A 57,531-nucleotide genomic window follows, 5' to 3' on the forward strand; every position below is an offset into this window, starting at 1 on the left:
GGTGTTGCCATAGCAAAGAGCCGGCGCGATCTTCCAGGCGGGAATGGCGATCGGGAAGTTCCAGGGCGTGATGATGCCGACGACGCCGACCGGCTCGCGGGTGATCTCGACGCCGATATTGGGCCGGGCCGACGGCAGCACCTCGCCCGCCAGTCGCAGGCATTCGCCGGCGAAGAAGTCGAAGATCTGGCCGGCACGCACCGCCTCGCCGATGCCTTCGACGAGCGTCTTGCCTTCCTCGCGCGACAGCAGCTTTCCGAGCTCGTCCTTGCGGGCGAGGATCTCGTCGGCGGTCTTCCTCAGGATGGCGTGGCGTTCGAGAATGCCGGAGCGAGACCAGGCCGGGAACGCCGCCTTTGCGGCCGCAATTGCAGCACGCGCATCGTCGGCCGAAGCGCGGGCATATTCGCCGACGACGTCGTTGGTGTTCGAGGGGTTGATGTTGGCAACCCCGTCACCACCGACCCATTCGCCGGCTATCAGGTTCTGATGCAATGTCATGGTTCCCTTTAGATCAGCCGGCGCGCCGCAAGATTACGCATCAGGTGCGATGTGCCAAATGTCCAGGGGCTACACTCGGTCGACAGACGCACTGTGTTCACAAGTTCCCCAAGTTGCCGATTCGAGATCGTGACTAGATCCCCGATCTTGTGCGTAAAACCCTGACCTGGAACGTCGCGATCTTCAACGGGCGCAAACAGTGTGCCCATAAACAACATGAAGCCATCGGGGTACTGATGGTGGTCACCGATGGTCTGTGCGACGAGGTCAAGCGGGTCGCGGCTGATTTCCTTCATGGAACTCCGGCCTGTCAGCGCATACCCATCCTCGCCTTCTATCCGCAAATTTAGCTCTGCATTGCGCACGTCGTCGAGCGAATAGCTCTCGTCGAGCAGCCGAATGAACGGTCCGAGCGCGCAGGATGCGTTGTTGTCCTTGGCCTTGCCAAGCAAGAGTGCTGACCGCCCCTCAACATCACGCAAGTTCACGTCATTACCGAGCGTCGCTCCCTTGACTATGCCTCTACTGTTGACAACCAGCACGACCTCGGGCTCGGGGTTATTCCATTTCGAAATCGGGTGCAGACCCACTTCATCCCCGTAGCCGACGGCCGACATGACCTGCCCTTTGGTGAAGACTTCGGCGTCGGGACCGATCCCGACTTCGAGATATTGGGACCATACGCCTTCTTCGATCAGCGCCTGCTTGACCTTTGCCGCCGCCGGTGAGCCGGCCTTGAGGTTGCTTAAGCTATCGCCGACGAGCATTGTCACCCGCTCGCGGATTTCGGAGGCACGTTCTGGATTGCCGGCAGCGCGCTCTTCGATGACTCTTTCGAGCATCGATCGTGCGAAGGTGACGCCGCACGCTTTGATCGCCTGGAGGTCACATGGCGCGAGGATCCGCCGCGTTTCGGACTTCGCAGGAGTTGCCGAGAGGAGCTCCACCAGATCGCAGATTGCCCTCCCCCGCTGCGCCCTGACGTATCTAACAGGATCATCCATCTCCGCGAGATCCCGCATCGTTGGCGCTTCTTTCGACGTGATATCGAAGACTACGCCCGCCCTGACAGTCACCAACACCGGCCCCTGTTCCTCAGATGACCACACACGACCAACGAAGGTGCCAGACTTATCGAGTTCCATATCGTTCATCCCAATTCAGCGTCATTGAAGCCGTCAGTTCCTCATGACGTTCGAGCACCCTTAAACCCGGACGGCCAACGAGATTATGTGCGTCTACCGGGTGGGAAACCGGCTCGAAACAAAAGAAGTCCGCCTTCGATCCTGGCGAATAGACCAGCGCATATCCAAGAGTATCGGAAACAGTGATCTTGACTGAAGCGGCCCCCGCTTCCTGGGAAATGATTGCTTCTCGCGCCCACCCACCGAAGGCGTTGTTAATCCAATGCTCGGGCAATACCCGGCCGTCGCCAAAGTTCCGGTCCGGAACCTCGCAAATGTTCCGCCGACCAGCGGGAAGATGATTGCCGTCTTCGAGCCAAAACTCCGTGGCCCGAAATTTCAGCCGAGTGCCCTCATTTCGCGGAAACCACGGATGGAACCCAATGCCGAAAGGTAGCGCTTGCTGCGAGAGGTTTTGGACGCGCAGCTCCACCACCAGCCTGTCGTCCCGAAGGGTAAAGAGCTGCCAAGCCCGATAACGAAATGGACCGATCTCCCCATCGCATCCGAGTTCCACTGTCTCATCATTGTGAGCAAGCAAGTGCCAGTGCCGCTGGAAGCCGTCGCCGTGAATAGGGAACGGCTCGCCGGCAAGGTTGGCAGGCACGCGATGGAACGCACTGTCATGCTCGAAACCGCCCCCGGAAATGCGGTTCGAAAACGGAACGAGGACGTTACATCCCAGTTCGAAGGGACCATCCTCCAACCGGCCATGCCAGGGCCTCAATACAGGTAGCCAGTCTCCGCTCGCAGTTCGCACATCAAGCTGCGCGATCCCACCACCAAGCGCCGGAACGAGCTGCAGGTGCGCGCTGCCGTTCTCGACGGTGACCCGTTCGACAACCATCTACCAACCGCCGTCAATGGCGAAATTCTGACCCGTGATCATGTCTGAGGCCGGGGAAACGAGGAAATAGACAAGCTCCGCCACGTCCTCGGGCTTGAGACGTGCCTTGATGCATTGCCGGTCCAGAACCCAATCATTGTACTCCTGAAGTCGATCTGCAAAGACACGGTTTTCGGCCTCGGAGATGACGGCTCCGGGGGAGATGGCATTGACGTTGATGCCATGATGGCCGAGTTCCCGCGCAAGCGACTTCGTCAGGCCGATCATCGCCCCCTTCGAAGCGACATAGGGCACATAACCATCCCACTGTCCGTTGAGTGTGATGGACGCGAAGTTGAGGATCTTTCCGCTTCGTTTTTGTTTCATCCATTCGGCACAGGCTCGCACCGCTGCAAAAGCAGCCGAGGAATTGACGCGGATTTGATCCTCGTACTCCTCGAGGCTGAAGTCCTGGAACGGCTTGTTGATGATGAGCGCAGCGTTGTTGATCAGGATGTCGATGCCACCTGACGCCTCGGCCTCCTGCCGAATGAGTTGCTCTGAGCGTGCCAGGTCGTTGAGATCACAACCGAGAAAACGCGCATTCTCGCCAAGGTCCTGCGTTGTCGCCTCTGCCTCGTGACCGGGGCGATCGAGCACGATGACGGCCGCGCCTTCGGCGCTGAGCTTACTGGTCTGTGCGCGACCGAGCGTGCCGAGACCGCCTGTGACCAGCGCCACCTTTCCCTCAAGTGGTTTCATCTGCATTCCTCCTCAGAGCACGGATTGAACTTCGTCGATCGACGTCTCGCTGACGCGCTTGTCGAGCACGATCTGCCCACGCGCCATAGCGACAACCCGGTCGCAGGACTCGAACACGTGGTGCATGTTGTGGCTGATGAAGATGCCGGTGACGTTCTGTTCCTTCAACGAGCGAACGAAACCTATGACCTTATTGGTTTCCTTCACCGACAGGTGATTTGTCGGCTCGTCGAGGATCATGACTTTCGACTTGAAGTGCATGGCTCGCGCGATAGCGACGCCCTGTCGTTGGCCACCCGAGAGTTCGCCAACCAAAGCGTCGGGCGAGCGCAGGTGCAGATCGACATCCGCGATGGCCCGTACGCTCTCCTTGCGCATCTTGCGCATGTCGAGCACGCCAATGCCGAAGAGGGAGTACTTGATCGGCTCGCGGCCAATAAAGAGATTCCGAGCGATCGACATGGTCGGCACCATGGAGTTGTATTGATAGATGGTCTCGATACCGAGCCGCATCGAGTCACGCGGACTTGATATCGTCGCCTCCTTGCCTTCGACAAAAATGCGACCTTCGTCCTGCTTCTGGACACCGGAAAGGATGTTGATCAGCGTCGACTTGCCCGCACCGTTGTCGCCGATCAGGCCGACGGCTTCATTGCGCGCGAAATCGACCGAGACACCCCTAAGGGCATGAACGCCGGAATACCATTTGTGCAGGTTTTTGACGGAAACAATTGGACCGTTCATCGCTCAGATCTCCACCTTAATCGCTTTGGCCCGCTTGCGCAGCCATGAATTGGCGACGACCGCAAAGATGGTCAGTGCTCCGATCGCGAACTTGAACCAGTTGGCATCGACTTGGCTGAGGATCAGACCGTTATCGATGACACGGATGAGCACGACGCCAATGATGCCTCCGAGGACGGCCCCCACTCCGCCATTCAAGGCGGTTCCGCCAATGACGGCTGCGGCGACGGCCTGGAGCTCCATACCCTCGCCAATCGAAGGCAGTGGCGAGCCAAGGCGCAGCACCTGAATAAGCCCGGCAAAGCCGCTAAGCACCGAGCACAGAATGAAGCAGGCAATCTTGACGCGCGCCGTCGGGATCCCGAGCGCATCTGCGGCCGGCAGGAACCCGCCAGTTGCTCGTATCCAGTTTCCCAGGTTCGTCCGGTTCAGAAGCAGAGACACAAGGACAGCAATGACGACGAACCAGATGAACGACATGCGAAGAAGTTGCCCTGGCCCCACGAAACTGGTGAAGAGCCATGTGGGAAGATCAGCCGGCAGGAGTGGCGGAAAGCCGCCGGAGATCACCACGGTGAGAGACCTCGCCACAAACATCATGCCAAGCGTGGTGATGAAACTCGGAATGGCGAACCGGATCGTCAGAAAACCGTTCAGGAAACCTATTGCCACGCAGACCAGCACGCCCGCGATAAAGGCCATCGGGAACGCGATCCCCATGGCCATCAGGACTGCCATCGTCATTGGCATCAAGGCGAACACCGCTCCCACCGAAAGATCGAATTCACCGCAAATCATCAAAACTGTGACGCCGATCGCTACCAGCGCCATTTCCGGCAGGATCCCAAAGAAGCCTCGCAGATTATCAAGGCTCAAGAAGACGCCTCCCGACCTTATCTGAAAGAGAACGATCATGAGAAAGAGGAGGAGAAGCGCCGCCAGTTCCGGCTTCTCCATGTAAATTTTCAGCATTCTTTTCATTACATGCACTCCCGAGCGGCAGGGCTGCTGGTTCGCAGGCCTCCAGCCAAATGCACAGCTTTGCGCGCCACTGTTGCCGCGCAAAGCCGATGCTTGATCGATTGGTTACTCTCTAATCGCTGGAACGTTGGAGAGAGGCGCTTACCTCAGGCCCTTTGCAGACAGGTCCATGATATTGTCGGCATCTTCCGGGCGCACGATCCCCTGCCCCGTATCGATGTCAGCCGGAGCGAGGCCAAAATTCCGGGCGAGATAGACCTGCATGACAGGCATGAACCCCTGCATGTAGGGCTGCTGATCGACCTGCACCTGGACATAGCCAGTCTGCATTTGCTGGACGACCTCGGGCACAAGATCGAAACCGCCCAGGAGCACCTTGCCTGGTGCGACCCCACGGTCCTTGAGCACGCGCGCTACGGCAGCATGCCAGAAGCCGGTGTCGAAGTAGGCTGTCGTGTCGGGATGCGCGTTGAGATAGGCGCCAACACGATCCGACGTGACCGCAAGGTCCGTTCCACTGTCGATCCGTTCCCAAGCGATGTCACGGCCAGGATTTGCAGCCTTAAACTCCTCGAGGAAGTCCATCACGCCCTGCCCGCGTGTTTCAGACCAATTCTGCCCCGGCGCCGAGATCCCGACGAGTACCTTGATCGGTCCTTCTTTCGGAAAATTCTCTGACATCGCCTTCCCGAGCGAGTACCCGGCTTTTCGGAAGCCCTGTCCGACGAAAGCGGCGCGCGCGTTTCCTTTCGCTCCCTCGCTGTCATCAACGTTGACGCCGATCACCTCCACGCCATTCTTGGTGGCCCGAGCGATGACGTCGTCAAACGCCTTGTCATCAACGATGGAGGTCAGAAGTGCGTCGGGCTTGCGCGCCAACGCAGCTTCCATGTTGGAGAGTTGCTGTTCCACAGACCCTTCAGTCTGTGTAAACACCATTTGGCAGCTTGCCGCGATCTTCTCACAGGCGTCGTCAAACCCCTTCTTCACCGCTTGCCAGAACGTATTCGAAGCCGACGAGTGATGTGTAAAGACGATCTTCAGCGGCTCGGCCGATGCGCCAAGCGCGCTCGAGCCGAGAAGCGCCAACCCTAATGCACTTCCAATCAAAACCGTTCGCATGCTTACTCCTCCTTAAGCTGCAGATTGCTGTCGAATTTCTTCAGTCCGCGCTTGAGACGCGGCGTGACACCGTGAATGCCTTTTCGAGGTCTGGGTTGAGCTCCATCCCGAGACCTGAACCGGGTGGGACCGTGATCATTCCGTTTCGAACTTCTGGAAGCGCCGTCACCAGGTCGCGGTACCAGGTTTTGTAGAAGGCTCGAACGCTTTCCTGAACCAACGCATTGGGGGCGTTGAGTGAGAGGTGCGTCGAAGCGCAAAGTACGACCGGACCAGTGCAATCGTGCGGCGCAACCGGGAGATGCCATGCCTCCGCCATCGCGGCGATCTTCCGCGCCTCCGACAGTCCGCCACACCAGCTTATGTCCAGCATGACCACGCCTGCAGCGTCAGTTTCCAAGAGGTCGCGGAAGGCCCATCTCGAACCCAAAGTTTCCGACGCTGAAATCGGCGCAGGCGAGACCGCCGCATAACGCTTGAGGCTCGAGAGGCTGTCCATCTTGATGGGGTCTTCGTGCCAGAATGTCTGGTACGGCTCGAGCGCGCGGGCAATCTGCATTGCCGGCAAGAGCTGCCACATCGAATGGAACTCGACCATTATGTCCATACGATCGCCGACCGCGGCGCGGATCTTCTCAAACGGTAACAACGCCGATTTAAGATCAGGAACCGAAATATATTGGCCGCGCGTCTTTTCCGCTGCGATGTCGAATGGCCATATCTTCATCGCGGTAATGCCCTCCTCCAGGAGAGACAAGGCAAGTTCGTCGGCGCGATGGAGGAAACCATTCAGGTCGTCGTAGTTGCGGCTGGCCGCAGAGGATAGGTCGTAGTTCGCCGTCGTCTGGCCGGTCGCCTTCTTGATGTATTCCGTACCGGCGCAGGTGTTGTAGGTCCGAATTTCATTGCGACTGAAGCCACCGAGCAGTTGCGCGATAGGTTGACCAGTCGCCTTTCCGAATATATCCCAGAGTGCAATGTCAAAGGCCGAATTGCCGCGTACCTCCGCACCGGACGAGCGAAACCCGAGGTAACCCACCAGGTCAGTCGCGAGAAGATCGATCTGGAGCGGGTTTCGGCCGATAACGCGCGGCGCGACATACTCGTGGATGTAGGCTTCGACAGTCTCGGCGCCGAAGAAAGTTTCTCCAAGTCCGGTCAGTCCCTCGTCCGTGTGTACGAGCAGCCAAAGCAGGTTCGGTCGCTCCGCGACGCGGAGCGTTTCAAGTCTCGTTATTTGCATTGGGCTATCCTTTAAGCGATACCGGCGGCGATCAGTGCTTTGGCACTCTCATCAAAATGGCGAGCCATAAGCTGGCTGGCGGCCTGCGGATCGCCGGCACGGATCGCCTCAGCTAACTCAATATGGATGCGATTCATGGCGTGCCGCTCCGCGTCGGAGGCGCGACTGCGCCACCCGATCGGCCAGGTCTGTCGAGAGACACCTTGAAAGGCTCCGACAATGATGGAGAAGATCGGGTTCTTGGAGGCGCGCGCGATCTCCAGGTGAAAGGCAAGGTCGCTTTCCATGACCTTGTCCGCATCGGCGAAATTCTTCTCCATCGCCTGCGCGTGGTCGAGGATGATGCGCGCTTCCGCATCCGTTCGCCTCAGCGCCGCTAGCGTCGCCGTTCGCATTTCGATCGTGCGGCGCACGTCATAAACCTGATTGATGTTGATCTGGGCGGTGTGCACACCGTGCTCGATCATCAGGGACATTGCGCCATGATCAAGTAGAGCCACGGTCGCGCGCTTTCCGACGTTGAGATCAATCAGCCGCATGGTGGCGAGTGACCGGAAAGCTTCACGAACCACCGATCGTGAGACGCTCAGCTCCTTCGACAGCGTAGCCTCGCTCGGAAGCCGATCGCCCGGGCCAAGCTCGTTTGTCCGGATGTGCTGGGTAATGGCGCCGATAGCTGTGCCGACGAGATTGCCGGATGCAAATTGCTCTTCGTCAAGGGGCGCCATAGTCATTTTTGTCTCCCGGTTTTATAAAACCTGTCGGACAGGTTGAATTGAACTGAGTCATAATTTATAGGTAAGCTGTGTGTCAAGAACCATTTTGCAGACAGCTCGGAGGAGTTATGAGAGTCGAAGTTGGCGTTGTCCTCGTGGCGGAAAATATCGTCGGAGAGAGTGCGGTATGGGATGATCGACAGCACAAGCTTTGTTGGGTCGACATCGTGGGAAAAGCGATCCACCGGTTCTGCCCAACGTCTCGCACGCATGAAACATGGCGCGTTCCCGATCTGGTCACTTCGATCGGTCTTCGAGCCGATGGTGGCGCAATTGTCGGGTCGAGAAAGTCGATCGCGCTATGGGACTTCGACGGGCCACTTCGTTTTGTGACGGAGGTCGAGCCTGAACTGCCAGGCAACCGACTGAATGAAGGCGTCGTCGCACCGGACGGGAGCTTCTGGGTGGGGACGATGCAAGACAACATCGCCGCCGACGGCACGCCGCTTGCGATGTCGGACAAAACAGGAAGGCTCTATCGCTATGCGCACGGAGAATTGCGTCCCGTATGTGATGACCGCTTTGGCATCACAAACACGCTCATTTGGACCAGCGACGGCCGCCTCATCACGGCGGACACCGAAGAAAACGCTATCTACAGCTACAAGTTCGATAGAGAGTCTGGGTTGCTACGCAATCGGCGAACCATTCTTTCGGGGTTTGAACGAGGCCGGCCGGATGGATCCTGCGTGGACGCCGAAGGTTTCATATGGAATTGTCGCGTTGCGGGCGGCGGTTGCGTCGTTCGATTTGCCCCGGATGGCAGGATAGATCGCGTCGTCGAGCTGCCCTGTTCCTGGCCGACAAGTTGCACATTCGGCGGGCCTGGATTTGAGACCCTTTTCGTAACTTCAGCACGCTTCACGATGCGCGATGAACATCTGGCAGCCAACCCACAGGAAGGCGCGGTGTTGGCAGTAAACCCCGGTGTTCGCGGACTACCGGCTAACCGCTTCGTAGAGTGACGGACCAAGCTGAAAGCCGTTCAGAAGGACGGCTTCGGTTCATTTCACTCGATACAATATGCGATCCTAAACGCGCGAAACCGTACTTAGAGCGCTCCATTCGGCCGAGATTCCCTGCTAATCCGAGGAGCGATGGTACGGCGTCCATCCCGACCGGATAGTCAATCGATAGACGATGGGTTGTGCAAAGCTTGAGTCGACCGCTTGCAACCTGCGGCAAGACAGGAGGAAAATGACGGCGCCGTCGCTCCTTCACTCACGGAGTGGATTGAAAACCGTAATCGAAATGATGCGCCTGCAGATCTGTTTTCAAGAACGACATCGCCGCCGTGTAATTCCATTATTTCCTGCACAAGCTTAAGTCCCAGACCCGAACCACCAGCACGCTGATAGCGCTTGAAGAGAATGGCTCAAAGATACGTCCGTGCAATTCAACGGGATTACCCTTTCCGTCGTCACTAACTTCGACCCAGACCGCCTGGGGTCAGTCGAACACCCCGCTTTTCGATATCGATGGAATCCGCTTGTGCGGCTGCTCGTTCCATTCCTGTCATCGCTCTTCGAACCACAATTGGCGTGGCAACAAACGCGCCAAGCCCAATATGGGTAGTACCAGTTTCAACAAGATCAACGAAATACCGAGGAATACTAGAAAAAATGGCGCCGATACTGACGACCCGGTCATGATCTGAAGCCGGCCAGCCTCAGTTTCCACCCAACGCATCCTGGCCACTGGCCTATCCGGATCGCCAATATTCCAACCCAGCCTTGCCTGTCCCACATGGTCCAGCGCGTTGCCAATAACCGCGTATTCAGGAGGGATCGTCCCTTCGGACAGGACATGCCCTTGTCCATCACGAATAATGAACCACAGGTCTGGCACGTCTTGACGAAACGCCTTTACCGCATCGGTGTCTCGGAGCGAAAAGCCGCCATGCTGATCGGGCTTAACTGCCGCTCGCAATATTTCGACTGTGTTTTCGGTCGATCGGAACTGGAACAGTTGCCCCGAACCAAAAAGCACCGCGACCACGAGAACCAGTACCGCAGATTGCACTGCCAGTAGACGCCAGAACAATCTGCGCCTCAGCGAATATGTATGTGCCTCAGTCAAGACTCTTCACGCAGCAAATATCCGACACCCCGAATGACGTTGATGACAACGCCTGCATCGGCATCGGACAGCTTCCGTCTGAGCCGAGATATGTGAGAGTCGAGGGCATTTGACTGGATTTCGTCGTCGAAACCAAAGACCGCTTCCATCAAAGCTGGACGTGGCACCATTCGCCCAACCCTGCGCACGAGACTTTCCAGCACCAACATTTCCCGCCGCGGCATTTCAAGCCGCTGCGAGGCCACCAATACGTCGCGAAACTCCAAATCAAACGTCAGTTTACCGACCGAGACTATTTGCGACTGAACCAGCCCAGGACGTCGCATCACGGCGCGCAAGCGGGCAACGAGCTCATCGAAATCGAATGGCTTGGCCATATAATCATCGGCACCAGTCTCCAACCCGTCGATCCTGTCTGGAACACACCCTTTGGCTGTCAGCACGATAACGGGCACCGCAATACCGCCAGCACGCAGCTTTGGTATCAGGGTCAAACCATCCCCATCTGGCAGTTGGCGGTCCAGCGGGCTCGTCTTTTCGACCACCAGCAGATACCGCTCGTGCGACAAAGTCATGGGTGCATCAGATGCCCTCGCCGTAAAACTGTGGCCCGGCAGCGGCATGCCTCCGCACGTTTCTCATGCTTATCGGAGTGATTTTGACTCACTTCGACCTTCGCGGCCGGATCGCATGCCGTTCCCTGTTCGAACCGTCCGCTGGCTGTAGCATCTTGCGAAACTCATCCCGTCGCTCATGAATGGATGCTATCACCGGGCCCATCGGAATGCCGATGCCAACGAGCACCGCCTGCGACAGTTGGAGGCTGGCTTCGATGGTCTCTGGCACCGCATCCGTCACTTTGAGTTCGTATAACTCAGTTGCGTGCACCGCATCTCGTGCGCGGGCGACAATAGTGAGATCCGCCCGCTCGGCTCTTGCAGAGGAGACGATAGAGGCCACAGCCTCTGCGTTATCCAAGGTTACAACAAGTGCGCGAGCACTCTGGATTCCGCAGCGTCGAAGCAACTCGATTCGTGTGGCATCGCCATAATAGATCGTAGAACCGCGCCCTCGCTCCTTGCCGACAAGCGCGGGATCGGCGTCGATTGCCAGGAACCTCAACCCATGTCGCGTGAGCATCTCCGCGACCAGTTGCCCGACACGTCCATAGCCGACGACGATCACACGCTCTAAGCCGTCATCATGCTGGGGCGTCAGTCCTGCAAACGAAGGATCAGCCGTCCCGGCATATGCCCTATCGCGGCCCAGCAGGCGCACCAGCAAGGGAACGCCGATCATCGTCAAGGTTGCCGCGACTGTGGCAGTGGCGGCAACGGCACCAGGGACAACATTGCCTGCCACAGCAGCGCCGATAAGGATTAATGCGAACTCGCCGCCAGGTCCTACCACAAGTGCGACTTCGCCGGCATGGCGGGTCGTCAGTCCTGACAGGCGCGCGATCGGAAAGAGGGTCAGAGCTTTTATGGCAAACAGCCCGATCGCGACGCCGACTGTGACGACCGGGTTGGCAATGATCTCGGAAAGATCCAGACGAGCTCCAACGGATACGAAGAAGAGCCCAAGCAAAAGCCCCTGGAAGGGCTGGATGGTAACCTCGATCTGACGACGATACTCGGTTTCAGCGAGCAAGAGACCTGCAACGAAAGCGCCGAGCGCCATCGACTGACCACTGAGGGCTGTGATTAGGCCAGAACCGATTACGACCAAGAGGCATGCAGCGACGAACAATTCGTTACTCTTTGTTGTCGCGACCAGTTTGAACAAAGGTCGCAGAATGAGGCGACCGATGCCGGCCATCGCGAAAAGCGCCACTGCGGCAGGCGCCAGAGCATACAACAGGCCGGCGCCGAGCCCCGTGCCTCCGCGCGAGCCCAAAATCGTCACCATGAACAGGAGAGGCGCCACGGCGAGATCTTGGAAGAGCAATACGGCGAAACTTGCCCGCCCAACGGTGGTGTTCAGCAGTTTGCGCTCAACAAGCGACGGCAGAATGATCGCCGTCGACGACATGGCGAGCGCACTGCCAAGCACCACCGCTGAAGCCGGAGTTTGGCCCAGCAAGCCCGCGATGGCCGCGAGGACGGCTGTCGAGGTGATGACCTGAAGGCCGCCCAATCCGAAGACGAGCTTGCGCATTAACAGAAGACGGCTCCACGACAGCTCGAGCGCGATCATAAAAAGCAGGAATGCCACGCCGAATTCCGCAAGATGCGCGATCTGTCCAACGTCGGTGATTGAGATTGCGGAGAGCCACGGCCAATCTCCTACGAGCGCTCCAAGACCGAAGGGACCAAGCAAGATGCCGGCTGCGAGAAAGCCAAAAACCGGGCTCAGTTTCAATCGCCCAAACAGTGGCACGATAACGCCTGCCGTCGTCAGAAAAAGCAGAAGCTCCTTGTAATTTTCTGGTCCTGGCGTCATCGATAGCTCACAACCCTTGGTTCAGAGTGACGGGCGCATAGTGTACCAAGCCGACTGGCATCTCTTTTCTTCCCCTGAAGGATCCTACTCTCATTTTCAGAGGAATGTCCCGGGAGTGGTACCCTCGCATTTGTGGCTGGTGGCGACGACAGTTCCGTATTTTCACGCACGGACGGCTTCGCACTGTTAGCAGGTTCGTACGCCTTCCCGAACCGCGCCGGGAACCAATGCCTAGATGGCTAACGGCGCTGGAAACGGGAGAACAGGCTTCGTGTCGTATGCCGAGCCAGCCAAGACTCGGCACGAAGCGACGACCGAACGCGCCAATCACGCGATTTAGGGCATCGAACTACCGCAGAGGCGCACCATATGAGGCTGTGACAGAGCTTTGCGCACTTGGAGCAGTTGTGCAAACGGCCGCCGAAAGCACGATTAAGGCCTCTGTTTCAGATCGTACCCCTCGCAGGGCCGCCAACAACTTCTTTGAGCGAAAGACACGACAAAGCTTGGAGAGGTATTGCAAGAAACCTTCATGTTGCCCGTAAGGCCATATCACCGCGAGAAAGATATCGACTGGCTCGTCGTCGGGTGCGTTGAACTCGATCGGTTCGCGCAGGGTAACAAGCACTTTAGCCGCAGTTATCAAACCCGGAATAAACGCGTGCGGTAGGGCAAAGCCTTCCCCGAAACCCGTCGAACCAAGAGCCTCCCGGTCGAGCAGGCCGTCTAGAATGACACTGGCTGGGACGCGAGTGCGCTGCGCTAGGTGAGACGAAATGGCCTGGAGAACCGCCCGCCCGCCCCCCGCCGGCACGCCGAGCATCAAATCATCTTCGAAGCCGAGTTTTTCATTATTCATTTTCTCCTCCCCCGCTTCTCTCTGGCCGGCAAAGATCGCGCTGGTTTCACTCCATATTGCCCAATTTTGAACTGGTGCCTTGTGCCTCCGATTTCAAGCGACGTCGCAGCAAACGCCCAATAGTCTTTCGGAGCGGGGACGACCGTCCTCAAGAAGTATTTATTGGTCGCCAAACGACCGACGCTCAATCGCGGCCAGACACGTGGAAGCGGGTTACATTAAACCGGGGTCTGTTGCGGCGATCGCGGCGGCCTCAAAGCAGGCCGATAAGGAGCGGGAATGCAGAAATCCAATCTTGATGCCATTCTTAGTGAGCTCGCCGCCCGCGAACCGATCTTCCATCAGCGGGAGTTTGGCACCAGCCGGGAAGATCTTCTGAAAATGACGGCCGATGATTTCTGGGAGATCGGCGCAAGTGGCAAAATCTATGGCCGCGATTTCGTCATCGAAAACCTCCTGGAACGCTACAAAACGCAGGAACCTGACGACTTGTCGTGCACTGATTTCTCAATCCGGCAGCTTGCTGAGAACCTATACCAGCTCAACTATGTCCTTCAGCAGGCCTGACAGGCGAACTCGCAGGACGACGCTTTGTGTGTATGGCAGATCGTCTTCCACCAAGGAACCATCATCACCTGACGAACCGGAGCTTATGTAGGTTTTCTGTTCCGTTGCTACTCAACCCCTGACTTTGGCTGGGGAACCAACGCCCGATCCGACTGTTCGCGCTCGGGCTCTGGAACGACGTCCGTCCTCTTCTCAAACCGGACATCAGCGTCTCGGCTCTACGCAAGGCGATGGCGACCGATGTGCATTCGCGGAGCCACACCGCTGCCGTGGCAGCGGCCAACGAGTAGAGCCGGTAAGGCTGGATGCAACGCGCCAGCTACGCCACTATGAAATCGTAACGGCCGAATTTTCCGTCGCTCGTCGTTCTGATGTCGAGCAACAAGTCTGCGTTGAATATGCGGTCACGCTCATTGTCCGGCTCATCGGCAAAATACAGCTGCGTCGTCAGCACGTTCCCGCCAGGCCTTTGGACTTTCACGTGGTAATGCCGGGTGCGACCAGGATAGAGTCCAGGCACGATCGTCTCGAACCACCATTTGCCTTCTGCATCCGTGAATTGATGTCCGCGGAGTTTGTATCCGCTATTGTCGTAGGTGCCGCTCTCATCGGCGTGCCATAGCTCGATCAACGCTTTTGCTACCGGTTGGCAGTCCTTGGTTAGCACGTAGCCAACAAGTGTCATTCTTTCACCGCCCGGTGCATCGCTCGCGAAGTCCTGTTTTTCAGGGCTCTGCGGCGTAAAATACGGGCCTTCGGTCTGTGCCGGCGTCAACTCGTGGTCATCACCGCAACTAGCCGTAAGCGGCAACTCCACCGGAGAGCCGGCTGCATGGCCGAGTCTCGGCAGCACAATCGGCGTGGCGACGAAGCTGATAAGGAAATGTCGCCGGGTCGGCATGGCGTTGTATCTCCAAACATGGAAGCCAAGATCGTTGCGGCCCCATTGGGCAGAAGTGGGGCGGACATTACCAGAATTCGCGACCGGCAACTTCATCAGGCGAGGGCTGCTGCTGAAGCGTCGCCGGTCTACACGGTTTGCACGCCGGCATCTGGTGTCTGACTTGGAGCAGTAGCAATGCCGTTCCATTGACGTCGTCTGCTTTAGGTCGAAAGCTACCCAAATCTCACGCCTTGATGGGAATCGACATTCTCGACCACTCTAATCGTTTGGCCGAGCCTGCTTTCATAAAAGGCAGCGCGCTCGCGTCCTCACAACGACACCGTGCCAACATATCTCGCCGGAGCAGAGAAATTATCTTGACAGAACACGAAAGTCGAAATCTTATTGTAAAGCGGTTTAGTAAATCGGTTTACAACGGCAAGGGATGGAGCCAAGGTGACCACACGACGCGTCACAAGCCTCAAGGATGTAGCCCGCGCTGCCGGCGTTTCCGTGACGACGGTCTCGCGGCTGCTGAACGGATCGCTCGACCTTCCTCACGAGACGAAGAAGCGGATCTCCGACGCGATCCACGACCTCAATTACCAGCCCAACCCGCATGCCCGCCGGCTCAGCCGCGGTCGTTCCGATACGATCGGTCTTGTCGTTCCGGATATCGCCAATCCGTTCTTCGCCACGCTCGTGGCCGCGGTCGAAGAAGAAGCGGATACTCGCGGGCTTGCCGTCTCTCTTTACGCGACACTCAACCGCGCCGGTCGCGAGGTCGCCTATCTCCAGCTCATCGAGCGCAATCACGTCGATGGCCTGATCTTCGTCACCAACCACCCGGATGACGGTCAACTCGCCACCCTGATAAACCGAACCGGCAAAGTCGTGATCGCCGACGAAGACGTTCCGGGTGCTCAGGCGCCAAAGCTGTTCTGCGACAATGAGCTGGGCGGATCGCTTGCCGGCAGGCATCTGGCCGAATTCGGGCACAAAGATGTACTGTTCGTCGGCGGCCCGGAAGCGATGATCAGTTCACGTCGGCGCTTCAACGGTCTTGAACGGGCGCTGCGCGACGCTTTTGGCGAGGATTTCCGTCTTTCTAAATACGCTGGCGACTACACGGTGGCTTTCGGACGGCAGGCAGCAAAGCGCTTCATCGAGGAAGGCCGCCCGGCAACGGCAATTTTCGCCAGTTCGGACGAAATCGCCATTGGCATGATCGAGGTCTTCCGTGACCAGGGGGTGTCAATCCCGGACGACGTCTCGGTCATCGGCTTCGACGATGTCGGCCCGCTCCACCTTTTCGGTCCGCCCATGACCGCTATTCGCCAGCCGGTCCGCGCGATCGGCGAGCGTGCCCTCTCCCTTCTTCTCGAAACAAACTGGCAGGACAAGCAGGCTCCCATCGAGGAGCTCCTGCCGGTCGAAATCGTCGTGCGGAAATCCGTTGCTCCGCCTGCGAAACGATAAATCACGCAATGGAGAACCAACAGAGGATGAGAACATGAATTGGACTTTGAAACGCAGGACCTTAGTCGCCACGCTTGGCTTCACGGCATTGACGACCCTCGGCGCGGCTCTCTCACCGGCTCTTGCCGCCGAAAAGACCTTTGCACTCGTGCAGATCAACCAGCAGGCGCTGTTCTTCAATCAGATGAACGAAGGCGCGCAGAAGGCGGCCGACGCCGCCGGCGCGAAGCTCGTCATTTTCAATGCCAACAACGATCCGGCCGCGCAGAACAGCGCGATCGAGACCTATATCCAGCAGAAGGTCGATGGCATCGCCGTCGTCGCAATCGACGTCAACGGCATCATGCCGGCCGTCAACCAGGCGGCCGAAGCCGGGATCCCCGTCGTTGCCATCGACGCGATCCTGCCGGAGGGCCCGCAAAAGGCGCAGATCGGCGTCGACAACGCCACGGCGGGTGCTGATATGGGCAAGTTCTTCCTCGACTACGTCAAGGCCAATGCCGACGGCAAGGCCAAGATCGGTGTCGTCGGCGCGCTCAACTCCTTCATCCAGAACGTTCGCCAGGAGGGATTTGAAAAGACCATCAAGGGTGTCGACGGCATCAGCTCGGCCGGCGTCGTCGACGGACAGAATGTGCAGGACAACGCGCTCTCGGCCGCCGAGAACCTGATCACCGGCAACCCTGACCTGACGGCGATCTACGCGACCGGCGAGCCAGCCCTGATGGGTGCCATCGCCGCGGTCGAGAGCCAGAGCAAGCAGGATAGCGTGAAGGTCTTCGGTTGGGACCTGACGGCCCAGGCGATCGCGGGCATCGATGCCGGCTACGTCACCGCCGTAATCCAGCAGGATCCGGCCGCCATGGGTGCCGCTGCCGTTGACGCCTTGAAGAAGGTATCCGACGGCGGCAGCGTCGAGAAGACCATCGCCGTGCCGGTAACGATCGTCACCAAGGACAACGTCGAGCCATATCGGGCGATCTTCAAATGATGACGACTGAAAGACAGCATCCTCCCGCTGTCGCTGGTGTCGGGGGGGCTCTGCCCTCCCGCACCGGTGCCAGTCCCCGCGTGTCCCTCAAGGGGATTATCAAGACGTTCGGATCGCACCAGGCGCTGCGTGGTGTTGACCTCGACATCTATCCCGGCGAGTGCCTTGGCCTCGTCGGCGACAACGCCGCCGGCAAATCGACGCTGACCAAGGTCATCTCGGGAACCTACATACCCGATGGTGGGACCATTACTCTGGAAGGCGAAGAGGTTCGGTTTTCGGGGCCTGCTGATGCCCGCAACCGCAATATCGAAATGGTTTTCCAGGATCTGAGCCTTTGCGACCACATCGATGTGGTCGGCAATCTCTTTCTCGGTCGAGAAATCAGCAAAGGGCCATTTCTCGATACGAAGACCATGCTCGCCGAAGCCCGCAAGATGCTCGACGCTCTGGAAATCCGCATTCCGCGGCTGACCGGCAAGGTCGCTCAACTCTCGGGCGGACAGCGCCAGGCGATCGCGATTGCGCGTGCCGCTTCGTTCAATCCGAAGGTCCTGATCATGGACGAGCCCACCTCGGCACTTGCTGTGGCGGAGGTCGAAGCCGTGCTCGCGCTCATCAACCGCGTTAAAGCGAAAGGCGTGTCCGTCATCCTGATCACCCATCGCCTCCAGGACCTGTTCCGTGTCTGCGACCGCATTGCCGTCATGTACGAAGGCACCAAGGTGGCCGAGCGCGAAATCGGCAAGACCAACCTGGAAGACCTCGTCAAGCTGATCGTCGGGGAAGGAGCCAAGCAATGACGGCCTATACCGAACGCGCAAAAGGCTCGCCGGCGGCGGATTTCCTGTCTGAAAACGCCCAGGTCCTGTCGATCGCCTTCTTTTTCCTGGCCTGCGTCGTCTTCTTCGCTGCCACGACCGACACGTTCATGACGCTCGGCAACATTCTGAACGTCATCCGCCAGGCGGCGCCGATCCTCATCGTCGCGGTCGCCATGACGCTTGTCATCATCACCGGCGGTATCGACCTCTCGGTCGGCTCGCAGGTCGCGCTGGTCAATGCGGTTGCCGCCATTGTGATGGCGATGGGCTATCCATGGCCTCTGGTCGTCGTCGCCATGCTTTTCTTCGGCGCATTTCTCGGCTTCGTCCAGGGGTGGTTCACCGCCTATCAGGGCATTCCGGCGTTCATCGTCACGCTTGCTGGCCTGTCGATCCTGCGCGGGCTCGCGCTCTATCTGACGCAGGGCTACTCGATCCCGATCAAGGACGCACCGGGCTTCTTCATGCTTGGCCGCGGCGAACTGTTGGGCATCCCCGTTCCGGCGCTGATCGCAGTCGCGGTCGCAGTCGCAGGCTATGTCGTCATATCCTCGACCAAATACGGCCGCCAGGTCGTTGCAGTCGGCTCCAACATGGAGGCCGCCCGTCGCGTCGGCATGCCAGCGAAATGGGTGATCGCTTCGGTCTATATGATCGCCGGGGTTGCCTGCGCCCTTGCCGGCCTGTTGATCGCAGCACGGCTCGGCTCCGGCTCGTCGAATGCGGCCGTCGGATTCGAGCTGCAGGTCATCGCCGCGGTGGTGCTGGGCGGAACGTCGCTGATGGGCGGTCGCGGCACGATCCTCGGCACCGTGCTTGGCACCATGACGATTGCGGTCATCGGTAACGGCCTGATTCTGATGCATATCTCGCCGTTCTTCACGCAGATCGTGACAGGCGCGATTATTCTCGTCGCGATCTGGCTCAACACCCGGATCTTCACCGCCAACTTTCGCTTCGGCGGCAAGAAGAGATAGCCGTCATGACACAAGAACTGTCTGAAGCACATGTGCGATCCGGCAAGGTGATGACCGTGACGGGGGCGATCGATGCGGAAGAGCTTGGCATCACGCTGATGCACGAGCATATCCTCAACGATTGCCGCTGCTGGTGGAACGCGCCGCAGACGAAGGAGCGTCAGTATCTCGCCGAAGGTTTCGTCTGCATGGAGATCCTCGGCGAACTGCGCCAGGATCCCTTCGTCAACAAGCACAACATCACGCTTGACGACGAACCCCTGGCAATCGACGAACTGAAAGCCTTCGCCGCCGAAGGGGGCCGCACGGTCGTCGAACCCACCTGCAAGGGCATCGGCAGAAACCCGCTGGCGCTCAGGCGGATTTCCAGGGAGACCGGCCTCAACATCGTGATGGGTGCGGGATATTACCTCGCCTCCTCCCATCCGGTCGAGGTAGCCGGCATGAGCGTCGACCAGATCGCCGACGGCATCGTTCGCGAGGCGATCGAAGGCGTCGATGGCACGGATGTGAAAATCGGGCTGATCGGTGAGATCGGCGTCTCCGCGGATTTCAGCCCGGCGGAGGAAAAGTCGTTGCGCGGCGCGGCCCGGGCGCAGATTCGAACCGGTCTGCCGCTGATGGTGCATCTCCCGGGCTGGTTCCGGCTCGGCCATCGCGTGCTCGATGTCATCACTGAAGAAGGTGCTGATCTCCGCCACACCGTGCTTTGCCACATGAACCCGTCGCACGATGATTTCGCATACCAGAGCGAACTTGCCGCCCGCGGCGCGTTCATCGAATACGACATGATCGGCATGGACTTTTTCTATGCCGATCAGCAGGTGCAATGCCCGAGCGACGAGGAGGCCGCACGGGCGATCGCAAGGCTGGTGGAGGCCGGCCACATCGACCGCATCCTGCTTTCGCACGACGTGTTCCTGAAGATGATGCTCAGCCACTACGGAGGCAACGGCTATGCCTACGTCCTGCGCCACTTCCTGCCGCGCCTCAAACGACACGGACTGAACGACGATTCGCTCGACCGGATGATGCGGGGCAACCCCCGCTCGGTATTCCAAACCGGAGCCTGACAGTCGGCTCCAAACGCAATTCAAGACCTACGGATAGACCATGACCAAGAAAGTACTTCTCGTCGGCGAGAGCTGGGTTAGCTCCGCCACCCACTACAAGGGTTTCGACCAGTTCGGCAGCGTCACCTTTCATCTCGGGGCGGAACCGCTCGTCAAGGTGCTGAAGGGCAGCGAATTCGAGCTGACCTACATGACCGCGCACGACGCGGTCGAGCAGTTCCCCTATGAGATGGCCGGCCTCGACGCCTACGACGCCATCATCCTGTCGGACATCGGCGCCAACTCGCTGTTGCTGCCGCCGGCCGTGTGGCTGCACTCCCGCACCGTTCCGAACCGGCTGAAGCTGATCAAGGCCTGGGTGGAAAAAGGCGGCGCATTGCTGATGGTCGGCGGCTACTTCTCCTTCCAGGGCATCGACGGCAAGGCGCGCTGGCGCCGTACGGCGGTCGAAGACGCGCTTCCCGTCACCTGCCTTCCCTATGACGACCGCGTCGAAATCCCGGAAGGCGCGGTCGCCGACGTCGTCAAGCCGGATCATCCGACCATGGCGGGGCTTTCGGGCGACTGGCCGCTGCTACTCGGCGTCAACGAAGTGGAGGTGCGCCCGGGCGCGGAGGTCATCGCCCGTCTTCCGGCAGACCAGGGCGGCCACCCGCTGCTCGTCCTTGGCAGCTTCGGCAAGGGCCGCACCGCCGCCTGGACGTCCGATATCGGCCCGCACTGGCTGTCGCCGGCATTCTGCGAGTGGGAGGGCTACGGCCGCCTCTGGAAGAACATCCTCGGATGGATGACGGAGACGGCGCGCTAGGCACGGCAAAGCGCGCTGGGTTGAAAACTCAGCGCGCGGCGAGGATCGCCGTCAGTTGCTCGACCGAGGGGAACGCCGAGCGGGTGCCCGGGCGGCTGACGGTGATGGCGGCAGCCCGTGTCGCATGTTCGATGGCGGTCTTGTCGAGGCCGCTGCCACGCAGTGCCGCGGATGCCAGCGCCACCGCCATGAACGTGTCGCCGGCACCTGTCGTGTCGACGACGTCGCATTCGACGGCAGCAACACGGACGCTGCCCTCGGCTGTGACAAGCATGGCGCCGTTGCCGCCGAAGGTCAGGACGACTTCGCGAACGCCAGCCGCAAGCAACTTGCGGGCAGCCTCTTCGCCACGTGTGCCGGTCATTGCCTGCGCCTCGCCCTCATTGAGAAAGGCGATGTCGGTCAAAGGCCACAGGTTGCTGAAATAGGGACGCAAGGGAGACGGATTGAAGGCAGTAGTCATTCGGCGGGTGCGAGCGGCCTTAAGCACGCCTCGGGTCGTTTCGTCGGACAGATTGCCCTGGAGCACCGCGAGTTCTCCGGGAGCGGCATTGGCGAAGGGCGCGATGGCATCGGCAAGCGTGAGGTTTTGCGCGCAGTCGGTCGTGGTGATGTTGACGTTTTCGCCATCCGGTGTGGTCAGCACGATCGAGAAGTCGGTGGACTTCCCGGGGATGGGCACAAGGCGACTGACGACCGGTTCGCTCGCCAGGTGCTGGCGGATCATGTCGGCGCGAAAGCCGTCGCCGAAAGCGGCAACAAGGCTCGTCGGCAGGCCCGTCCGGGCCATCACGACCGCCTGGTTCGCGCCCTTGCCACCAAGATCCCGGGATCGCTGGCTGCCATGGATCGATGCGCCCGCGGCCGGCATTTCCGACACGGCGATGGTCTCGTCCACCGTCACATTACCGATTACGTAAGCGTGCATGAACATACCTTCGAAAGGGAGAGAAATGCAGGAAATATCTGACAAGTCCTCAAGCGCCATAAGGGAAATATTCGGGACTGACAAGGTTCTGATCGGCATGATCCATTGCCCGGCCTTCCCCGGTGCGCCGCGCTATCGGGGCGCCGATATGTCGACCATCTACGATGCCTGCATGCGTGATGCCGAGGCGCTGGTCGAGGGTGGCCTGCATGGCCTGATGATCGAAAATCATGGCGACGTGCCCTTCTCCAAACCGGAAGATATCGGCCACGAAACGGCAGCCTTCATGTCCGTCGTCACCGACCGGATCGCGCGGGCCACCGGTGTGCCGCTCGGCATCAACGTCCTTGCCAATGCGCCGATCCCGGCCTTTGCGGTCGCCATGGCCGGCGGCGCCAGGTTCATCCGCGTCAACCAGTGGGCCAATGCCTATGTCGCCAATGAAGGCTTCATGGAGGGCCGTGCGGCAGAAGCAATGCGATATCGTTCGCTGCTGCGCGCCGAGCACATCAAGGTCTTTGCCGACAGCCACGTGAAGCATGGCGCTCACGCGATCGTCGCCGACCGGTCGATCCAGGAACTGACGCGTGACCTCGCCTTCTTCGATGCCGACGGCGTGATCGCCACCGGTCAGCGCACCGGCAACACGGCAACCATAGAGGAAATCGAAGAGATCGGCTCGGCCACGCATCTGCCGCTTCTGGTCGGCTCGGGCGTGACCAAGGACAACATCGTCGAAATACTCAAGCGCACCAACGGCGTGATCGTTGCCTCGTCGCTGAAGCAGGGCGGGGTCTGGTGGAACCCGGTCGACATCGAGCGGGTCAAAGCTTTCCGCGCCGCCGCAGAACCCGCGCTGGAGGCATGACGATGGCGGCTGAAACGCTTTCGGAACAGATCCTGCGGGAAAACGCTGCCGTCTTCGAAGCCATGGTGAACCATCGCTTCGTCGACGACATCGTGCTGGAGCGCCTGTCCCCGCGAGTTTTCGAACGCTATCTCGTCTATGAGGGTGCCTTCGTCGAAACCGCGATCTCGATCTTCGCCTTTGCGACGGCGAAGGCTGAGACGATCGCACAGAAGCGCTGGCTGATCGCCGTTCTGGATGCGCTCGCCAACCAGCAGATTGCCTATTTCGAACGGATTTTTGCCGAGCGCAGCATCGATCCCGGCGCCTACGATCTCGATGTTGCCGAGGTCGAGGCTTTCCGAACGGGCATGCTGGATATCGTCCGCAACGGAGGCTTCCTCGACACCGTCGCCGCCATGTTCGCCGCGGAATGGATGTACTGGACCTGGTCGAAAAGGGCTGCGCAAGCAAACATTGCCGATCCGCACCTGAAAGAATGGGTCAAAATGCATGCGGATGATGATTTCGCGGCGCAGGCGAAGTGGCTGAAGCAAGAGCTCGACGCCGCCGGCGACACGCTCGACGTTCCCGAGCGCAAACGTCTGAGCACTATCTTCGGGCGCGCACAGCAACTGGAAATCGCCTTTCACGACGCAGCCTACGGCTGATCGGGACGACCTGTCAGGAGCCGACCATGACCTCTCGCATCGAAATTGACGGCAAGCGACTGCTGCAGCGCCTCGATGACTTCGCAAGGATCGGGGCGACGCCTGCCGGCGGCGTCAACCGACAGGCCCTGTCGGCCGAAGATCGCGCCTCAAGGCGCCTTCTGGCCGAGCGCGCGCTCGCGCGCGGTTTTCGCGTGTTTCAGGATCCGATGGCGAACCTGTTCATCCGGCGCGAAGGCCGCTTTCCCGAAAAGCCCCCTTTCGTCATCGGCAGCCACCTCGACAGCCAGCCGACCGGCGGACGCTTCGATGGCGCTCTGGGAACCCTTTCGGCCTTCGAGGTGATGGAAAGCCTTGAGGATGCCGGGATCGAAACGGATCTGCCGATCGAGGTCGTTGCCTGGACCAACGAAGAAGGAAGCCGGTTCCAACCGGGGACCATGGGTTCCATGGCCTTCGCCGCGGCCACGATCCCTGACGCCTGGTCCGATCTTCGCGGTCGCGACGGCGCCCGGTTCGTCGAGGAGTTGAAGGCAACGCTGCACGCCTTGCCGGAGGCCGAAATGCGCCCGCTCGGCGTCCCGATCTCCGGCTATATCGAGCTCCATATCGAGCAGGGTCCGTCGCTGGAACGGGAGAATATCCCGATCGGCATCGTCCACGGCATCCAGGGGACCCGGTGGCTGGAGGTGACGATCACGGGCCAGGCGGCGCATGCCGGCACGACGGCGCTCGAGTTCCGTCGCGATCCGATGGCGGCGGCGGTCGCCGCACTCGAGCCGCTCTACAAGGGCACGATGCTGAACGATCCGCGGGCCCGGTTCACGGTCGGCCGGTTTGCGGTCGAGCCAGGTTCGGTGAATGCCATTCCGGGCTCGGTGACATTCACCGTCGACCTCAGGCATCCGGAAGCGACAGTCATCGACGCGTTGGAAAACCAGATTCGGCGCGCCTGCGACAAAGCTGCCGCAGCCGCCGGCTGCCGGAGCGAATTGAGGCAGATCTTCGACATGCCGCCGGCTGCCTTTTCGGAAGACCTGCTGGCCGGCCTCGATCGCGCCGCCGCGTCGCTCGGATTGAAGACCAAGCGCATGCTCTCCGGCGCCTTCCACGATGCCTTGTTCGTCAGTCGTGTTGCGCCGGCGGCCATGATCTTCGTGCCTTGCCGCGATGGGCTTAGCCACAACGAGGCCGAATATGTCGAGCCAGAGCACTCCGTAACAGGTGCGCGCATGCTGCTTGCAGCCACCATGGAAGCGATTGTCCTAAGCGCATGACGGTCGGGGCGAGATCAGTGACCCGAGTGATGGTGAGGCAGCCGAGCCGCGCCTCCATTCACCACGCAGCCCTTTCTGACTGACCAAAAGCGCGCGAACAGCGGCGTCGCACCGCCAGAACGCTCGGGTCCCAACATTTCAGCCGGGACGAACGAGGCAGCCTAGTCTTGGGGTAAACAGTAACTCCCGACGCGTTGCAACCATCATCGCGCCACCTGTTGAGCATCCGACGTTCGCCAGAATGGGCGCTTGATTTCTACGAGCTGGCGTCGGGGGTCACCGGCCTTGGCTCTGTCGCGGATCAGCGCAACCAGGTCTGTCCTGATCGTAGCGTCGGACAAGAAGTAGCTGTGGCCGATAAAGCCGCTGCCGCCGGAATACTCGACGAAATCGACCAGCCCTCCCATGTGCGATCCTGCCCATTTGGACGCCGCCTCGCTCCTGTCATTGGGAAGGTTGCCGACGGCGAGCTGACCAAGCCGCAACGCGCTGCCGGAGATCAGCGTCGAGGCTTTCAACGCCTCATCCCTTGGAGACGAATAGACCGTAAGGTGCATGGAGCCTTGCGAGGGCAATGCGCTTGGGGTCGATTTGCTTCCGAAGGCAAGGTCCGGGTCAGAGACCCAGGCAAACAACTTGGAAGACGCGACATCGAGATCGATATCGGGAGCGAAAAACACAGCATTCGCGATCTTGTACCGCTGCCAAAGCGAGGATCGGCTGACATACGCTTCGATGGCAAGCTGCTGGACGACACTCGCCAGCACGTCGGTTCCACGGCTATGGGCCAGGAGGTGAAGCCTCTCGACACCCTTCGTTCCGGCGATGACGCGAACGGCCTTCTTGAAGTCCGCAACCGCAAACTCGCTCGACTCGCGGTCAATGTTGTAGCCAAAGAACGAACCGCCGGCGCCTCCGGCGGGCCATGTCAGGACAATGCAGACAAACTGGTTTTGCAGCGATCGGCAAATCTCGTCGGTGGCGAGTGCCGCATCTTCGAAGCTGTTGTTGTATCCGTGAACGAAGACGACGACTTCCTTGCGTTCGGCCGTTGCGAGACGCCGGCCAATTTCGGCCTGCAGCGACGCGACGGCCTGTTCATGCGCCACGACCGCCTGCGGAGTGCGGCGTAGTCCGTTCGCCGTCGCGACGACGCCGTAGGGCGTTGCCGGAAACCGGCCGGCCTCGGAAACGGCGTCGACCCGGAATTCTTTCCTGCCGGCAGAAGCGTTGCGTCTTGGGGCGATCGATACCGATCCGAAGCTCAAGTAGATCGCCCGCTTTGCACCGTAGGACAGCCGGTTGCCGGAACCGGCGGTCGGCTCTCTGTCGGTGATGTACAGGAGGTCTTGTGCCCCGGACCCTTGTTGCGTTCGAACAGGCTGGCCGCCTTGCAACGCCGGTGATGTGGCAACGGGCTGCACTGTGACTTCGGCCCGCTGCGCGGCACAGCCGACAAAGCAGGCAAGCATAAAGAGGCCCGCCATTGCCCGACAGATATCCATCTAGAGACCGGCCTTGTCCAACCCGTAAGCCTTGTCGGCGGAACCAGGAACGGCGCGGGCCGCGACACTGATGCGGTTCCAGGCATTGATCGCCATGATCCGGAACGTGAGATCGGAAATCTCCTGCTCGGACAGTTCACCCCTCACTCTGTCGTAAACTTCATCGGGAACGCCACCGTCGGCGAGCTTCGTCAGCGCCTCCGTCCAGGCAAGCACGGCCCGCTCTCGCGGCGAGAACAAGGTGGACTCACGCCAGGCCGAGATATGGAACAGGCGCAGCGGCCGCTCGCCATGGATGATCGCTTCTTTGGCATGCATATCGATGCAGAACGCACATCCGTTCATCTGGGACGCCCGCATGTCGACGAGGATGAGTATCGTCTCTTCGATCGAGCCATTCCTGATCTCGTTGCCGAGCGCCATCATGGCTTTGACCATGCCGGGCGAAAGCTTGGAATAATTGAACCGCTGGGTCATGTTGCTTCGTCCTCCGCCTGACATAACCGACCGTTATGGTCGCTTGCTATCGTGCCGGAAGCGCGCCGCGTGCGGCAGCTATACATCCGTTTATGCGCCGCACGATCGCGGGCCGCCCGCCTCCAGCAGGTCAGATTGAAAACGAGGGCCTTCGGGATATAATGCGGCCATCCATTCACCAAGGCTGCCGGTCCGCCGCCGAGCTTCGGCGTGAAGTCCTTTTTTGTTGACCGTCGTCTTCTGCGGAGCGACAGATGTCCAACGACGACGGACTAAGGAAAGACGCCGCCTTTCGCGAACATACTCGCAACAGCGCCGAGTTCGCACTTGACCTTCTCGACAACGTCCCCGGCCACATGTGGTCGATGGATCCGGCCGGCCGGTTCATCTATCGCAACCGAAGCATGGACGCATATTTCGGCAATGGCCTGCAAGACTACGGTGCGTGGCTTGAACGCATCCAGAAGGACGATCAGCGATTTGTGGCGACGACCTGGCGGCGGAGCATGGACGCCGGCGAGCCGTTTGACAGCGCGCACCGTCTGCGTGGCGCGGACGGCGCGTTTCGCTGGTTTCGCGCGTCGGGCAGACCGTCAAAGGACGCACACGGTCGCGTTACGGTCTGGCATGGGCAGACCATCGACATTGAGCACCAGAAGAAGGCCGAGGAGAGCCTGCGTGTTCGCTCGGTCGAGCTATCCTTGCTGGTCGACATGGTTCCGAGCAATCTTTGGCGCCTGACACCCGACGGCACCACTACGCTCGTCAACCGGCGCATGGCGGATTATCTGGGTCTTGATCTCTCAAACGTGAGTGACGTTGCATCCGTCATGGATACGATTTTCCATCCGGACGACGCGGACGCTGTTTATGCCGAGCTCACCCGCTGCCTTGCGACCGGGGAGCGATTTTCGATGCGGTACCGGTTGCTTCGGGCAGACGGCGTCTATCGCTGGATGTCCGGCCGTGCGGAGCCCATGCGGGATCAGGACGGCAACATCGTCCAGTGGTTCGGCCTTTGCCACGATATCGAGGATCAGGTGCAAACAACGGCTGCCTTGCGCCGTTCGGCCGAGAAGCTTGCGCGGGCGACCCAGGCGGCCAATCTGTCGCAGCTTTCCGCTTCAATCGCACACGAGGTCAACCAGCCGCTGGCGGCGATCGCCGCCGACGCTGACGCATGCCTGCGCTGGCTTTCGGCCAAGCCTGCGAACATCGAGCGCGGCAAGCGCGCAGCAGAGCGCATCACCCTGGACGTTGCGGCGGCCGTCGAGGTTGTCAGCCGCATCCGAGCGCTTTTCAAACACCAGCCGCAGTCACGGGCGGTCGAAGACGTGAACCGCCTCGTTTACGAGGTGCTTGATCTGATGTCAGATGAGATCGCTGCAACGACGACCCGCATCGACCTGGTTTTGGACCAGCATCTTCCCAAAGTGGCGCTCGATCGGGTTCAGGTTCAGCAGGTCCTGGTAAACCTCATCCGCAACGGCATCCAGGCCATGGACACGACGAACCCCCTGCGTTCACTGAAGATCGTGTCCAGCCACGATCACCTCGACACCATCAGGATCTCGGTCGAGGACACCGGAAGCGGATTCAAGGATCCGGAGCGCGTGTTCGAACCGTTCTTTACGACGAAGGGCAACGGCATGGGCATGGGACTGCCGATTTGCCGATCGATCGTGGAAGCCCATGGCGGGAAGCTATGGGTGGCCAACAACGAGACATTGGGCGCGACGGTCACCTTCGCTCTGCCCGTCGCCTCGGCGACCTAGGATATCAACCTAAGCCGGCGAATTGGGGAGGCGGCCGACCAGGCGACGTCCGTTGGTGGCGCGGGCGACGACGGACACGGCAAGGGCCCAGGCAGCAATCGTCATGCTAACGCAGACCGCCGCGAGGCTTGCATACCCCGACGCTGCAATCACGGCCCCTGTAAAGACTGGCCCGGCGGCAAATCCGAGCAGATACGCCGACCCGGCTGCGGCCGCCCAGCGCCCGCTTTGGTCCAGCGCTGCGGCCAGGCCGAAAAGATACGGCAGTGAAAAGTAGTAAAGGACGGCGGAGACGATGACCGCAACACTGTAAGCAACCGCGTTCTCCCAGAGACAAAAGACGAGCGTCACCACCACGTAGCCAAGGCAGAATGCGGAGATCGGGACCGTCCGTCCCCAGCGAACGTTCAGTGCCGTCGCCGCGCCCGCCCCGGCAAGGCCAACTATGGTCGACACGGTGAGGATGTATCCGACCGCGGCCGTGTCCAGACCGATGCGCTCGCCCATCGGTCCGCTGAAGGCAAAGAGACCGGCGGAGACCGCGACGTAAAGAACAATCGCAGCAAACAGCAGGCTTCCGAAAAGCGGCACAGACGGTGGCGTCCGGGTGACCGGATGCTTCAGGGTCTTGAGATCCGGCATGAGAAGAAGAAGCGGAGAAAAGGCCAGCGTCAAACCCGCCAACAGCGCAAAAATCCCTCGGTGGCCATAGGCTGCTGTCACCTCGCCGCCGATGCCAAAGAGCGCCACGCTGCCGATTGCCCAGACGAGCTGGAACAGACCGAAGATCCTTTCGGGATTGCGGCAATGCGACGCGACAAGGCTGAGCGACATGGCATAGAGCGCTCCCTCACCGATGCCCGCAATGCCGCGCAACAAGACCAGCGAAGTCCATCCGTCCGATACGACAGAGGCGGCCTGGGCCGCCAGGGTCACGACAAGCGCAGACATCCCGGCGCGCCGGCAGGATAGTCGCGGCAGCACTGGCGCGACGAGGATAGCGGTGACGGCCAGCGCCAGGAGTTCGACCGACGCGATAATACCGGCGTCGCGCTCGGACAGCGCAAGACCGTCAATCAGTCCCGCGACCACAAAAGGCGACATTTGCGGAACGAGGCCACCGATCACCTGGCAGGCTGTTGCACCGACCACAAGTGAAAGCGGGTCGCGAGACGCGGCGGGTTCGATTGAAAGATTGGCCATGGCCCGGTCTCCCGACCGTTTCCTGTTCGTCGAAATAACCTTGGCATTTCATATCAGGTGCGCCGGCGATTTGCCGGCACGGGTCCGGTACTGGTCGGGTTTCTGTCGAACATCAAGTCTGCGCGAACCAGCCTCTGCGAGCTTCGAGACGGTCGCCGGCCGCCATTTCCATCATGACCGATGAAGACGTGGATCGTAAACCTTGGATTCTCTCTTTGCCTCGAGCGCGTGGCCGCACCGGAGACAAAGGCGTCGGGGCCGGTGCGCGTCTCGTCGCCGCATCGACCTCGACGGAAAGATCTCAGGCTGCCGCCTGAGGTTGTTGGGCATTCCATGTCCTGAAGTCGAGTTGACCCAGCTTGGCGGATCCGAGAGGAACCAGTGACTGATCGTCGACGCGCGTGCCGAAGTACTTGGCGTCCGGGTCGGCAACAACCTCTCGGCCATCGCCGACAGCTGCCAGATACTCGGAAATGAATTCGCTCATGGGCTTCTTTTCGGGCCCGGCGATTTCGATCGTCTGGTTTTCAGGCTTGCCGATCGTCGCTTCTGCGACGAAGGTCGCGACGTCGTCTGCGGCGATCGGCTGGAACGCGCCGGACGAGACCCTGGCGGTCCTGTCGACCGTTGCCTCATCGGCAATGCCGCCGAGGAACTCCAGGAACTGCGTCGACCTTACGATGGTGTACGGAACGTCGCCCTTCTTGATCAGGGTCTCCTGTGCGACCTTGGCGCGGAAATAGCCATTGTCGGGCGACCGTTCGATACCGACGATGGAGAGCGCGACGTGGTGTCCGACACCGGCCGCCCGCTCCGCCGCAAGCAGGTTCGAGGTCGACCGTTCGAAGAACGAAAGCACGGCGCTCGGTTCGAAGGATGGCGAGTTGCTGACGTCGAGCACCACCTGAGCGCCGGCGAGCACCTCGGCCAACCCTTCACCAGTCAGTGTATCGACGCCCGTGGACGGCGCCGATTGCACGACGTCGTGGCCCTTGCTTCTGAGGCGCTCTGCGACTTTTGACCCGATGCGGCCGGTCCCGCCGATAATGACGATTTTCATGGTTCTGCTCCTTGCAAGCTCGTCTATGGATCACCGTGTTTGAATGGGAAGAAGGGCTTTACTTTGCGGGCAGCACCATCTTCGTTTCGGTCGTATCGAGAACGAAAACAGCCAGGATCTTCGCCGGCTCGCTATCGCTGGCGTTCGCGCTTACGCGGTGATGATCGCCTGGGACTTCGATCCAGTTCTCGCCGGTCTTGTAGACTTTCACCGCACCGTCGTTGATCTGGCTCTTGATGCTGCCCTCGATCACCGTCGCATAGATAAAAGCGCTCTTGGGGTGGGTATGTGACGGGTTGTGGCCCCCCGGGCCGTACTCGACCAAAACGCCGCGCATGCTCTTGCCCGGCACATTCGGAAGGGCGTGGTCGAACACCACTGTGACCTTGGCATTATAGGGCTCGTCGGAGGCCGCTACCGGTCCGGTGATCAGCGTCGCAAACAGCAAGCCAATCGCTAGTTTTCGCATGGATTTCTCCTCCATTCACGTTGTTGGCAATGCGTGGGATCGTATGGCCGACCTCCGGAGAGAAACAGATATACGTAGGTTTGCCGCAGCGGCGATTTTGTCTCGGCAGAAGTTGTGCCCGGGTGCGAACTGCCGCGTCTCCGCTTCAACCGTTCGCGCTTTCACGCTGGCTTCGAAAGATGGATCGGATCGCATGAAGCAGGTCCAGCTTGCGTCGCTCGCGCTGGTTCGCTGGCAATTCCGAACTTGCTCCGATCGCCTCCCGTTGCGCCAGGTGGATTGCCAGATCCTCCGCAATTTCCGGGCGCTTCGACAAAAGCGGCGCGAATGCTGCCTGATCTACTTCATAGACCGTAAGGCGGGTGACGGCATGGAGGTCGTGTTTCTCCTTCACTCCGGCCAAGAGGCCGTCCTCGCCGAAGAAATCACCGGGGGCCAGGCGCGCGATTTCCACATCGCCGCTCTTCATCGCCACCACGCCGTTCTTGATCATCATCAGGCTTTCGAGCGACCGGCCTTCTCTGACAATTTCGGCTCCGGCGGCAAAGCTGCGCGGCGTCGCCGCGGCCGCAAGCGTATCGCGTTCTTCCTGGCTGAGATTGGAGAAGATCGGGATCGCGTCGATGAGGTCCTGTGCCGTCGCGACGGCGTGCTGCGGGTCGGACATGCGAAGGTCCTGCATCAGCGGGCTCTCGGCAGGCAGGGCCAGTTGCACACCATGCGCCCTGCAATGCCGATAGACCAGGTCGATGATTTCGTTGCGTGCTGGGCCGCGCTGCGCCGGGCTGGTGACCCGAAACTGGAGCTCCACCGTGATCGCGCTGGCATCGATCCCCACAAGCCCGACGGTTGGAGCCGGCTGCTTCACGATCGCGTTGCAACTGTCGAGGACAGCATGCATCACGTCGACGATCATGTGCGGCATGCGGGTTGGAGCCACGCGAACCGACACGACGATCTGGTGGTTCTCGTCGGGCTGGCTGATGTTGGTCAGCCCCACCTTTGCCAGGACACTGTTGGGCAGGACCACGAGATTGTGGGCCGCGGTCAGCAGATGCGTCGACCGCCAGTTGCTTGAGACCACCCGGCCTTCCGTTCCGTCATTAAGACAGATCCAATCACCAAGGACATAAGGGCGACCGAGGGTCAGCGCTATGCCCGAGAAGACGTCACCCAAAGTGCTCTGCAACGCGAGGCCGAGAATGATCGCAATGACGCCCGATGTCGCCAGCAGGCCCCCTATTGGCACACCGAAGACGAATGCCAGGACAGAGAGCAGCACGCCGAGATAGACGACGGCGACCACCAGATCCTGGATCAGTCGCGCTTCCCGCGGCCGTCCGTCGAGGACAAGGTAAAGCCGGACGAACCCGATCACCGCCCAGGAGAGATGAACCCACCAGAGCGTCTTTGCCGTCACGAGCAGTGTCTGCGCGCCATCGAGATCGGTCCGGTCGTAGCGAAACGGATTGAGGCCGCCGAAGGCGAGCGCTGCCGTCATCGATGCGAAGAAGGCGATCTGCACGACCAGCCGCGCCGTTGGGCGCGCCCTGCCCTGCAGATGCCAGACGACAATTCCGGCGATGCCCAGAACACAGACGAGGACGGGAAACAATTGCGTTTGCTGGTCCATTTCCACTCCCGTGGCGAGGCAGCGTTTCTCCCTCCGCTACAGCCGGCTAGCGGCACCTTGCTCTGAAAAGGACAAGGGCGAACCCGCCCTTGTCGCCATGCACGCGAACCGATGGTTCTTGCGCGCCACTCGCTCAATTGGAGACGTCAGTAGTCCCAGAATACCGGAACCCACCGGAAGCGATCGCCATCGATCGCCACATGTCCGACGGACGGGAAAGGCAGGTGCGTGGCCACCAGCGACGATCCTGTCTCGGCCAGTTCCTTCATGAGACGCACCCGAACGCGAGCAGCCTCCTCGGGGTCGTGCTCAAAGCCGTTGTACCAGTCGGGATGGTCGAAGGCGACGGCGAACAGGGCATCGCCGGCAAACATCAGCCGGTCGCCTCCCGAGGCCACGCGGACCACGCAGTGCCCGGGCGTATGGCCGCCCGTGCGCTGCGCAACCACGCCCGGCGCGACCTCGCACTCGTCCTCGAACGGTCGAAGATGGTTGCGGTACTCGTTCACGAAGCGCTTGGCAGTTGCCCGGAGCGCGTCCGGGAAACCCTGCGGCATGACCGCGTGCGAGAAATCCGGCGATTCCCAGAATTTGATCTCGGCAGCCGCCACGTGGATCCGCAAATCCGGGCGCAGCTGCTCCTTCACGCCATCGACGAGCAGTCCGCCAATGTGGTCCATGTGCATGTGGGTAAGAACCACGTCGGTCACTGATGCGAGATCGATACCCGCAGCCTCCAGGCGCCTGATCAACTGACCCGCCCGCGGCAGGTTCAGGTCCGGATCCATGCCGAGCCCGGCGTCGATGAGAATGGTTTGGGCACCGCTTCGCACCACGACCACGTTCAGCGACCAGTCGAAAGCATCCTGCGGCAAGAACATGTCTCCAAGCCAGGCTGCCCGATCGGCCGGGTCGGCATTGTGTCCCAACATCGTGGTTGGCAATGGCAGCACCCCATCGCTGACCACCAGCACCTCTATGTCACCGACCTGCACCGCGTAGCGCGATGGAACCAGCTCTTCTGGAGCCGACCGACCGGGCGGCGCGGGCTCCAAAGTCGTGTTCGTATGGGATCTTGCTTCTAGCGGCGACATGACGCCCTCCTGTTTGCCTGATCGAAGAGTACTGTTCACAGTTCACGGCTTGGACTCTAGGTTCGAGCGATGTTGACGGTCGAGCTATACCTGGGTTTAGGGCGGTCCGTTCGGTCAACGGTCGGGGTGCGTTTGGCGTGCTTTGGCTCGCCTGGCGAATCCGACCTTGATGGCCACGAGCACGGGCGCTGCGACAACGAACAGCAGCGCCACGGCAGTGAACGCCGTGTCGAAGGCGATCACGATTGACTGTCCGGTGACTGCGCGGCCGAGAAGCGCCATCGCGGCTCGGCTGGCGGGAACAGCATCCATGCCCCGCGCCGCGAGCATGGCTGTCGTGCCGGCCAGACGTTCGATGACAGCCTGACCTCCCGCATTGACGCTTGATCCAAGAACCGTGACGTTTGCGGCGACGTTATGGTCGATAAGGGTCTGAAGCCCGGCAACGCCGACAAGACCGCCGAACTGGCGCCCGGTGTTGAACAGTCCGATGCCGGAGGCGAGGTTTCGCCTGTCGAGATTGGTAAAGGCAATCAGCGTGATCGACAGGAACAGGAAACCAAGGCCGAGGCCGCGCAAAAGGATCGCAGCCATCATGTCGGCGGCACCGCTTTCACTGGTCGAGCCGGACAGCATCCACATGGCCACCGTGATCATCAAGATACCGAAGGGCACGGTCGCGAACGGAGGAAGCCGACGGACCTGCATGAGAAAGGCGGCAAAAAGCAAGGCCCCGACGAAGAGGGTACCGCTCGGCAGGAGCAGCAGGCCCGCATCGGTCGGCGTGAAAGCAAGAACGGAGACGGCAAAAGACGGGATCAGGAACGCGCTGCCAAACAGCGCTGCGCCGGCGACAAAACTGACGATGAAGGCGAAGGCGAAATCGTCCGATCTGAACACGGCAAAATCGAGGAGGCCGGTGCCCTTGCGCAGCACCTGCTGCCCGAGAAACAAGAATAGCGAGGCCACGCCGACCACCGAGATCCAAAGGATGCGCGGCTGTTCAAACCAGTCCCAGCGGCTTCCCTGGCTGAAGACATAGGTGAAGCAGAAAAGTGCCAGCGAGACGAGCGTAATCCCGACCCAATCAAATGGACGTTGCCTCGTCATGAAGGGTGTCGCATCGTCAACCATCAAGAGGAGCCCGGTAGCGCCGAGAGACAGGACGACGTTGCAGTAGAAGATCCAGGTCCAGGACTGGCTGTCGAGCAGCCACCCCTGAAGTGTCGGAGCGAGCGTTGCGGGCGCGACCACCGCGCTCATTGCAAACAGCGCCTGAAGGATTGGTTGATGGGCGCTCCGAAAAGCAAGGAAGATGGTGGCCTGCCCTGCAACGAGCAGGACCCCGCCGGCAAGCCCCTGAACGATCCGGAGGGCAATCAAAAGATCCAGCGACGTCGTCGCGGACGCCATCCCGGACGCAAGCCCCATGATGAGCGTCGATCCGATCACAAGACTGAGCGGACGGATGCGGGTCAGCATCGAAGCGGCGACCATGAAGCCGATGAGCTTGAAGGCGGTATAACCGACGTCGAGCCAAGCGAACTCGTCCGGAGTGGCGTAGATATCACCGATGATATCGCCGCGTCCGAGCGAAAGAACGGTGCTCGCAATCGCCTCTGTCAGTGCCGCCAGCACGATACCTATGACGAGCAACACTCCGGACGCAGACGTGTCGCGGTTCCTGGTGATGGCTACGTGCCTGGTCATGACCCGCTCCTGAGATCAACGTCCACCCTTGCGGACAGACCTGGCACCAGCCGCCCAGTCAAAGGGTTGTTGGCAAACCGGATCTTGACCGGGACCCGCTGGACGACGCGCACGAAGTTGCCGGTTGCATTGTCTGACGGCAGCAGGCTGAAGGCTGAGCCGCTGCCCGGCGCGAAGCTGTCGACTGTGCCGTCAAGCGTCTGACCCGGATAGCTGTCTATAGTGATGCGAACACTCTGCCCCGGCTGGATGTGTTCAAGCTGCGTTTCCTTGAAATTGGCAACAACCCACACATCGTCGACCGGAACGATATCGAGCAGGGTGGTGCCAGGCGCGACGAACCGGCCGACGCGAACCTGGCGGTTGCCGATAACCCCACCGACCGGGGCGCGGACGGTCGTGCTCTCCAGATCGATCTGAGAAAGGTCGCGCGCCGCTTCTGCCTGTGCCACGGCCGCGACGGCGGCTTCACGCTGCGCCGCCAGCACGGTGATGCGTTGCTTCTGCGCCTCGATCGTCGCAGAGGCCGCAGATACGCCTGCCTCCGTTTTCGATCGCGCCGCTTCGCTTTCGTCGACATGCGCCTGACTGATGGTGTTGCTGCGGATCAGTTCGCGCCGGCGTTCATATGCCTTGGCGGCAAGATTCATCTCTGCGATGGCCGATAGCTTCTGGGCTTCGGCCTGACGAATAAGGGCGTGCTGGAGCTCAGTCTCCGCATCGACGTTGACAAGCCGAGCCTTGGAAGCTTCGACATTGGCCGCCGCTTGCGCAAGGCGAGCGCGATAGTCCCTGTCATCGATCCGGAAAAGCACTTCGCCCGCCCGAACGCTCTGGTTGTCCTGGACCTCGACGGCCACGACATAGCCGGCAACCTTTGGTGCAAGCGAGGTGACATCGCCACGAACATAGGCGTTATCCGTCGACGCCTCGCTGCCCGGACGGGCCCAGGCCCAGCCGCCTGCGACGGCCACCACGGCGCCGAGGCAAAGCAACACGCCGAGTTTCTTCTTCTTGCTGGATCGCTTCGGAGCGACGCCGACTGAGGCGGTGCCGGTGGCGGCGGCAATCTTGTCTTCGAGCGTATCCATTGTCCCAGTCCCTGTTGGATTTCGTGGCGTCGTCACGGCAAATGGGATGTCGGACCCCCATGTCGAAGCACGAGCATGGCCCCATTCCCGATACTTGCGATTTCAGTGTCCGACCTGTTGGCCGACCCAATCGTCGAACCGAGTTGCACCGAGCCGCGGGTTTTTGCCGGGGGTCAGCGACTGGTCGTCCAGGAGTGCGCCGAAATAGCGTGCGTGAACGTCCGGGACGACCTTCCGATCATCCTTGATCGCCCGCAGGAACTGCCGGACCACCTCGTCGAGCGGTATGGCCTCCGGTCCGGCGACTTCGATCGTTCCGTTGACGGGCGGCGCGAGTGCAATATCGGCAAGCGCCGCCACGACATCGTCGGAGGCGATGGGCTGGAACAACGCGGGTGAAAGGCGAACCTCTCCGTCGACTGTTGCCGATTGCGCGATGCCGCCGACGAACTCAAAAAACTGCGTGGCGCGCAGGATGGTGTAGGGGATACCGGCTGCCTTGATGAGGTTTTCCTGCGCGACCTTTGCCCGGAAGTAGCCGTTATCAGGCAACCGCTCGCTGCCGACGATCGACAGCGCGATGTGATGACGCACGCCGGCGGCAGCTTCGGCGGCCAACAGGTTGCGCCCCGACGTCTCGAAGAATTCGAGGACGGCCTTGTCGTCCCAAACCGGCGCGTTGGCGACGTCGACGACCACATCGGTCCGATCCATCGCTGCGGCCAAGCCTTCACGCGTGATCGTGTTGACGCCGGTATTTGGCGCGGCTGCAAGCACATCGTGTCCGCGCTCGCGCAGGCTCTTCACAAGTTTCGATCCGATAAGGCCGGTGCCTCCGATGACGACGATCTTCATGGGTTCACTCTGCTTCTTCTCGACTGCACCATTGCCGCCGATCTGCGCCGAGACTGCTCCTATGCAACAGGGAAGTCCTTGGGCCTGTCTTGAATTTCCCTTGTGGATAGCTTGATTGTCCGTCCAAGCGGTTGTGTGATCGTGGGGGGATGCTCTAACGACGCGATGGCGTGGCAGTTGTCCGCGGATGGCAATCGCCAGCCAGGGAAAGTCGACCAGGAGGGCTGAGGTGCAATTCAAGTTCGCAGGCTATCTGCTCGATCCGGAACGCCGGGAACTGACGCTCAGCGGGCAGATTGTCGCCGTCGGTCCGCAGGTCTTCGACCTGTTGGTGCATCTCATCGAGAATCGCGACAGAGTCGTTGGAAAGGATGATCTGCTGCACGCCATCTGGGGCGGCAGGATCGTCTCGGAATCGACGATCACCAGCCACATAAACGCCGTTCGCAAGGCCATTGGTGACAGCGGCGAAGAACAGCAACTGGTGCGCACCATCCCCCGCAAGGGCTTCCGCTTCGTCGGCGAGGTCCGTCTTGTCGATGTTGGAAACGATATCCTTTCGCAAGGTTCGGGCCGCGTCGATGGCAGCTCTGGAGATGCACCCGTGGTGGCGCCGGAACTCCCTCTGCCCGACAAACCCTCCATAACCGTCTTGCCCTTCCAGAACCTGAGCGGCGATCCGGAGCAGGAGTATTTTACGGACGGGGTGGTGGAGGACATCATCACCGCACTGTCACGGTTCCGCTGGCTCTTTGTCATCGCGCGCAATTCGAGCTTCACCTACAAGGACCGCGCCGTGGAAGCGACCGAAGCGGGGCGTGAGCTCGGCGTGCGCTATGTTCTGGAAGGGAGCGTGCGCAAATCGGGAAAGAAGGTCCGCATCACCGGCCAGCTCGTCGATGCTACGACCGGTGCGCATCTCTGGGCCGAGCGCTTCGAAGGCACGTTCGACAACATTTTCGAGCTGCAGGATGAGATAGCCGAAAGCGTCGTCGGCGCGATTTCGCCGCAACTCGAACGGATCGAGATGGAGCGCGCCAAACGCAAGCCGACCGAAAGTCTCGACGCCTACGACTACTATCTTCGTGGCATGGCAAAACTGCACAGCGGCACCCGCGAGGCGCTTGAGGCTGCGCTGCCGCTGTTCTACAAGGCGATCGAGCTCGACAATGAATTTGCCTCCGCCTATGCCGGCGCCGCCTGGTGCTTCTTCTGGCGAAAGCTCAACGGCTGGATGCTCGATCGCACGGCAGAGATCGCCGAAGGCGCGCGACTGGCGCGGCTTGCGGTTGAGCTTGGCCGGGACGATGCCGTGGCGCTGACGAGAGGCGGCCACGCGCTCGGTCATCTCGCCGACGACCTCGATGCCGGCATTGCGTTGGTCGACAGGGCCCGACTGCTCAATCCGAACTTCGCACTCGCTTGGTTTCTGGGTGGCGTACTGCGCGTCTTTCGGGGTGAAACGGAGAGCGCCATCAAGGATCTCGCCCATGCCGTTCGCCTGAGCCCGCTCGACCCGGAGATGTTCCGCATGCAGACAGGAACGGCAATCGCGCATTTCTTTTCCGGTAACTATGAAGATGCTCTGGTCTGGGCCGAGAAGGCACTCGCCAACCTGCCGAGCTTGCTCGTGGCAGTCGCGCTTGCCTCGGCAAGCCATGCGCTTGCCAACCGTCCCGACGAGGCAAGTCGGTATATGCAGCGCTTGAGGCAGCTTGATCCGGCGTTGCGCGTTTCCAATCTGCACGATTGGTTGCCGATCCATCGACCGGACGATTTCAAGCGGTTTGCCGACGGATTGCGGCTCGCAGGATTGCCGGAGTGACCATGGCCGCTTGCGGCGCGTAATGAACAGAGCGCGCGCTGTGCAATTGTCCGGCACCTCGACCACGACAGGTTTGCGAGCGTGCGTTCGGTAAGGCGACCTTGACTGTTCGCTAACGTGCACGCATTCGGCGCTGTACGATGTTCATCTGGAGTTCGTGGCAGGACGCCTGTCGCCCTAGAAGCAACAGCAGTCTCCGCTCCTCGGCTTCGCAGATGCCCGCGCGCCGGCAGTACTCCGATACGTCCAGCAGCGGCTGCGCACCGGACAGGGCGATCAATTTAACCTCTGTGGGTGTCATGGAGATGGAGTTCAGTCCGCCTGCGGTCGCGCCAATCATCACGTTCGTGATGTCACGCACCGAGCAACGGCCGCCTGCGCATAGTGCACCCAGGCTAGGCGATTGAATTGACCGCCGAAACTATACGCATGTTTGGTGACATTCGCTCGATCCACCGTTGACAAGCATGGAAGCAAAGCGTGCGCGTGTCGCGCCGATCGAAGCGCACGAACTCGCTTCACGGGGGCCGAGCACGAGCAGCTCCATACTCAGGTGTAGCTCGACCGCCAAAAGACCCGAACCTAGACTCCGCGATGTAACCTGACCGGCACATTTCAACCGCGAAAACAGGAGCGCATCATGTCGAATGCACAAACAATTCCCCGAAAGATCGTCACGCAAGAAAGACCCGCGCCGGATGAACTGGTTCCTTCACGCTACGCGGTACGGGTCGGTGACATCGACGTACTGGTCATCAGCGATGGCATCTTGACCCCACCGGCCGAGTCGATGGCCACCAACGCCGACCCCGAGGTGCGGGGCGCGTGGCTCGATGACAGGTTTCTGTCAAAGGTTGCCTTCGATTGGGCGCTGAACGCCGTTGTCGTGCGCAGCGGCGACCAGACGATCCTCATCGACAGCGGTCTCGGCGAAGAGTATCCCGATTTCCCGCGGGCCGGACAGTTCGTCCATCGATTGGAAGCCGCCGGCGTCAGTCTTGCCGCCGTGACCGACGTGGTGCTGACGCACATGCACTTCGACCATGTCGGCGGGCTCCTCGTAGAAGGCGTGAAGGAGCGCATGCGCCCGGATCTTCGCGTCCACGTGTGCGCCGCCGAGACCAAGTTCTGGCAGGCGCCCGATTTCTCGCTTACCGCCATGCCACCGGCGCTCGCAGATCTGGCGCGCAAGGCGTCCCTCGATTTTCTGAAAGCGTATCGCAGCAATCTGCGGACTTTTGACGAAGAGGCCCAAGTGGCACCGGACGTGGTGGTCACTCGTACCGGCGGTCACACCCCCGGGCACAGCGTGGTCCGCATTTCGTCCGGTGGCGAGCGGCTGATGTTCGGCGGCGATGCCCTGTTCCCCGTCTCCTTCGACCACCCCGAGTGGCACAACGGCTTCGAACACGACCCTGAAGAGGCGACCCGAGTCCGGCTGCGGCTTATGCGTGAGCTTGCGGAGACTGGCTCCTGGCTGGTTTCAACACACATGCCGTTCCCATCGGTCGGCCGTGTCGCAACCGCCGGCGACCTTTACCGCTGGGTTCCGGCTTGGTGGGACTATTGACCGAGAGCTTCTGTCAGGAATGAACCAGGCGACTGCCTTGGCCTGAGCAACGGTCGATTGTTGCCCCGTACGGCGCTTTTTCGCCGCGAGGCATCGATCGGCCGTTGACCCTGGTTAGCAGCGAGGAGGCTAAACTTGCCGCACCGTGTTCTAGACAACCCTGAGAGCCGCCGCTTCGAACTCCCTATCGAAGCGGACGCGATCGCAGCCGCATATTATCGGTGAACAGCTTCTTCGACGCCGTCGGAGAACCGATTGAAAAGCATGGCGGAGAAATCCTGAAATTTATCGGAGACGATTTTTCCGATGGATCGTAAGGAAGCCTGCATGGACCCGATCGCGGCGGTCCGGGAGGGGTATCAGGCTCCGTCTCGCCTTTGGCTGCAAGACGACCACGTGCGCTTCGGCTTGGGCATCCACCTCGGCGCTGTCAATTACGGCAACATCGGTTCAAGACACCGTCTCGACTTCACTGTGATCGCTTCTGCCGTCAACAGGGCCTTCAAGCTCGAGGCACTCACCAAACGCCTGCGCCGTCCCGCACTTCTCTCGCAAGAGTTCGTGGACACTGCAGGGTGCCATGCGCAAACCGAACGCCTCGGGTCTCATATGGTGGACTGCATCGCAACCTCGATCGAGGTGTATGCCTTGCGCCTTGAAAGTCCGGGCAGCGGCGTGACGTTTGGTTAGGCTGCCGCAACGCCACTTTTCGTGACCACGCCATCAGGGTCCATGCGGCCTGCGAGAGATCGTCGAAACCAAGGTATACCTTTCCCGCCATGCGCCAGGTGCTAGCGTCTTCACGCCGCCTGCCAGCCGCTACTCCCGCCGAAATACGGTTCCTGCCAGGGGGTCAAAACGGTCTTGTGTTAGCGAAGGGGCCTACGTCAGGGCCGTGTTTCGTGAGCTGAGCATCGCGGCTTGAACGCATCATTTGATGCGGCAAAACCAGCCAGAAAGGATTGGCCATGACAGCCGAGCAACCCGGTCACGGATACGTAACGACAGAAGATTGGACCAGGATTTTCTTCAAGGATTGGGGGTCACGCGACGCGCAGCCGATCGTGTTCCATCACGGGTGGCCGTTGAGCGGAGATGACTGGGACAACCAGATGCTTTTCTTCCTCGCAAAAGGCTATCGCGTCATTGCCCATGACCGCCGTGGCCACGGGCGATCCGAGCAGGTGAGCGGTGGCCATGACATGGACCATTACGCTTCCGACGTAGCCTCTCTTGTGCGGCAATTGGATTTGCGCGACGCGATCCATATCGGGCATTCGACGGGTGGTGGCGAAGCGACCCGGTACGTCGCCCGTCACGGCGAGGGCCGCGTGGCCAAGCTCGTCCTGATCGGCGCGGTACCACCGCTTATGCTCAGGACGCCGACCAACCCCGAGGGGCTCCCGATCGAAGCGCTTGACGGCTACCGCGAGGCGCTCGCAACCAACAGGGCGCAGCTCTATCACGACATCGCAAACGGACCCTTCTACGGCTTCAACCGTCCTGGCGCCACACCATCTGCAGCCGTAAGCCGCAATTGGTGGCGACAGGGGATGATGGGAGCCGCCAATGCCCACTATCTTGGCGTCAAGGCCTTCTCGGAAACCGACTTTACCGAAGACCTCAAGATGATCGACGTGCCGACCCTGGTACTGCATGGCGATGACGACCAGGTCGTTCCGCTGGCAATTTCCGCCCCCCGTTCAGCTCAACTTCTGAAGAACTCCATCCTCAAGATCTACGAGGGCTTCCCTCACGGCATGGCGACCACGCACGCGGCCGTCATCAACCAGGACATTCTCAGCTTTATCACCAAGTAGAGAGTTGGAAGGGCGCCTCGGCGCCCTTCGTCGCCACACGTGACCTGAAACAGAACTGAGCTTCGAGCGGTTGCGAATTGCGGCCGCCGCCTACCCGGAAGGAATGGAGGATTTCATGTGTTCCCCGAAAAAACGGACCGCAAACTTCGGTGTGCCTTGGGAAAAAGCCTACGGCTACTCTCAGGCCGTGCAGGTTAAAGGCATCATCTATGTCTCCGGCCAGCTAAGCCACGACTGGGCCGGCAACCTCGTCGCACCGGCAAAACTGGATCCATCCGGAAGACCGGTCGATTTTTCAACCATGGAAGAGCAGATGCGGCAGACCTACGCCAATGCCGTCGCCGTGCTTGCCGAATTCGGCGCTTCACTCGACGATGTGGTCGAAGAGACACTCTACGTGCTCGATGTCGATGCCGCATTTGCGGCTGCTGGCAAGGTCCGCAAGGAGATGTATGGAGCCGAGGTGCCTGAATGTGCGAGCAACCTCATTGGGGTTTCCCGCCTGGCATTTCCCGAACAACTGATCGAGGTCACCTTTCGGGCGATCGCACCGTGCGTTTCGCTTTGCGGCGCCTGACACCAAGCCAGCGGCTGGTCAACCGGGCGGACAGTCGAGGTAGAGCAAACCTTCGTTTTATAGCCAGCAGAACCACGTCGGATAAAATGGGTGGATGTTGGTACCTGACGATCAAGGGAGCTAAACAATGCCCGAACGCTCAAACCCCATCGAAGCAGCCACCGACGTGAACATAGTCCACATCATCGACGACGATGAAAGGATTCGCTCGGCGCTGCTGGAACTCTTCTGTTCTTCAGGAATACAGGCCGAAGCCTTCGTCGACACCGCGGATTTCGACGAAAGGGGTGACCCGGAGGCCGCAGGGTGCCTGTTGCTCGATGTGAAACTGCCCGGCATGAGCGGTATCGAGTATCAAAGGAAACTGTCGGATGCGGGCTTCGACCTTCCGATCGTTTTCATGACCGGCGATGGAGACGTCCCGACGAGCGTCACTGCCATGAAGGCGGGAGCCGTCGATTTCCTGTTGAAACCCTTCGAGGTGGATGACCTGCTTTGTGCGGTGGCCGCAGCTATGGAGGAAGGAAAAAAGCAGCGGGAAGTGACTGCAAGGCGAAAACACGCCCGCCAGTGCGCGGCCAGCCTCACCCCCCGCGAGAGGCAGGTAATGAAGCTTGTCACCCAAGGTCTCATGAACAAGCAGGCCGCATACGAACTGGGGATCAGCGAAATCATGGTCAAGCTTCATCGCGCAAGCGCGATGAAGAAGATGCAGGCCCGTACATTCAGCGACCTAGTAAGGAAGTCGGAACTGCTTCAGTGAGGTCGCTGCCTGAGCTTGCGACTGCAAGAGTCGGTCGCGCCTCTTTTCCGGCCGTCCTGGCCCCATTGCGGTCCGCAGCGTGATGTGTCCAACAAACAACCGGCTTCGCGTCGCGATCCGCTTCGCTAAACGAACGTATAGTGATGCAGGTGCGTGAAAGACGGTAGGCTTCCAGTACCATCCTTGGCCGGCACCTTCGTCAGGAGGTGATGATCTGAGTGCCGCAGTCCCCTCCCCGCGGCACGGCCGCCCAAGGCCGGCACACCGAGGGGCCGTTTGCCCAAGGGCAGGCGGCCTCCTTTTCTTGACTAGGGTCGAATCCTGCGGGTCCGCGCGTCGCTCAATTGCGTCGTAGCTGTTCGGTTTTCCGAACGAGATCTGCCAGCGAACGGCTCTGCATCTTGCGCATAAGGCTCATCCGATGGAGCTTTACGGTCATTTCGCTAATGCCGAGTTGGTAGGCCACCTGCTTGTTCATAAGGCCACTCACGACGGCAAACATCACTTCCTGCTCGCGAGGAGAAAGGGTATCCACCAGCGCCTGGATCCGGTCGCGTTCCGCCTCGACTTTGCGGCGCTCGGCGTCGAGCTTTATGGCACGATCTACGGCCTCGAGGAGATCCTGGTCGGAGAAAGGCTTGGTGAGGAAATCCATGGCGCCAGCCTTCATCGCCTTTACGCTTGTCGGAATGTCTGCGTGACCCGTCAGAAAGATGACAGGCAGCCGGCTCCCAGCAAGCAGGAGATGTTCCTGTAGGTCCAGGCCGGTGCCGCCCGGCATACGCAGATCCAGGACAAGGCAACCGGGCGCCTGAATGTCGGCAGTCTCCAAGAACTCTGGACCGTTCGAGAAGGCAGTCGCCCGCTTTTGGGTCACCGTGAACAAATCGAGCAACGCTTCCCGCATCGCCTCGTCGTCGTCAACGACGTAGACGATAGGTTCCGCAAGCTTTTCCGCCTTGGTTTGAGCGTGTTGCATCAGATTGGCCTCTGTTTCATCCCGCGCGCATCATCGACGATCACGACGAGCGGGCGTTCGCTTTGACGGTGCGCGTGCGAAACGACCGTCGGTTTGAGCAGCAGTTCAGGCTTCATCGCTCCCCTCCATGTCTCGGTCGGACAATGCAGCGGCAAGCGTGGCAAGCAGAACCTTCGCATCGAAGGGTTTTCTGAAGCAGCAAGTCCGGTCGTGCACACTCAGCTGATCGGCGATCTCGTGCCGTCCAGTCATCAGGAAAACAGGCAGACTCGGCTCTTTCCTCTTTACCAAGTCTCTAAGTTCGAACCCGTCCATTCCCGGCATGCCGATATCCGTGATGAGCGCATCCAAACCCGGTAGCCCAGCGGAAAGAAGCGATCGGCCCGACGAAAAGCTGCGAGCCGAGTAACCGGCCGACTCCAAAAGGTCCTCCAGCGACTCCAGCAATCTCGGATCGTCGTCAACAATCGCGACGACCTGCCGATGCGGCAAAGCCATCGATTTCACGCCGGTCTTGCGGGCATGCGTGATGGGGATCTTCAAACGTTCCGCGATCCGGACCAAGTCGGCAAAAGAGCCCGCCTTCATCTTCTGCATCACATTTCGCCGGTGGATCTGCAGGGTCACCTCGCTGATGCCGAGTTCTGCGGCCGCCTGCTTGTTGAGTAGCCCGCTTATGACCAGCGGCAGCACCTCGCGTTCGCGCGGTGTCAGGTCGAGATAGCGCCGCCTCAGCTTTGCGAACTCTGCGCGCTCGGCTCGTCTTTCCTCGTCTTGGGCAATGGCCGTGTGAATGGCGGCCATCAAGTCCGCGTCGGTGAACGGTTTGGTCAAAAAGTCCACCGCGCCATCCTTTATGGCGCGCACCGACGAACGGATATCTCCGTGACCGGTTATGAATACGATCGGTGGATGTTCCCCTGTCGCTATTTCACTTTGAAGATCCAGACCGTTGATGTCCGGCAACTCGATATCCAACAGCAGGCAGGCTGGCGTGTCTGGTTTCTCTGAATTGACATAGTCTCCGGCCGAACCGAAGGCGATCGACTGGATACCGTGTGAGGCCAAAAGCTCGCACAGAGCCTCGCGGATCCGATTGTCGTCATCGACGATGAAAACTGTGTATTCGTCGTTCGTCATGCCGCCGCTTCCACTTCAATCGGCAACGTAAACGTGAAGGTTGCACCATTTGTTTCATTGTTTTGTGCCCATAGCCGCCCCCCGTGCGACTCGATGATCGAACGACAAATTGCCAGGCCCATCCCCATTCCGTTCACTTTCGTCGTAAAGAAGGATTCGAATATTCGCTCAGGAAAATCGACACCCGTGCCGTGGTCGCTGACCTCGGTTGCAACAAAATTCCCCGCTCGATGGACGCGGACACTTACGACGCGTTCGTGAACGGTGCCTTCCATCGCGTCCATGCCGTTGCGTATGAGGTTCACCAGAACCTGCTGGATATGCACCTGGTCCACGGCAACGTTCGGGAGGGCTTGCTCGATATTAACGTCGACGCGGACGCGACGGCGCATGGCCTCCTCCGTGATGAGATGAACGGCTTCGGCAATCACGTTGACGAGATCGGTATTGCTCTGCGGCTCGACGCGCTGTCTGAACAGCGCGCGGATGCGGCTGACGACTTCTGCGGCAGAGTTGGCGTCACGGATGATGCGTTCGGCTGTGATCTTTGCCCGATCGAGATTGGGTGGTTCGGCCAGCAGCCAACGGTGACAGGCGTTGGAGTTGGCCACGATCGCTGCCAATGGTTGGTTCACTTCATGGGCGATTGATGCGGAAAGCTCGGCCAGGCTCGCCGACTGACTGGCTCTGGAAAGTCTCTCCTGCGCAAGACGCAATTCGTCCTCGGCCTGGACCTCTCCATCAATATCAAGGCAAATTACGTTCCATTGGACGATTGCGCCCTCCAGATTGCGCATGGCGGCCGCTCTGGTCTCGACCCACCGATAAGCACCGTCAAACCTCCGTAGACGATGCTTGCGCGCGTAGGGTTCGCCGGTGGCCAGGGAATGCGCATACTTCTCCTTGACGCCCGCGACATCGTCGGGATGCACCCCGGCATCAAGCGTTGCGTCGAGCCGTGACTTCCCGGTTCCATCCAGGTCTTCAAGATTATACCCGAGAAATTCCCGCAACTGTTGGCTGCGATAGACCGGCTCGCCGTTTGGTGCGGCGCAGTCGATCATCGCCGGCAACGTCTCAACCAGTTGCCACAGTGATCGCTCCCTTTCGCGCAGCGCTTCCTCGACGCGCAATTGGTCGTCAATATCGTGTGACAGCCCGTACCATTGCACAATCTGTCCAGTATCGTCGCGCAAGGGTTCTGCATTGCTTTCAACCCAGCGATAGACGCCATCCGACCGGCGCAGGCGAAACCGTTTTGAGAAGTTCTCGCCGGTGGCGACGGACCGGCTCAGTGCTTCCTCGAGACCGGAAGCATCGTCCGGGTGCACGGACGCTCCGAAGGCGGCCGCCAGGCGGCTCGGCTCCGGCTGCTCGGAACTCGCTCCATCCAGACCGAGAAAGCACATCAGCCGCTTGTTGAAAAACGTTGGCTCGCCCTGACGGTTCAGGCGCCAAAGCAGGCTGGGAACGATGTCGACGAGCTGCAGGAGCTCCCTTTCTCGGTCGCGCAACGCGTTTTGCGCACGCATTTCATCATCGATGTCTATCGAGATTGCATACCAGTTTACGATCGCCCCCTCCTGATCGATCAGAGGCGCCGCGCGTCCGTCGACCCAACGGTACACGCCGTCCGAGCGGCGCAAACGGTATTTCATTCCGTAAGATTCGCCTGTCGCAATGGAATGGCGGACCGCTTCCAGCAGGCGAGCGGAGTCGTCCGGATGCACGAGCATTTGCATCGCCGTCGCCAGCCTGCTGCCAGCCAGTGTTTCCAGCTGCGCGAGATCCTTCCATCCAAAGAAATCAAGCAAGCGCTTATTGAAAAAGGACGGCTCCCCGTTGGGTGCCAGTCGGCGGATGTGAACCGGGACCATGTCAACAAGCTGCGAGAGCTCCAGCTCTCGGCCACGCAACGCCTCAACGGTCTTCTTGTAAACATCGATGTCGAGCGCGATGCCGAACCACCCCACGATGCGGCCTTGGGCGTCGCGGGCGGCCCGGGCGGCAGTTCTCGCCCAGACATAACTTCCGGACACGCGGCGGAAGCGAAACTCAACGTTAAAATCATTCCCCGTTTCCAGGCAACGCTTCCATGCTGCCGCGGTTCGCTCGTAATCGTCCGGATGCAGCAGTTGCTTCCAGGCAGTATGTCCTTCGTCAATCGAGGTGTTCAGTTGCTCCGGAGTGACCCCGAGCGAGCTTTGTGCAAATGGATGCAGATAGATCCAGCGTCCGTGCGCATCGAATGCCCAGCCGTTGCCGAATATGCTTTCGACAGCTCTCGCAGACCGTATCGGTTCTCGTTCGGTAGTGGTATCGGATGCCGCAACCATCCGAGGCTCGCGATCCGTCACCAGCTCATTGATGTCGATGCTGACGCAGTACCCGGGCTCGGCACGGGTTTCCGTCCACCGGTACTTGCCGTCGGGCTGTCGCTGTCTGTGCCTGGTCACCTGGGGAACGCCCGTCCAGAACGCACGCGCGGCGGCATGAGCCGCTGCAGTTCGATCGTCGGGGTGAATTCCGCTCAATGAGTTTGGCAATTCTTGCACGGCCGCCTCCGCCGCATCGGCAAAACGCGTAGCCGCGGCGGACGTTTCGATGTCGATTATGGCGCCGTACCAGCCAAGGATACGATCATCACCATCGCGCAAGGGCTGAGCAGACGTGCGGCTCCAACCGTAAGCGCCGCTTTTGCGCAGAGTTCGATGCTCGATATTGAAGTGCTCGCCCGATCCAAGGCACCAGTGCCAGAGCGCCATTGACCGTCCGTAATCGTCCGGATGGATCATTCTCCTCCAGCCGAGAGGACCACCATCCGACTGTGAGCTGAACTCCTCAAGCGTCAGGGCCAGCCGCGACAGCACCGCAGGGCTGACGCAAACGATCTCACCGGCCGGGTTCGCAGCCCAAGCGTTGCCGACCACACTTTCGATGATCCGCACCGCCTGCATTGCTTCCAGCCCGATTTCGTCAGGTGTGTCGAACGCTTTCGTCATTGCCTTCTCCTGCAGGACGAGGAAGCCACTATCAGCGCTCTGCATAGCAGTCGTTCTCGATATCCGGACTGCGCGAACTAGCCGCCCATCCTATTCTCGCCGCGTCTCCCCTGCATCCTATGGAAATCTATGACAACTGGCAGTGTATTCTAAGCTGTACCTGCGCATAGGCGAAGACTAACTCTCGGCCTCGTCTGGCAGCGCGACCTGGACGGCAAGACGGTTCCCCAATGCACTGCAGCCAGGCCGATAGATGGTTGCTTCGGCACAAACGGGACTATCGTCTCGTCGCGAGACCGGCAGATGAGCCAGCCTTCGTCAAGATAGCCTTGTCACCACCCGCAAGGCATGGTTCCGATCGATCGACCGGCGCACCTGCCGATCGCCGCGACGTCTCGAAGCGCTCGGTCGAGGTTCTGCGTGAAACCGCACGCAGGCATCATGGACTTCCATAGGCTGCGGCATGGCTGTGATTGCGATAGGATCAAGGGAAACGGGTGAATGGTTCGTCCGATCCGAATGCGTTTATACTGCCTTGGTAGGGCCTACTGCGCCCAGGCTTTCTCTGTCCGATCGGAGCAGCCGATGGAATCAGCTTCTAGAGTTGGCGACAGCCATTCAGAGACAGTCAGCCAGCCTATTCAGGGGCGCGAGCGAACGTCGCCAGGGCCCGCGGCGAGCGCGTTGCCGCGCGCGCCCACCGACCGACCGTCCCTCGGGCCTGCTTCACAGTGGCGGCAGTTTCGATCAAGCCGCCCACAGCTGTTGCATCTGGTCGCGTTCTTCGCAGCCTACGTGCTGGGCTGCGGATTCGCGAATGTGCTCGCTATCGTCCCGGGCATCACCGTCTCGATCTGGCCTCCCGGCGGCGTATTTATGGCGACACTCATCCTCACCTCTCCCTACAGTTGGCCATGGTGGATCGTCAGCGGTTGCCTTGCCGAGATGTTTGCCCAGCTTGTCTGGTTTCACAGCCCACTTCCCGCAGGATTTTTGATCTTCGTCGGCAACGCGCTCTGCGCTTCGGTGGGTGCGATGCTCGTAAGCAGCGCCACAGGTCGCCCCGTCCGACTGGAAACCCTCCAGCAGGTCCTGGCTTTCGTCATATTGGGGGCGGGAGTAGCACCATTCGCAAGCGCGACCGTCGGGAGCGCAACCCTTGCCTGGTTCGGCGTGAAATCCCAGACATTCGCGTCCGTGTGGCCACTGTTCTGGATTGGAGATGCGACAGGCATCTTGCTGGTAGCACCATTGGTGCTGGTCCTCGTCCGCTCCTGGCGCGGAGAGTCAAATCTATCTGTCGAACGCTGGACGGAGGCTGCCGTTCTCTGCCTCATCTTCCTGGGCGTTGCCGCCCTTTCCTTGAGTGCTCGCTTCTTCCCCTCTCCATATATCATTTTGCCGTTTCTGCTTTGGGCCTCCGCACGTTTCGAATTCCGAGGTGCCGCTGTCGCCTTGACGCTCCTGACGCTGATTACGATGGCGCTCACGATATCCGGAGACAGCCAGTTTATCGGTGATGCCGGATCGCAAAGGCAACAGCAGGTCATGCTGCAGCTCTTCCTCGTCATTTCCGCATTCTCGGCGCTTGTCGTCGCAGCCATTTCCAGGCAGCACCAACTGGCACTCGCCACCGCTCGTCAAAGCGAACTCCGGCTGCAACGCTTGATCGACGCCGTTCCGGCTCTCATTTGGAGCGCCACGCCTGACGGAACGCCGAGCTACCTCAACAAGTGGGCCACCGACACGACCGGGCTGGCGCTGACGGATCTGGTTGCGGCCAACGGAAGACGATCCTTGACGGACATTCACCCGGATGACCGCACTGCCACCGATGAGGCGCTGAAACGCGCCTTCGAGGCGGGCACGACCTTTGCGGGCAGATATCGTCAGCGGCGCGCAAATGGTCCCCATCGATGGGTCGAGAGCCGGGCTGCACCCTTGCGTGACGAGGCCGGAACGATCTTGCAATGGTATGGCGTTTCCGTCGACATCGAAGACGCAGTAAGCGCGCAGGCAGCACTGCGCGAACGGGAGCAGGAGCTGCTGCACCTTGTGAACATGGTGCCAAGTCACGTTTGGCGCTTGACCCCCGATGGCGAGCCGACCTTCTTCAACAAACGCATGGTCGACTTTCTCGGCTTGGACATTTGTGACACGGACAAACCGGGAAAAACCCGACTGACAGCCATGGTCGAAGCCTCCGTGCATCCCGCCGAGGCAGGTGCATTCGTCGACCTGCTTCGACATTGCCTCGAAACCGGTGAAGACTTTGCTATGCGGTATCGCCTGCGCCGGGCCGATGGCGTCTTTCGCTGGATGTCGAGCCGGGCAGAGCCAATGCGGGATCAATCAGGGCGGATCGTTCAGTGGTACGGCATTTGCCATGACATCGATGATCTGACCCACGCCGAGGACGCATTGCGCCGTAGTCAGAGGCAGCTTCAACTGATGATCGACGCAGTGCCGGTCCGCATCTGGAGCGCGACGCCATCGACCGGCTCAGTCTACTTCAACAAACAGTTCCGAGACCGTTTCCGCTCGGTTGTCACAAGCTTCGAAGCGCACGGGGAGCAGAGTATCGAAAGTCTGCTTCAGAAGCTGATCCATCCGGACGACGCTTCGGCCGTCGGGGACACGCTGCAAAGATGTTTCGAAACCGGCAGTAGCGCGACGTTGCGCTTTCGTTGGCTTGAAATTGAAAGCGGATATCGCTGGGTGGAATGCCGGGTCGAACCTCGTCGCAATCAGGAAGGAGAGATCGAGGAGTGGTATGGCGTTTCGCTTGATATCGACGATCAGATGCGGGCTCAAAACGCATTGCACGATCGCGAGCGCGAGCTATCCCTGCTCGTCGACATGGTGCCGGCCTTCATCGCCCGCCAGACCGCCAGCGGTGAACTGAGCTTTCTGAACAAGCGGTTGGTGGACTTCCTCGGATTCGATGCCGTTGACGTGAACAAGCCGGGCATGCCCCGCGCGGGCGCGATGATGCGTTCTGTCGTCCATCCAGACGATATTGCCTCCGTGCGTGAGAACGCCACGCACGGCTTCTCCACCGGTGAACCATTCTCCAACAGATATCGCATGCTGCGCGCCGACGGCGCATACCGCTGGGTGGATGGACGCTGCGAGCCATTGCGCGATCAAAGCGGGACGATCGTGCAGTGGTATGCCGTTGCCATCGATGTCGACGACGAAGTGCGCGTCCAACAACGGCTATTCGATCGGGAACGCGAACTCTCGCAGCTGGTCGATATGGTGCCCAGCCCACTCTGGCGGTTAAACACGGATGGGGAACCGGTCTTCTTCAGCAAGAGCCTGATTGAATTCCTGGGCCACGACGTGAAGGACTATCAGGGGACCGGCAGCGTTCTCGCCGCTGCCATAACGGCCGCGCTTCACCCGGATGACACAGCGAAGATGGATGCCACGCTTAGAGAGGCTTTCGTCACTGGCGAGAGCTTCTCCTTAAACTACCGGCTACGCCGCGCCGATGGCGTCTATCGCTGGATGTCGGGCCGCGGCGCCCCCTTGCGGGACGCCACCGGTCAGATCCTGCAATGGTTCGGCATTTGTCACGACATCGACGATCAGCTCCGTGTAGAACAGGTCTTGCGCGAGCGTGAGCGCTCGCTTCGACAGCTCATTGAAACCTTGCCTGCGATGGTCGAATGCACCGACCCGAACGGTGATCCTGTCTACCGCAGCGAACAGCTTCGCGAGTACCTGGGGTACAAGTTGGAAGCGCCGGACGCCTCGGGAGAAGCAAGGCCGTCGGGCGCCCTTGGTGCTGCCGTCCATCCCGACGATATGCCTCAGGTCCATGAGAACTGCGGCCATGCCTTGTCGACCGGCACGCCCTATGCGCAGAAGCATCGACTTCGTCGGTCGGACGGAGAGTATCGCTGGGTGGAAACCCGAGCAGCGCCCATGAGGGACGCAGAGGGGCTGATCGTCCAGTGGAACGTCATTTGCATTGACATAGACAGCGAAGTTCGGGCCCAGGAAGATTTGCGGGCTGCGCGCGATGGTCTCGCGCGTGCGTCTCAAGCCGCTAGCCTTGCCGAACTTTCCGCCTCGATCGCCCATGAGGTGAACCAGCCGTTGGCAGCGATCGTGACAAATTCGCATGCGTGCCAACGCTGGCTATCTGCTGATCCGCCAAACCTTGAGCGAGCGCAAAGGACGGTGGAACGCATTACTCGCGATGCAAACGCCGCCGCAGACGTCGTGAGCCGCATCCGTGCATTGTTCACAAGGTCGGTTGAACCTGGGATGAGCACAACGGTGGACAGAGTCATTGCCGAAGTGCGCAGCCTTATGGCCGAGGAGGCCATGCGGCGCCGCGTCCGCATACAGGTCGATGTCGAAGGTGACCTGTCTCCGGTCGCCATGGATCGCGTCCAGCTTCAACAGATACTGGTCAACCTAATCCGAAACGGCATAGAGGCGATGGCATCCACTGCGGATCTGCGGATGGTCAGCCTGCATGCGACGCGTATCGATGACACGATCCGCATCGCTGTCAGCGATTGGGGCGCTGGGGTCCAAAACCCCGACAGGATTTTCGAACCGTTCTTCACCACGAAGAACGACGGCATGGGCATGGGGTTGGCGATCTGCCGTTCGATCGTCGAGTCTCACGGCGGACGTCTGTGGGCAGAAAAAAACGAACCCCATGGATCGACGTTTGTTTTCACATTGCCGATCGAAACCAACCCAACGACATGACGATTGCCTCACAGGGCCGCGTGCAAAAAAATCACGCTGTTAGTCTTCATCTCCGACTGCCGTTAGCGTCGGATGCCGCTCAGCCAGCGGTAAGGAGTGTCCAACACAGGGCGGGTAGCAGCCAAGGCGATCGTCGTGTCCTGATCTGAGACAGCGCTGCGTGCGAGGAGCGTCCCCCTTCTCGTTGCCAATGATGTGGTTCGCAAGACTACCGGCCATCTGTTCTAGTGGGAACGCAGGTCAACTTTCATCGCGTGCACTCCAAAGGCAGTCCGTCTCCTTTCGGCCCCCGCCGCTGACAGGCCTTCGCTCGGGCCGGAAAGGCTGGTGGAGTCACTTCCCAAGAGCATACGTTCCCCCGAGGCGAGTTTTCCGACTACTCGTCTTTGCTGGAAAGCAATTCGTCGAGCTGTTCCAGCTGCTCCGGCAATGCGGTCGCCGAGGCCTGAAGTGCTTCCTCAAGTGCCTCCTTGGACGGATAGATTTCGTGGAAGGTCAGCAGCGTCTTCCCGCCCTGGTCCTCGAAGGTTACGGTCGTGACCGCGCCCTCTTCGCCCTCGTCGTTGGTCCAGACGATGCGCTCGTTCGGCACCACTTCGAGATACTTGCCGTAGAAGGCCATGGTGTCCGAACCGCCGGCGCCGAATTCCAGCCGATATTTGCCGCCGGTACGGACGTCCATATCGCACGATACGAGCGAAATGCCGGATGCCGATTTTGGCACCCACCAGCGCTGGAACAGCTCGGGCTGGCTCCAGGCCCTGTAAACCGCGCTCGGCGGCGCATCGAATGTCCGCGTTACGACGAGTTCGCGATCCCCTTTGCGCTCGACTGACGTGCGGTTCTGCGCGCCACCTGCACTGTCAACTTGCTGATTCATCGCTTCCCTCCAGTTTCATTTCGCCGACAATTTCGTCCAATGCTTCGAAGCGGGCCTCGAAGAGTTTGCGATCGCGCGCTGTGAACCGACGCGCTCAGATCCTTTTAATGCGCCTGTGCCAATCTTGGAGTTAAACTTTATCGGGCATCTCCATACTGTCGCACAACCGTGATAGATTTCCCCCCAGTCGATTGGGGGAGGTGCGCGTGGATACGAACTATCGGGTCACTGGCAAGAACGCTGCGGCACCATTTTCGCTCACCATCCACCGTGGCGACGGCATGCTGCTTCTGGGCATGGACTGGAGGGGTGGCCGGCCGCCGACCAACTTCGTCGGATTTGCGATCCAGTATCGCGAGCCGGGGACCGATTTTTTCAAGAACGTGCGCAATCGCATCGGTTTCCCCGGCCAGGACGTCCCCGAGGACGGCATTCGCACCACAGACGCGCCGATCCAAAAGTTCCGCTGGGTGCATTTTCCCTTCAATGCAAATCTACCTGGCGCATTCGTCTATCGAGTGATGCCGATGTTCATGGGCGACGACGGGATGCTCACTGCCGGCGAGATACAGGAGGCGGAGCTCGCTCTGCTGCGTGAAACCATCCCTGGCAAGATGAACGTCGCCTTCACTCGAGGTTTCGTCTCATCGCAAGCCTTCGTGCGCAACTTCGCTGCCGGCGGAGAATTGATTACGCTTGTGCCGCCCGATGCTGACGAGGGCCTGACATTCGTGCCCACCCATACCGATGCCGAGCGAGCGTTCGGCTGGATGGGGTTCGAAGCGCGCGCGGAAACACTCTCGCTGCTTGAACGCGCGCGCGACGCAGGCGCAGAGGTCCGCGTCATTGCGTACGACCTCAACCTTCCGGAAGTCGTCGAGCGGCTGGAAGCACTCGGTCCAAATCTCAAGGTCATCATAGACGACAGTGCCCGAACCAAGGGACACGGACGTCCGGACTCGCCCGAGACCCATGCGTCCGAGCGCCTGATCGCCTCGGCCGGAGCGGCAAACGTGAAGCGCCAGAACATGGCGAACCTGCAGCATCACAAATCGATCGCGGTTCGCGGGGGCGGCCTCAACACGGTCATCTACGGCTCGACAAACCACAGTTGGCGCGGTTTTTATGTCCAATCGAACAATAGCCTCGCCGTACACAGTGCGACGGCGGTCGAAGACTATTTCGTCGCCTTCGAGAATTACTTCACGGCACGGCGTGCCGCGGATTTCATGGCCTCGGCCAGCTCCGTCGGTTGGCATGACCTGGGTTTGGAGGGTATAGACGCCAAGGTTGCCTTTTCACCGCACAGCGAAGCCAACGGACTCCTCAATGAGATCGGCGCCGATATCGACGCGGCCGGCTCGAGCGTATTCTTTTCGCTTGCATTCCTTGGCCAGACGACGCGGGGACCGATCGGCCCGGCGTTGGGGCGAGCGTTGCGGAAGCCGGATGTGCATGTCATGGGGATTGCGGATGGGCGGGTCGCAGCCGATAACCTCGGACTGACGGTGTTCAGCCCCGACAATCGTCGCCGCGTGGTGCGGGCCGCTGCACTGACGGGCAACGTCCCGCCGCCGTTCCTAACTGAACCATCCGGGCTGTCCGGCGTCCACGGCAATCAGCGCGGAACAAGGATGCATCACAAATTCATCGTCCTCGACTTCGACAAGCCGACGGCGCGGGTCTACCTCGGCTCATACAATTTCTCCGAACCGGCCGATTCAGAAAACGGCGAAAATCTGGTCTTGGTCCGCGATCGCACGGTGGCGACCAGTTACATGATCGAGGCGCTACGGATGTACGACCACTATCGATTCCGCGTCGCCGCCGAAGATGGAGACGATACCGGCCACCCTCTCGAGCTTCAATTCCCGCCGCAGGCAGGTGAAGCTGCCTGGTTCGAGCGTGACTGGACCGATCCAGTGCGCGCTCGCGATCGGCACCTTTTCGCACGTGCCGACTAAAGCCGCTGGCAATGATGCCCGGCACTGATCGGGACATCGTCTCGGGATGATTGCGTCGGGATAAACTGGTTGCTTAGCAAAATCGATGAACGCGCCGGGGAGTCGTTGGTGATGGTGCCGATATCGGCTCTAACCGTTCCCGACGATACATTATGCGATCTTCTGTAACGGGCGGGTACATTCTAATTTGAAGTGCGACATGCCAATGATTTCAATGGTTTCCCCTTGGAGATTTTGGAATGTCCCGACGCTATTCGCAGCTGAATCTGACTGATCGACGCCGCCTCTTCCACTTTGTCGAACGCAAAGTGCCGATCAAAGAAATGGCGCGCGGAGCTGGTTCTGCGACCCCAGCGCGCCTTGGCAGAAAGGTGCAGTAGAAAACACCAACAAGCGCATCCGCCGCTTCATGCCTGGCGATACCGATCTCTCCGCTGTCAGTCAGCAACAGCTCGTCGCCCTCGCCCACCATATGAATGCGCTCCCGCGCAAGTGCTTGGGCTATCGAACGCCCACCGCGGTCTTCATGGCGCATTTGCGCGAATGCGCGTAGTGCCCTAC

51 protein-coding genes and 3 pseudogenes are annotated in these 57,531 nt (G+C 60.3%); 21 read left to right on the top strand and 33 right to left on the bottom strand.

Features of this window, described 5'->3' with window-relative positions; genetic code table 11:
• The 9 genes from BLU35_RS27995 to BLU35_RS28035 all read right to left on the bottom strand — a co-directional run.
• Nucleotides 1–501: aldehyde dehydrogenase family protein (locus BLU35_RS27995; protein ID WP_143033010.1), on the bottom strand; the 501-nt coding region annotated here is incomplete at its 3' end.
• A gap of 8 nt (nt 502–509) precedes the next feature.
• Complete coding sequence (locus BLU35_RS28000; protein WP_093235398.1) at nt 510–1,646, bottom strand: fumarylacetoacetate hydrolase family protein; 1,137 nt, start codon at nt 1,644–1,646, stop codon at nt 510–512.
• A complete protein-coding gene (locus BLU35_RS28005) occupies nt 1,633–2,532 on the bottom strand; it encodes an aldose 1-epimerase (RefSeq protein WP_093235400.1) in 900 nt (299 codons plus the stop codon). The genes BLU35_RS28000 and BLU35_RS28005 overlap by 14 nt, the downstream gene beginning before the upstream one ends.
• Entirely contained in the window at nt 2,533–3,273 is a 741-nt protein-coding gene (locus BLU35_RS28010) for an SDR family oxidoreductase (RefSeq protein ID WP_093235458.1), read from the bottom strand.
• 12 nt (nt 3,274–3,285) lie between these two features.
• The gene (locus tag BLU35_RS28015; RefSeq protein WP_093235401.1) at nt 3,286–4,017 is read right to left on the bottom strand and encodes an ATP-binding cassette domain-containing protein; all 732 of its coding nucleotides are present in this window, start codon (nt 4,015–4,017) and stop codon (nt 3,286–3,288) included.
• A 3-nt stretch (nt 4,018–4,020) separates the two neighbouring features.
• Nucleotides 4,021–4,998 (bottom strand): ABC transporter permease, encoded by a 978-nt coding sequence (locus tag BLU35_RS28020; protein WP_093235403.1) that lies wholly within the window; start codon nt 4,996–4,998, stop codon nt 4,021–4,023.
• 141 nt (nt 4,999–5,139) lie between these two features.
• Nucleotides 5,140–6,120, bottom strand: coding sequence for a sugar ABC transporter substrate-binding protein (locus BLU35_RS28025; protein ID WP_093235404.1), 981 nt, complete (start codon nt 6,118–6,120; stop codon nt 5,140–5,142).
• A 40-nt stretch (nt 6,121–6,160) separates the two neighbouring features.
• Complete coding sequence (locus BLU35_RS28030; RefSeq protein ID WP_093235406.1) at nt 6,161–7,363, bottom strand: mandelate racemase/muconate lactonizing enzyme family protein; 1,203 nt, start codon at nt 7,361–7,363, stop codon at nt 6,161–6,163.
• Between the two features lie 11 nt (nt 7,364–7,374).
• Nucleotides 7,375–8,091 (bottom strand): FadR/GntR family transcriptional regulator, encoded by a 717-nt coding sequence (locus BLU35_RS28035; protein WP_093235407.1) that lies wholly within the window; start codon nt 8,089–8,091, stop codon nt 7,375–7,377.
• Between the two features lie 116 nt (nt 8,092–8,207).
• On the opposite strand from BLU35_RS28035, the gene BLU35_RS28040 reads away from it, so the two are divergent.
• Entirely contained in the window at nt 8,208–9,104 is an 897-nt protein-coding gene (locus BLU35_RS28040) for an SMP-30/gluconolactonase/LRE family protein (protein WP_093235409.1), read from the top strand.
• Between the two features lie 161 nt (nt 9,105–9,265).
• Here the strand turns inward: BLU35_RS28040 and BLU35_RS36765 are convergent, their stop codons facing one another.
• The 5 genes from BLU35_RS36765 to BLU35_RS28060 form a co-directional block, all read right to left on the bottom strand.
• Nucleotides 9,266–9,457, bottom strand: a complete 192-nt coding sequence (locus BLU35_RS36765; protein WP_353615052.1) for a hypothetical protein — start codon at nt 9,455–9,457, stop codon at nt 9,266–9,268.
• 197 nt (nt 9,458–9,654) lie between these two features.
• Nucleotides 9,655–10,182, bottom strand: a complete 528-nt coding sequence (locus BLU35_RS36380; RefSeq protein ID WP_143033011.1) for a hypothetical protein — start codon at nt 10,180–10,182, stop codon at nt 9,655–9,657.
• A gap of 32 nt (nt 10,183–10,214) precedes the next feature.
• On the bottom strand, nt 10,215–10,793 hold the full coding sequence (locus BLU35_RS28050; RefSeq protein ID WP_286161650.1) for a response regulator transcription factor: 579 nt from the start codon (nt 10,791–10,793) through the stop codon (nt 10,215–10,217).
• Nucleotides 10,794–10,881: 88 nt separating this feature from the next.
• Nucleotides 10,882–12,660 carry a cation:proton antiporter domain-containing protein gene (locus tag BLU35_RS28055; protein ID WP_093235412.1) on the bottom strand — a complete coding sequence of 593 codons (1,779 nt, stop codon included), beginning with the start codon at nt 12,658–12,660 and terminating at the stop codon, nt 10,882–10,884.
• A 349-nt stretch (nt 12,661–13,009) separates the two neighbouring features.
• On the bottom strand, nt 13,010–13,519 hold the full coding sequence (locus tag BLU35_RS28060) for a PTS sugar transporter subunit IIA (protein WP_093235413.1): 510 nt from the start codon (nt 13,517–13,519) through the stop codon (nt 13,010–13,012).
• A 279-nt stretch (nt 13,520–13,798) separates the two neighbouring features.
• Here BLU35_RS28060 and BLU35_RS28065 point away from each other — a divergent pair, with 279 nt between their 5' ends.
• Entirely contained in the window at nt 13,799–14,086 is a 288-nt protein-coding gene (locus BLU35_RS28065; protein WP_286161651.1) for a DUF4440 domain-containing protein, read from the top strand.
• A 319-nt stretch (nt 14,087–14,405) separates the two neighbouring features.
• Here the strand turns inward: BLU35_RS28065 and BLU35_RS28070 are convergent, their stop codons facing one another.
• Complete coding sequence (locus tag BLU35_RS28070) at nt 14,406–15,083, bottom strand: dioxygenase family protein (protein ID WP_353615053.1); 678 nt, start codon at nt 15,081–15,083, stop codon at nt 14,406–14,408.
• Nucleotides 15,084–15,425: 342 nt separating this feature from the next.
• Between BLU35_RS28070 and BLU35_RS28075 the strand changes: the two genes are divergently transcribed.
• From BLU35_RS28075 to BLU35_RS28100, 6 genes are read left to right on the top strand one after another with little or no spacing between them, the layout of a single operon-like run.
• Nucleotides 15,426–16,448, top strand: coding sequence for a LacI family DNA-binding transcriptional regulator (locus BLU35_RS28075; RefSeq protein ID WP_093235415.1), 1,023 nt, complete (start codon nt 15,426–15,428; stop codon nt 16,446–16,448).
• A gap of 34 nt (nt 16,449–16,482) precedes the next feature.
• A complete protein-coding gene (locus BLU35_RS28080) occupies nt 16,483–17,439 on the top strand; it encodes a substrate-binding domain-containing protein (protein ID WP_058323717.1) in 957 nt (318 codons plus the stop codon).
• Nucleotides 17,439–18,242 carry an ATP-binding cassette domain-containing protein gene (locus BLU35_RS28085; protein WP_057248464.1) on the top strand — a complete coding sequence of 268 codons (804 nt, stop codon included), beginning with the start codon at nt 17,439–17,441 and terminating at the stop codon, nt 18,240–18,242. Before BLU35_RS28080 ends, BLU35_RS28085 begins: the two co-directional genes overlap by 1 nt.
• Complete coding sequence (locus tag BLU35_RS28090; protein ID WP_093235416.1) at nt 18,239–19,240, top strand: ABC transporter permease; 1,002 nt, start codon at nt 18,239–18,241, stop codon at nt 19,238–19,240. Before BLU35_RS28085 ends, BLU35_RS28090 begins: the two co-directional genes overlap by 4 nt.
• A 5-nt stretch (nt 19,241–19,245) precedes the next feature.
• On the top strand, nt 19,246–20,313 hold the full coding sequence (locus tag BLU35_RS28095) for a phosphotriesterase family protein (protein WP_093235418.1): 1,068 nt from the start codon (nt 19,246–19,248) through the stop codon (nt 20,311–20,313).
• A 40-nt stretch (nt 20,314–20,353) separates the two neighbouring features.
• On the top strand, nt 20,354–21,121 hold the full coding sequence (locus tag BLU35_RS28100) for a glutamine amidotransferase (RefSeq protein WP_093235419.1): 768 nt from the start codon (nt 20,354–20,356) through the stop codon (nt 21,119–21,121).
• A 28-nt stretch (nt 21,122–21,149) separates the two neighbouring features.
• Here BLU35_RS28100 and BLU35_RS28105 read toward each other — a convergent pair whose 3' ends face one another.
• Nucleotides 21,150–22,049, bottom strand: a complete 900-nt coding sequence (locus BLU35_RS28105) for a ribokinase (RefSeq protein WP_093235459.1) — start codon at nt 22,047–22,049, stop codon at nt 21,150–21,152.
• A gap of 25 nt (nt 22,050–22,074) precedes the next feature.
• On the opposite strand from BLU35_RS28105, the gene BLU35_RS28110 reads away from it, so the two are divergent.
• From BLU35_RS28110 to BLU35_RS28120, 3 genes are read left to right on the top strand one after another with little or no spacing between them, the layout of a single operon-like run.
• On the top strand, nt 22,075–22,917 hold the full coding sequence (locus BLU35_RS28110; protein ID WP_093235421.1) for a BtpA/SgcQ family protein: 843 nt from the start codon (nt 22,075–22,077) through the stop codon (nt 22,915–22,917).
• A gap of 2 nt (nt 22,918–22,919) precedes the next feature.
• Nucleotides 22,920–23,567: a TenA family protein gene (locus tag BLU35_RS28115; protein WP_093235422.1), complete on the top strand. Its 648-nt coding sequence runs from the start codon at nt 22,920–22,922 to the stop codon at nt 23,565–23,567.
• 26 nt (nt 23,568–23,593) lie between these two features.
• Entirely contained in the window at nt 23,594–24,844 is a 1,251-nt protein-coding gene (locus BLU35_RS28120) for a Zn-dependent hydrolase (RefSeq protein WP_093235423.1), read from the top strand.
• Between the two features lie 203 nt (nt 24,845–25,047).
• On the opposite strand, the gene BLU35_RS28125 is transcribed toward BLU35_RS28120, so the two are convergent.
• Nucleotides 25,048–26,349, bottom strand: a complete 1,302-nt coding sequence (locus tag BLU35_RS28125) for an alpha/beta hydrolase (protein ID WP_093235425.1) — start codon at nt 26,347–26,349, stop codon at nt 25,048–25,050.
• Entirely contained in the window at nt 26,350–26,826 is a 477-nt protein-coding gene (locus tag BLU35_RS28130) for a carboxymuconolactone decarboxylase family protein (RefSeq protein WP_093235426.1), read from the bottom strand.
• A 254-nt stretch (nt 26,827–27,080) separates the two neighbouring features.
• On the opposite strand from BLU35_RS28130, the gene BLU35_RS28135 reads away from it, so the two are divergent.
• Nucleotides 27,081–28,601 carry a PAS domain-containing sensor histidine kinase gene (locus BLU35_RS28135; protein WP_093235427.1) on the top strand — a complete coding sequence of 507 codons (1,521 nt, stop codon included), beginning with the start codon at nt 27,081–27,083 and terminating at the stop codon, nt 28,599–28,601.
• A 9-nt stretch (nt 28,602–28,610) separates the two neighbouring features.
• On the opposite strand, the gene BLU35_RS28140 is transcribed toward BLU35_RS28135, so the two are convergent.
• The 8 genes from BLU35_RS28140 to BLU35_RS28175 form a co-directional block, all read right to left on the bottom strand.
• Nucleotides 28,611–29,804 (bottom strand): MFS transporter, encoded by a 1,194-nt coding sequence (locus BLU35_RS28140; protein ID WP_093235429.1) that lies wholly within the window; start codon nt 29,802–29,804, stop codon nt 28,611–28,613.
• A gap of 301 nt (nt 29,805–30,105) precedes the next feature.
• The gene (locus BLU35_RS28145; protein ID WP_093235430.1) at nt 30,106–30,864 is read right to left on the bottom strand and encodes an SDR family oxidoreductase; all 759 of its coding nucleotides are present in this window, start codon (nt 30,862–30,864) and stop codon (nt 30,106–30,108) included.
• Nucleotides 30,865–30,922: 58 nt separating this feature from the next.
• Complete coding sequence (locus tag BLU35_RS28150) at nt 30,923–31,333, bottom strand: cupin domain-containing protein (RefSeq protein WP_058323728.1); 411 nt, start codon at nt 31,331–31,333, stop codon at nt 30,923–30,925.
• Between the two features lie 145 nt (nt 31,334–31,478).
• Nucleotides 31,479–32,966 (bottom strand): cyclic nucleotide-binding domain-containing protein, encoded by a 1,488-nt coding sequence (locus BLU35_RS28155; RefSeq protein ID WP_093235431.1) that lies wholly within the window; start codon nt 32,964–32,966, stop codon nt 31,479–31,481.
• A 146-nt stretch (nt 32,967–33,112) separates the two neighbouring features.
• Entirely contained in the window at nt 33,113–34,060 is a 948-nt protein-coding gene (locus BLU35_RS28160; RefSeq protein WP_093235432.1) for an MBL fold metallo-hydrolase, read from the bottom strand.
• Nucleotides 34,061–34,174: 114 nt separating this feature from the next.
• On the bottom strand, nt 34,175–35,770 hold the full coding sequence (locus tag BLU35_RS28165) for an MFS transporter (protein ID WP_093235433.1): 1,596 nt from the start codon (nt 35,768–35,770) through the stop codon (nt 34,175–34,177).
• The gene (locus tag BLU35_RS28170) at nt 35,767–36,861 is read right to left on the bottom strand and encodes an HlyD family secretion protein (RefSeq protein WP_093235434.1); all 1,095 of its coding nucleotides are present in this window, start codon (nt 36,859–36,861) and stop codon (nt 35,767–35,769) included. Before BLU35_RS28170 ends, BLU35_RS28165 begins: the two co-directional genes overlap by 4 nt.
• Nucleotides 36,862–36,963: 102 nt before the next feature.
• The gene (locus tag BLU35_RS28175; protein ID WP_093235436.1) at nt 36,964–37,716 is read right to left on the bottom strand and encodes an SDR family oxidoreductase; all 753 of its coding nucleotides are present in this window, start codon (nt 37,714–37,716) and stop codon (nt 36,964–36,966) included.
• Nucleotides 37,717–37,945: 229 nt separating this feature from the next.
• Here BLU35_RS28175 and BLU35_RS28180 point away from each other — a divergent pair, with 229 nt between their 5' ends.
• Nucleotides 37,946–39,541, top strand: coding sequence for a winged helix-turn-helix domain-containing tetratricopeptide repeat protein (locus BLU35_RS28180; protein ID WP_176907470.1), 1,596 nt, complete (start codon nt 37,946–37,948; stop codon nt 39,539–39,541).
• A gap of 112 nt (nt 39,542–39,653) precedes the next feature.
• On the opposite strand, the gene BLU35_RS28185 is transcribed toward BLU35_RS28180, so the two are convergent.
• Nucleotides 39,654–39,902: a hypothetical protein gene (locus BLU35_RS28185; RefSeq protein WP_502688183.1), complete on the bottom strand. Its 249-nt coding sequence runs from the start codon at nt 39,900–39,902 to the stop codon at nt 39,654–39,656.
• 279 nt (nt 39,903–40,181) lie between these two features.
• Here BLU35_RS28185 and BLU35_RS28190 point away from each other — a divergent pair, with 279 nt between their 5' ends.
• The 5 genes from BLU35_RS28190 (at nt 40,182) to BLU35_RS28210 (ending at nt 44,271) form a co-directional block, all read left to right on the top strand.
• Complete coding sequence (locus BLU35_RS28190; RefSeq protein ID WP_093235439.1) at nt 40,182–41,111, top strand: MBL fold metallo-hydrolase; 930 nt, start codon at nt 40,182–40,184, stop codon at nt 41,109–41,111.
• 327 nt (nt 41,112–41,438) lie between these two features.
• On the top strand, nt 41,439–41,801 hold the full coding sequence (locus BLU35_RS28195) for a hypothetical protein (protein WP_176907472.1): 363 nt from the start codon (nt 41,439–41,441) through the stop codon (nt 41,799–41,801).
• Between the two features lie 278 nt (nt 41,802–42,079).
• Nucleotides 42,080–42,931, top strand: a complete 852-nt coding sequence (locus BLU35_RS28200) for an alpha/beta fold hydrolase (RefSeq protein WP_093235442.1) — start codon at nt 42,080–42,082, stop codon at nt 42,929–42,931.
• 103 nt (nt 42,932–43,034) lie between these two features.
• The gene (locus BLU35_RS28205; protein WP_058323737.1) at nt 43,035–43,508 is read left to right on the top strand and encodes a RidA family protein; all 474 of its coding nucleotides are present in this window, start codon (nt 43,035–43,037) and stop codon (nt 43,506–43,508) included.
• 127 nt (nt 43,509–43,635) lie between these two features.
• Nucleotides 43,636–44,271 (top strand): response regulator transcription factor, encoded by a 636-nt coding sequence (locus BLU35_RS28210; RefSeq protein ID WP_093235444.1) that lies wholly within the window; start codon nt 43,636–43,638, stop codon nt 44,269–44,271.
• 340 nt (nt 44,272–44,611) lie between these two features.
• On the opposite strand, the gene BLU35_RS28215 is transcribed toward BLU35_RS28210, so the two are convergent.
• From BLU35_RS28215 to BLU35_RS28225, 4 genes and pseudogenes are all read right to left on the bottom strand, one after another.
• Nucleotides 44,612–45,250 carry a response regulator transcription factor gene (locus BLU35_RS28215; RefSeq protein ID WP_057248366.1) on the bottom strand — a complete coding sequence of 213 codons (639 nt, stop codon included), beginning with the start codon at nt 45,248–45,250 and terminating at the stop codon, nt 44,612–44,614.
• Between the two features lie 105 nt (nt 45,251–45,355).
• Nucleotides 45,356–45,748: a response regulator gene (locus BLU35_RS36385; protein WP_286161654.1), complete on the bottom strand. Its 393-nt coding sequence runs from the start codon at nt 45,746–45,748 to the stop codon at nt 45,356–45,358.
• Nucleotides 45,749–45,757: 9 nt separating this feature from the next.
• Nucleotides 45,758–46,390, bottom strand: a pseudogene (locus BLU35_RS36390) (response regulator transcription factor); the annotation flags it as partial.
• Complete coding sequence (locus BLU35_RS28225) at nt 46,387–49,392, bottom strand: PAS domain-containing protein (RefSeq protein ID WP_093235460.1); 3,006 nt, start codon at nt 49,390–49,392, stop codon at nt 46,387–46,389. The pseudogene BLU35_RS36390 and the gene BLU35_RS28225, both read right to left, overlap by 4 nt.
• Before the next feature lie 585 nt (nt 49,393–49,977).
• Here BLU35_RS28225 and BLU35_RS28230 point away from each other — a divergent pair.
• A complete protein-coding gene (locus BLU35_RS28230; RefSeq protein ID WP_093235446.1) occupies nt 49,978–54,126 on the top strand; it encodes a PAS domain-containing protein in 4,149 nt (1,382 codons plus the stop codon).
• A 376-nt stretch (nt 54,127–54,502) separates the two neighbouring features.
• On the opposite strand, the gene BLU35_RS28235 is transcribed toward BLU35_RS28230, so the two are convergent.
• Complete coding sequence (locus BLU35_RS28235) at nt 54,503–55,006, bottom strand: SRPBCC family protein (protein WP_093235447.1); 504 nt, start codon at nt 55,004–55,006, stop codon at nt 54,503–54,505.
• Nucleotides 54,990–55,076: pseudogene (locus BLU35_RS36770) on the bottom strand (ArsR family transcriptional regulator); the annotation flags it as partial. The pseudogene BLU35_RS36770 and the gene BLU35_RS28235, both read right to left, overlap by 17 nt.
• A gap of 136 nt (nt 55,077–55,212) precedes the next feature.
• On the opposite strand from BLU35_RS36770, the gene BLU35_RS28240 reads away from it, so the two are divergent.
• The gene (locus tag BLU35_RS28240; protein ID WP_093235448.1) at nt 55,213–56,970 is read left to right on the top strand and encodes a phospholipase D-like domain-containing protein; all 1,758 of its coding nucleotides are present in this window, start codon (nt 55,213–55,215) and stop codon (nt 56,968–56,970) included.
• 325 nt (nt 56,971–57,295) lie between these two features.
• Nucleotides 57,296–57,523, top strand: a pseudogene (locus BLU35_RS28245) (transposase); the annotation flags it as partial.
• Between the last annotated feature and the right edge of the window lie 8 nt (nt 57,524–57,531).

It is taken from the genome of Sinorhizobium sp. NFACC03 (assembly GCF_900103435.1).
Lineage (GTDB): Bacteria > Pseudomonadota > Alphaproteobacteria > Rhizobiales > Rhizobiaceae > Ensifer.

Excerpts from the sequence above, each read along its gene's own strand:
- BLU35_RS28035 (WP_093235407.1), bottom strand. The coding sequence starts at position 8,091 with ATGGCGCCCCTTGACGAAGAGCAATTTGCATCCGGCAATCTCGTCGGC.
- BLU35_RS28060 (WP_093235413.1), bottom strand. The coding sequence starts at position 13,519 with ATGAATAATGAAAAACTCGGCTTCGAAGATGATTTGATGCTCGGCGTG.
- BLU35_RS28025 (WP_093235404.1), bottom strand. The coding sequence starts at position 6,120 with ATGCGAACGGTTTTGATTGGAAGTGCATTAGGGTTGGCGCTTCTCGGC.
- BLU35_RS36385 (WP_286161654.1), bottom strand. The coding sequence starts at position 45,748 with ATGGCTTTGCCGCATCGGCAGGTCGTCGCGATTGTTGACGACGATCCG.
- BLU35_RS28140 (WP_093235429.1), bottom strand. The coding sequence starts at position 29,804 with ATGGCCAATCTTTCAATCGAACCCGCCGCGTCTCGCGACCCGCTTTCA.
- BLU35_RS28020 (WP_093235403.1), bottom strand. The coding sequence starts at position 4,998 with ATGAAAAGAATGCTGAAAATTTACATGGAGAAGCCGGAACTGGCGGCG.
- BLU35_RS28115 (WP_093235422.1), top strand. The coding sequence starts at position 22,920 with ATGGCGGCTGAAACGCTTTCGGAACAGATCCTGCGGGAAAACGCTGCC.
- BLU35_RS28175 (WP_093235436.1), bottom strand. The coding sequence starts at position 37,716 with ATGAAGATCGTCGTCATCGGAGGCACCGGCCTTATCGGATCGAAACTT.
- BLU35_RS28200 (WP_093235442.1), top strand. The coding sequence starts at position 42,080 with ATGACAGCCGAGCAACCCGGTCACGGATACGTAACGACAGAAGATTGG.
- BLU35_RS28120 (WP_093235423.1), top strand. The coding sequence starts at position 23,594 with ATGACCTCTCGCATCGAAATTGACGGCAAGCGACTGCTGCAGCGCCTC.
- BLU35_RS28085 (WP_057248464.1), top strand. The coding sequence starts at position 17,439 with ATGACGACTGAAAGACAGCATCCTCCCGCTGTCGCTGGTGTCGGGGGG.
- BLU35_RS28225 (WP_093235460.1), bottom strand. The coding sequence starts at position 49,392 with ATGACGAAAGCGTTCGACACACCTGACGAAATCGGGCTGGAAGCAATG.
- BLU35_RS28130 (WP_093235426.1), bottom strand. The coding sequence starts at position 26,826 with ATGACCCAGCGGTTCAATTATTCCAAGCTTTCGCCCGGCATGGTCAAA.
- BLU35_RS28190 (WP_093235439.1), top strand. The coding sequence starts at position 40,182 with ATGTCGAATGCACAAACAATTCCCCGAAAGATCGTCACGCAAGAAAGA.
- BLU35_RS28080 (WP_058323717.1), top strand. The coding sequence starts at position 16,483 with ATGAATTGGACTTTGAAACGCAGGACCTTAGTCGCCACGCTTGGCTTC.
- BLU35_RS28110 (WP_093235421.1), top strand. The coding sequence starts at position 22,075 with ATGCAGGAAATATCTGACAAGTCCTCAAGCGCCATAAGGGAAATATTC.
- BLU35_RS28160 (WP_093235432.1), bottom strand. The coding sequence starts at position 34,060 with ATGTCGCCGCTAGAAGCAAGATCCCATACGAACACGACTTTGGAGCCC.
- BLU35_RS28105 (WP_093235459.1), bottom strand. The coding sequence starts at position 22,049 with ATGCACGCTTACGTAATCGGTAATGTGACGGTGGACGAGACCATCGCC.
- BLU35_RS28070 (WP_353615053.1), bottom strand. The coding sequence starts at position 15,083 with ATGAAGTTGCCGGTCGCGAATTCTGGTAATGTCCGCCCCACTTCTGCC.
- BLU35_RS28030 (WP_093235406.1), bottom strand. The coding sequence starts at position 7,363 with ATGCAAATAACGAGACTTGAAACGCTCCGCGTCGCGGAGCGACCGAAC.
- BLU35_RS28095 (WP_093235418.1), top strand. The coding sequence starts at position 19,246 with ATGACACAAGAACTGTCTGAAGCACATGTGCGATCCGGCAAGGTGATG.
- BLU35_RS28205 (WP_058323737.1), top strand. The coding sequence starts at position 43,035 with ATGGAGGATTTCATGTGTTCCCCGAAAAAACGGACCGCAAACTTCGGT.
- BLU35_RS28050 (WP_286161650.1), bottom strand. The coding sequence starts at position 10,793 with ATGACTTTGTCGCACGAGCGGTATCTGCTGGTGGTCGAAAAGACGAGC.
- BLU35_RS28090 (WP_093235416.1), top strand. The coding sequence starts at position 18,239 with ATGACGGCCTATACCGAACGCGCAAAAGGCTCGCCGGCGGCGGATTTC.
- BLU35_RS28055 (WP_093235412.1), bottom strand. The coding sequence starts at position 12,660 with ATGACGCCAGGACCAGAAAATTACAAGGAGCTTCTGCTTTTTCTGACG.
- BLU35_RS28230 (WP_093235446.1), top strand. The coding sequence starts at position 49,978 with ATGGAATCAGCTTCTAGAGTTGGCGACAGCCATTCAGAGACAGTCAGC.
- BLU35_RS28195 (WP_176907472.1), top strand. The coding sequence starts at position 41,439 with ATGGACCCGATCGCGGCGGTCCGGGAGGGGTATCAGGCTCCGTCTCGC.
- BLU35_RS28100 (WP_093235419.1), top strand. The coding sequence starts at position 20,354 with ATGACCAAGAAAGTACTTCTCGTCGGCGAGAGCTGGGTTAGCTCCGCC.
- BLU35_RS28155 (WP_093235431.1), bottom strand. The coding sequence starts at position 32,966 with ATGGACCAGCAAACGCAATTGTTTCCCGTCCTCGTCTGTGTTCTGGGC.
- BLU35_RS28125 (WP_093235425.1), bottom strand. The coding sequence starts at position 26,349 with ATGGATATCTGTCGGGCAATGGCGGGCCTCTTTATGCTTGCCTGCTTT.
- BLU35_RS28150 (WP_058323728.1), bottom strand. The coding sequence starts at position 31,333 with ATGCGAAAACTAGCGATTGGCTTGCTGTTTGCGACGCTGATCACCGGA.
- BLU35_RS28065 (WP_286161651.1), top strand. The coding sequence starts at position 13,799 with ATGCAGAAATCCAATCTTGATGCCATTCTTAGTGAGCTCGCCGCCCGC.
- BLU35_RS28040 (WP_093235409.1), top strand. The coding sequence starts at position 8,208 with ATGAGAGTCGAAGTTGGCGTTGTCCTCGTGGCGGAAAATATCGTCGGA.
- BLU35_RS28165 (WP_093235433.1), bottom strand. The coding sequence starts at position 35,770 with ATGACCAGGCACGTAGCCATCACCAGGAACCGCGACACGTCTGCGTCC.
- BLU35_RS28145 (WP_093235430.1), bottom strand. The coding sequence starts at position 30,864 with ATGAAAATCGTCATTATCGGCGGGACCGGCCGCATCGGGTCAAAAGTC.
- BLU35_RS28010 (WP_093235458.1), bottom strand. The coding sequence starts at position 3,273 with ATGAAACCACTTGAGGGAAAGGTGGCGCTGGTCACAGGCGGTCTCGGC.
- BLU35_RS28210 (WP_093235444.1), top strand. The coding sequence starts at position 43,636 with ATGCCCGAACGCTCAAACCCCATCGAAGCAGCCACCGACGTGAACATA.
- BLU35_RS28005 (WP_093235400.1), bottom strand. The coding sequence starts at position 2,532 with ATGGTTGTCGAACGGGTCACCGTCGAGAACGGCAGCGCGCACCTGCAG.
- BLU35_RS28135 (WP_093235427.1), top strand. The coding sequence starts at position 27,081 with ATGTCCAACGACGACGGACTAAGGAAAGACGCCGCCTTTCGCGAACAT.
- BLU35_RS28215 (WP_057248366.1), bottom strand. The coding sequence starts at position 45,250 with ATGCAACACGCTCAAACCAAGGCGGAAAAGCTTGCGGAACCTATCGTC.
- BLU35_RS28000 (WP_093235398.1), bottom strand. The coding sequence starts at position 1,646 with ATGGAACTCGATAAGTCTGGCACCTTCGTTGGTCGTGTGTGGTCATCT.
- BLU35_RS28015 (WP_093235401.1), bottom strand. The coding sequence starts at position 4,017 with ATGAACGGTCCAATTGTTTCCGTCAAAAACCTGCACAAATGGTATTCC.
- BLU35_RS28235 (WP_093235447.1), bottom strand. The coding sequence starts at position 55,006 with ATGAATCAGCAAGTTGACAGTGCAGGTGGCGCGCAGAACCGCACGTCA.
- BLU35_RS28170 (WP_093235434.1), bottom strand. The coding sequence starts at position 36,861 with ATGGATACGCTCGAAGACAAGATTGCCGCCGCCACCGGCACCGCCTCA.